This window comes from Mesorhizobium sp. M1006 (genome assembly GCF_040318825.1).
Taxonomy (GTDB): domain Bacteria; phylum Pseudomonadota; class Alphaproteobacteria; order Rhizobiales; family Rhizobiaceae; genus Mesorhizobium.
In genome coordinates this window covers 112,504-169,706 of the sequence record NZ_JAMYMZ010000008.1, presented here as the reverse complement: position 1 = coordinate 169,706, position 57,203 = coordinate 112,504, and the positions used below count along the sequence as shown (strand labels likewise).

General features: G+C 62.4%; 52 protein-coding genes, 1 tRNA gene and 1 riboswitch (1 of these 54 running past the window's edge). Of the genes, 33 read left to right on the top strand and 20 right to left on the bottom strand.

What is annotated here, in order from left to right; translation table 11 throughout:
* Positions 1-562 precede the first annotated feature (562 nt).
* On the bottom strand, positions 563-2,575 hold the full coding sequence (locus NKH60_RS10495) for an acetyl-CoA carboxylase biotin carboxylase subunit (RefSeq protein WP_352831583.1): 2,013 nt from the start codon (positions 2,573-2,575) through the stop codon (positions 563-565).
* 213 nt (positions 2,576-2,788) lie between these two features.
* On the opposite strand from NKH60_RS10495, the gene NKH60_RS10490 reads away from it, so the two are divergent.
* The 7 genes from NKH60_RS10490 (at position 2,789) to NKH60_RS10460 (ending at position 7,789) form a co-directional block, all read left to right on the top strand.
* Positions 2,789-3,916, top strand: coding sequence for an S-(hydroxymethyl)glutathione dehydrogenase/class III alcohol dehydrogenase (locus tag NKH60_RS10490; RefSeq protein ID WP_352540649.1), 1,128 nt, complete (start codon positions 2,789-2,791; stop codon positions 3,914-3,916).
* Positions 3,913-4,185 carry a hypothetical protein gene (locus NKH60_RS10485; RefSeq protein WP_352831581.1) on the top strand — a complete coding sequence of 91 codons (273 nt, stop codon included), beginning with the start codon at positions 3,913-3,915 and terminating at the stop codon, positions 4,183-4,185. The genes NKH60_RS10490 and NKH60_RS10485 overlap by 4 nt, the downstream gene beginning before the upstream one ends.
* Before the next feature lie 20 nt (positions 4,186-4,205).
* Positions 4,206-4,775 carry an S-(hydroxymethyl)glutathione synthase gene (gfa, locus tag NKH60_RS10480; RefSeq protein WP_352451333.1) on the top strand — a complete coding sequence of 190 codons (570 nt, stop codon included), beginning with the start codon at positions 4,206-4,208 and terminating at the stop codon, positions 4,773-4,775.
* A gap of 66 nt (positions 4,776-4,841) precedes the next feature.
* The gene (locus tag NKH60_RS10475; RefSeq protein WP_352454435.1) at positions 4,842-5,309 is read left to right on the top strand and encodes a YaiI/YqxD family protein; all 468 of its coding nucleotides are present in this window, start codon (positions 4,842-4,844) and stop codon (positions 5,307-5,309) included.
* Positions 5,310-5,314: 5 nt separating this feature from the next.
* Positions 5,315-5,992, top strand: coding sequence for a DUF1345 domain-containing protein (locus tag NKH60_RS10470; RefSeq protein WP_352614058.1), 678 nt, complete (start codon positions 5,315-5,317; stop codon positions 5,990-5,992).
* A gap of 104 nt (positions 5,993-6,096) precedes the next feature.
* On the top strand, positions 6,097-6,978 hold the full coding sequence (locus tag NKH60_RS10465) for a cytochrome b/b6 domain-containing protein (protein ID WP_352831579.1): 882 nt from the start codon (positions 6,097-6,099) through the stop codon (positions 6,976-6,978).
* 1 nt (position 6,979) lies between these two features.
* Positions 6,980-7,789: a molybdopterin-binding protein gene (locus NKH60_RS10460; protein ID WP_352831578.1), complete on the top strand. Its 810-nt coding sequence runs from the start codon at positions 6,980-6,982 to the stop codon at positions 7,787-7,789.
* Positions 7,790-7,812: 23 nt separating this feature from the next.
* Here NKH60_RS10460 and NKH60_RS10455 read toward each other — a convergent pair whose 3' ends face one another.
* Positions 7,813-8,415, bottom strand: a complete 603-nt coding sequence (locus tag NKH60_RS10455) for a DUF3011 domain-containing protein (RefSeq protein ID WP_352451338.1) — start codon at positions 8,413-8,415, stop codon at positions 7,813-7,815.
* An 86-nt stretch (positions 8,416-8,501) separates the two neighbouring features.
* On the opposite strand from NKH60_RS10455, the gene NKH60_RS10450 reads away from it, so the two are divergent.
* Positions 8,502-9,332 carry a transporter substrate-binding domain-containing protein gene (locus tag NKH60_RS10450; protein ID WP_352451339.1) on the top strand — a complete coding sequence of 277 codons (831 nt, stop codon included), beginning with the start codon at positions 8,502-8,504 and terminating at the stop codon, positions 9,330-9,332.
* A 455-nt stretch (positions 9,333-9,787) separates the two neighbouring features.
* On the top strand, positions 9,788-10,267 hold the full coding sequence (locus tag NKH60_RS10445) for a Fic/DOC family protein (protein ID WP_352872066.1): 480 nt from the start codon (positions 9,788-9,790) through the stop codon (positions 10,265-10,267).
* Positions 10,268-10,437: 170 nt separating this feature from the next.
* Here NKH60_RS10445 and NKH60_RS10440 read toward each other — a convergent pair whose 3' ends face one another.
* A complete protein-coding gene (locus NKH60_RS10440; protein WP_352831576.1) occupies positions 10,438-11,436 on the bottom strand; it encodes a hypothetical protein in 999 nt (332 codons plus the stop codon).
* A 204-nt stretch (positions 11,437-11,640) separates the two neighbouring features.
* A riboswitch (glycine riboswitch) is annotated at positions 11,641-11,727 on the top strand.
* A 148-nt stretch (positions 11,728-11,875) separates the two neighbouring features.
* Here NKH60_RS10440 and gcvT point away from each other — a divergent pair.
* The 3 genes from gcvT to gcvP are packed head-to-tail and all read left to right on the top strand — an operon-like array spanning position 11,876 to position 16,195.
* A complete protein-coding gene (gcvT, locus tag NKH60_RS10435; protein ID WP_352872064.1) occupies positions 11,876-12,994 on the top strand; it encodes a glycine cleavage system aminomethyltransferase GcvT in 1,119 nt (372 codons plus the stop codon).
* 5 nt (positions 12,995-12,999) lie between these two features.
* Positions 13,000-13,368 (top strand): glycine cleavage system protein GcvH, encoded by a 369-nt coding sequence (gene gcvH, locus NKH60_RS10430; protein WP_352451343.1) that lies wholly within the window; start codon positions 13,000-13,002, stop codon positions 13,366-13,368.
* Between the two features lie 16 nt (positions 13,369-13,384).
* A complete protein-coding gene (gene gcvP, locus NKH60_RS10425) occupies positions 13,385-16,195 on the top strand; it encodes an aminomethyl-transferring glycine dehydrogenase (RefSeq protein WP_352816764.1) in 2,811 nt (936 codons plus the stop codon).
* A 72-nt stretch (positions 16,196-16,267) separates the two neighbouring features.
* Here gcvP and NKH60_RS10420 read toward each other — a convergent pair whose 3' ends face one another.
* A complete protein-coding gene (locus tag NKH60_RS10420; protein ID WP_352831573.1) occupies positions 16,268-17,437 on the bottom strand; it encodes a GGDEF domain-containing protein in 1,170 nt (389 codons plus the stop codon).
* Positions 17,438-17,710: 273 nt separating this feature from the next.
* Here NKH60_RS10420 and parE point away from each other — a divergent pair, with 273 nt between their 5' ends.
* On the top strand, positions 17,711-19,762 hold the full coding sequence (gene parE, locus NKH60_RS10415; RefSeq protein WP_352831571.1) for a DNA topoisomerase IV subunit B: 2,052 nt from the start codon (positions 17,711-17,713) through the stop codon (positions 19,760-19,762).
* A gap of 42 nt (positions 19,763-19,804) precedes the next feature.
* Positions 19,805-21,871 carry an FUSC family protein gene (locus tag NKH60_RS10410; RefSeq protein WP_352850159.1) on the top strand — a complete coding sequence of 689 codons (2,067 nt, stop codon included), beginning with the start codon at positions 19,805-19,807 and terminating at the stop codon, positions 21,869-21,871.
* On the opposite strand, the gene NKH60_RS10405 is transcribed toward NKH60_RS10410, so the two are convergent.
* Positions 21,868-22,989, bottom strand: a complete 1,122-nt coding sequence (locus NKH60_RS10405; RefSeq protein ID WP_352816772.1) for a DUF2336 domain-containing protein — start codon at positions 22,987-22,989, stop codon at positions 21,868-21,870. The two genes, NKH60_RS10410 and NKH60_RS10405, sit on opposite strands and share 4 nt — an antisense overlap.
* A gap of 110 nt (positions 22,990-23,099) precedes the next feature.
* Between NKH60_RS10405 and NKH60_RS10400 the strand changes: the two genes are divergently transcribed.
* Both NKH60_RS10400 and NKH60_RS10395 read left to right on the top strand, forming a co-directional pair.
* Complete coding sequence (locus tag NKH60_RS10400) at positions 23,100-23,591, top strand: MaoC family dehydratase (RefSeq protein WP_502898553.1); 492 nt, start codon at positions 23,100-23,102, stop codon at positions 23,589-23,591.
* A 3-nt stretch (positions 23,592-23,594) separates the two neighbouring features.
* Complete coding sequence (locus NKH60_RS10395; RefSeq protein ID WP_352831565.1) at positions 23,595-24,476, top strand: HpcH/HpaI aldolase/citrate lyase family protein; 882 nt, start codon at positions 23,595-23,597, stop codon at positions 24,474-24,476.
* Between the two features lie 21 nt (positions 24,477-24,497).
* Here the strand turns inward: NKH60_RS10395 and NKH60_RS10390 are convergent, their stop codons facing one another.
* Positions 24,498-25,082, bottom strand: coding sequence for a nitroreductase family protein (locus tag NKH60_RS10390; protein ID WP_352831563.1), 585 nt, complete (start codon positions 25,080-25,082; stop codon positions 24,498-24,500).
* Positions 25,083-25,238: 156 nt separating this feature from the next.
* Between NKH60_RS10390 and NKH60_RS10385 the strand changes: the two genes are divergently transcribed.
* On the top strand, positions 25,239-26,204 hold the full coding sequence (locus NKH60_RS10385) for an RgsD C-terminal domain-containing protein (RefSeq protein ID WP_352540660.1): 966 nt from the start codon (positions 25,239-25,241) through the stop codon (positions 26,202-26,204).
* Positions 26,205-26,363: 159 nt separating this feature from the next.
* Here the strand turns inward: NKH60_RS10385 and thrS are convergent, their stop codons facing one another.
* From thrS to NKH60_RS10365, 4 genes are all read right to left on the bottom strand, one after another.
* A complete protein-coding gene (gene thrS / locus NKH60_RS10380; protein ID WP_352831561.1) occupies positions 26,364-28,337 on the bottom strand; it encodes a threonine--tRNA ligase in 1,974 nt (657 codons plus the stop codon).
* 167 nt (positions 28,338-28,504) lie between these two features.
* Positions 28,505-29,320 carry a class D beta-lactamase gene (gene blaOXA, locus NKH60_RS10375; RefSeq protein ID WP_352473908.1) on the bottom strand — a complete coding sequence of 272 codons (816 nt, stop codon included), beginning with the start codon at positions 29,318-29,320 and terminating at the stop codon, positions 28,505-28,507.
* Positions 29,321-29,466: 146 nt separating this feature from the next.
* Positions 29,467-29,841: a membrane protein insertion efficiency factor YidD gene (gene yidD / locus NKH60_RS10370; RefSeq protein ID WP_352831559.1), complete on the bottom strand. Its 375-nt coding sequence runs from the start codon at positions 29,839-29,841 to the stop codon at positions 29,467-29,469.
* A gap of 79 nt (positions 29,842-29,920) precedes the next feature.
* Positions 29,921-30,088 carry a hypothetical protein gene (locus NKH60_RS10365; RefSeq protein WP_352473909.1) on the bottom strand — a complete coding sequence of 56 codons (168 nt, stop codon included), beginning with the start codon at positions 30,086-30,088 and terminating at the stop codon, positions 29,921-29,923.
* A gap of 91 nt (positions 30,089-30,179) precedes the next feature.
* Between NKH60_RS10365 and NKH60_RS10360 the strand changes: the two genes are divergently transcribed.
* The gene (locus NKH60_RS10360; RefSeq protein ID WP_352500847.1) at positions 30,180-31,094 is read left to right on the top strand and encodes a LysR substrate-binding domain-containing protein; all 915 of its coding nucleotides are present in this window, start codon (positions 30,180-30,182) and stop codon (positions 31,092-31,094) included.
* Here NKH60_RS10360 and NKH60_RS10355 read toward each other — a convergent pair.
* Positions 31,091-31,537 carry an iron-sulfur cluster assembly scaffold protein gene (locus NKH60_RS10355; RefSeq protein ID WP_023678879.1) on the bottom strand — a complete coding sequence of 149 codons (447 nt, stop codon included), beginning with the start codon at positions 31,535-31,537 and terminating at the stop codon, positions 31,091-31,093. The two genes, NKH60_RS10360 and NKH60_RS10355, sit on opposite strands and share 4 nt — an antisense overlap.
* A gap of 240 nt (positions 31,538-31,777) precedes the next feature.
* On the opposite strand from NKH60_RS10355, the gene folE reads away from it, so the two are divergent.
* The 3 genes from folE to NKH60_RS10340 all read left to right on the top strand — a co-directional run bounded on the left by folE (position 31,778) and on the right by NKH60_RS10340 (position 33,975).
* On the top strand, positions 31,778-32,413 hold the full coding sequence (gene folE, locus NKH60_RS10350) for a GTP cyclohydrolase I FolE (protein ID WP_352466975.1): 636 nt from the start codon (positions 31,778-31,780) through the stop codon (positions 32,411-32,413).
* A gap of 35 nt (positions 32,414-32,448) precedes the next feature.
* The gene (hisI, locus tag NKH60_RS10345; protein ID WP_352831555.1) at positions 32,449-32,919 is read left to right on the top strand and encodes a phosphoribosyl-AMP cyclohydrolase; all 471 of its coding nucleotides are present in this window, start codon (positions 32,449-32,451) and stop codon (positions 32,917-32,919) included.
* Between the two features lie 84 nt (positions 32,920-33,003).
* On the top strand, positions 33,004-33,975 hold the full coding sequence (locus NKH60_RS10340) for a patatin family protein (protein ID WP_023678882.1): 972 nt from the start codon (positions 33,004-33,006) through the stop codon (positions 33,973-33,975).
* A 19-nt stretch (positions 33,976-33,994) separates the two neighbouring features.
* Here NKH60_RS10340 and recJ read toward each other — a convergent pair whose 3' ends face one another.
* From recJ to NKH60_RS10315, 5 genes are all read right to left on the bottom strand, one after another.
* Positions 33,995-35,779 (bottom strand): single-stranded-DNA-specific exonuclease RecJ, encoded by a 1,785-nt coding sequence (gene recJ / locus NKH60_RS10335; RefSeq protein ID WP_352831553.1) that lies wholly within the window; start codon positions 35,777-35,779, stop codon positions 33,995-33,997.
* Positions 35,780-35,839: 60 nt separating this feature from the next.
* Positions 35,840-36,823 carry a class II fructose-bisphosphatase gene (glpX, locus tag NKH60_RS10330; RefSeq protein WP_352850156.1) on the bottom strand — a complete coding sequence of 328 codons (984 nt, stop codon included), beginning with the start codon at positions 36,821-36,823 and terminating at the stop codon, positions 35,840-35,842.
* A gap of 203 nt (positions 36,824-37,026) precedes the next feature.
* Positions 37,027-38,340, bottom strand: a complete 1,314-nt coding sequence (locus NKH60_RS10325; RefSeq protein ID WP_352819162.1) for a homoserine dehydrogenase — start codon at positions 38,338-38,340, stop codon at positions 37,027-37,029.
* A gap of 40 nt (positions 38,341-38,380) precedes the next feature.
* Positions 38,381-39,598 (bottom strand): LL-diaminopimelate aminotransferase, encoded by a 1,218-nt coding sequence (locus NKH60_RS10320; RefSeq protein ID WP_023678886.1) that lies wholly within the window; start codon positions 39,596-39,598, stop codon positions 38,381-38,383.
* A gap of 40 nt (positions 39,599-39,638) precedes the next feature.
* A complete protein-coding gene (locus tag NKH60_RS10315) occupies positions 39,639-39,971 on the bottom strand; it encodes a hypothetical protein (RefSeq protein ID WP_352647805.1) in 333 nt (110 codons plus the stop codon).
* A gap of 151 nt (positions 39,972-40,122) precedes the next feature.
* Here NKH60_RS10315 and phaC point away from each other — a divergent pair, with 151 nt between their 5' ends.
* The 3 genes from phaC to NKH60_RS10300 all read left to right on the top strand — a co-directional run bounded on the left by phaC (position 40,123) and on the right by NKH60_RS10300 (position 43,639).
* Positions 40,123-41,949, top strand: a complete 1,827-nt coding sequence (gene phaC, locus NKH60_RS10310; protein ID WP_352872057.1) for a class I poly(R)-hydroxyalkanoic acid synthase — start codon at positions 40,123-40,125, stop codon at positions 41,947-41,949.
* Positions 41,950-42,276: 327 nt separating this feature from the next.
* On the top strand, positions 42,277-43,395 hold the full coding sequence (locus NKH60_RS10305) for a YcbK family protein (protein WP_352540675.1): 1,119 nt from the start codon (positions 42,277-42,279) through the stop codon (positions 43,393-43,395).
* 169 nt (positions 43,396-43,564) lie between these two features.
* A tRNA-Glu gene (locus tag NKH60_RS10300) sits at positions 43,565-43,639 on the top strand.
* A gap of 124 nt (positions 43,640-43,763) precedes the next feature.
* On the opposite strand, the gene NKH60_RS10295 is transcribed toward NKH60_RS10300, so the two are convergent.
* Positions 43,764-44,060, bottom strand: a complete 297-nt coding sequence (locus NKH60_RS10295; protein WP_023678889.1) for a DUF982 domain-containing protein — start codon at positions 44,058-44,060, stop codon at positions 43,764-43,766.
* 297 nt (positions 44,061-44,357) lie between these two features.
* Between NKH60_RS10295 and map the strand changes: the two genes are divergently transcribed.
* Complete coding sequence (gene map / locus NKH60_RS10290) at positions 44,358-45,185, top strand: type I methionyl aminopeptidase (protein ID WP_352451363.1); 828 nt, start codon at positions 44,358-44,360, stop codon at positions 45,183-45,185.
* A gap of 52 nt (positions 45,186-45,237) precedes the next feature.
* Complete coding sequence (gene radC / locus NKH60_RS10285; protein ID WP_352540669.1) at positions 45,238-45,984, top strand: RadC family protein; 747 nt, start codon at positions 45,238-45,240, stop codon at positions 45,982-45,984.
* Between the two features lie 88 nt (positions 45,985-46,072).
* Here radC and NKH60_RS10280 read toward each other — a convergent pair whose 3' ends face one another.
* The 3 genes from NKH60_RS10280 to NKH60_RS10270 form a co-directional block, all read right to left on the bottom strand.
* Positions 46,073-48,652, bottom strand: a complete 2,580-nt coding sequence (locus NKH60_RS10280; RefSeq protein WP_352540676.1) for a bifunctional diguanylate cyclase/phosphodiesterase — start codon at positions 48,650-48,652, stop codon at positions 46,073-46,075.
* A gap of 445 nt (positions 48,653-49,097) precedes the next feature.
* Positions 49,098-50,141 carry a class I SAM-dependent methyltransferase gene (locus NKH60_RS10275; protein ID WP_352771418.1) on the bottom strand — a complete coding sequence of 348 codons (1,044 nt, stop codon included), beginning with the start codon at positions 50,139-50,141 and terminating at the stop codon, positions 49,098-49,100.
* Between the two features lie 59 nt (positions 50,142-50,200).
* A complete protein-coding gene (locus NKH60_RS10270; protein ID WP_352766772.1) occupies positions 50,201-51,295 on the bottom strand; it encodes a glycosyltransferase family 4 protein in 1,095 nt (364 codons plus the stop codon).
* 494 nt (positions 51,296-51,789) lie between these two features.
* Between NKH60_RS10270 and NKH60_RS10265 the strand changes: the two genes are divergently transcribed.
* The 7 genes from NKH60_RS10265 to NKH60_RS10235 all read left to right on the top strand — a co-directional run.
* Complete coding sequence (locus tag NKH60_RS10265; RefSeq protein ID WP_352451366.1) at positions 51,790-52,146, top strand: SPW repeat protein; 357 nt, start codon at positions 51,790-51,792, stop codon at positions 52,144-52,146.
* Positions 52,147-52,277: 131 nt separating this feature from the next.
* The gene (locus tag NKH60_RS10260; protein WP_352470450.1) at positions 52,278-52,727 is read left to right on the top strand and encodes a DUF2231 domain-containing protein; all 450 of its coding nucleotides are present in this window, start codon (positions 52,278-52,280) and stop codon (positions 52,725-52,727) included.
* Positions 52,727-54,073, top strand: coding sequence for a PQQ-dependent sugar dehydrogenase (locus NKH60_RS10255; RefSeq protein WP_352872053.1), 1,347 nt, complete (start codon positions 52,727-52,729; stop codon positions 54,071-54,073). Before NKH60_RS10260 ends, NKH60_RS10255 begins: the two co-directional genes overlap by 1 nt.
* 93 nt (positions 54,074-54,166) lie before the next feature.
* Complete coding sequence (locus NKH60_RS10250) at positions 54,167-54,355, top strand: hypothetical protein (protein WP_352567649.1); 189 nt, start codon at positions 54,167-54,169, stop codon at positions 54,353-54,355.
* Positions 54,356-54,414: 59 nt separating this feature from the next.
* Positions 54,415-55,230, top strand: a complete 816-nt coding sequence (gene coxB, locus NKH60_RS10245; RefSeq protein WP_352500857.1) for a cytochrome c oxidase subunit II — start codon at positions 54,415-54,417, stop codon at positions 55,228-55,230.
* Positions 55,231-55,321: 91 nt separating this feature from the next.
* Complete coding sequence (ctaD, locus tag NKH60_RS10240; protein WP_352470447.1) at positions 55,322-57,091, top strand: cytochrome c oxidase subunit I; 1,770 nt, start codon at positions 55,322-55,324, stop codon at positions 57,089-57,091.
* Positions 57,088-57,203: the 5' portion of a cytochrome c oxidase subunit 3 gene (locus NKH60_RS10235; protein WP_352470446.1), read on the top strand. Its footprint extends 589 nt past the window's final position; only the first 116 of its 705 coding nucleotides appear in the window; the start codon lies at positions 57,088-57,090; the stop codon falls past the right edge of the window. The genes ctaD and NKH60_RS10235 overlap by 4 nt, the downstream gene beginning before the upstream one ends.

Genomic DNA, 57,203 nt, shown 5'->3' with positions numbered 1-57,203 from the left:
GGGTAACACGAGTCCAGCGGTAGTGATTGGAGCTTTGTGAACTTAGCAATCGCTTCCGCCGGCAGAAAGGCGCTGCCACCGAAGCTGCCAATCTCCCCCCTCGTGGGGGAGATGTCCGGCAGGACAGAGAGGGGCGCTGTCCCGCCGACGTCAGGCTGCAAATAAAAACCCGCCACTGCGGGCGGGTCGCTGGAGCCAATTAGCACCATACCCAAATTACTAGCATAGCTGCCGGCACAAAGCAAGAACAAAATACGGCGCGACGGGGAAAAATGCGAATTCCTCGCGGCCTCGCCTTGTCCCTCCTCCACTGAGCGTGCCCAACCAATTGCAAGGTCGCGTTCCTTCGCGCCCCCCTCTGTCCTGCCGGACATCTCCCCCACGAGGGGGGAGATTGGCCATCATCTCGGCTTTCGCCAATTTCCAACGTTGCAGGAGCGAGCTAGGCGCCGAAGCTGCCAATCTCCCCACTTTAGGGACATTTTAGGGGGAGATGTCCGGCAGGACAGAGGGGCGCGCTGTCCCGCCAACTTCAGACAGAGCGTCGAGGGCGGGTCCAACCTCACGCGAATTCCATGATCACAGCATCGACGGCAAGGCTGTCGCCGGGCTTGGCGTTGAGCTTCGAGACGATGAGGTCGCGCTCGGCGCGCAGCACGTTTTCCATCTTCATAGCCTCGACCACGGCCAGCGTCTCGCCGGCCTTGACCTCCTGCCCCTCGGCAACGGCAATCGACACGACGAGGCCGGGCATCGGGCATAGCAGCATCTTCGAGGTATCCGGCGCCACTTTTTCCGGCATCAGCCTTTCGAGTTCGGCGGTGCGCGGCAGCATGGCGCGGGCTGTCACCGAGATGCCTTTCCAGGCGATGCGGAACCCGTTCAGCACCGGCCTGACTTGCGCCGCGACCTTGCGGCCGCCGACCGTGCCGCGCCAGATGAGATCGCCCGGCCGCCAGTCGGATGCCACCGTCAGCGGTTTGCCGCCGTCGATTGTGAGGTCGAGCTCCATCGGAATGGAAATCATGCCTTCGACGATGGCAACCGAAAGATAATCCCGGCCGATCTTCACCACCCAATCGCGTTTCAAGGCGCCCGAATGCGGCGCCAGCCGCCCGCCCAGCCGGTCGAGCCGGTCGCGGCGCAGCAGTTCGACCGCGGTGGCGATCGCGGCCAGCACCGCGTTTTCTTCGCTGTTCGGCACAATGGGCGCGAAGCCGTCGGGATATTCCTCGGCGATGAACGCCGTCGATAGCCGCCCTTCCCGCCAGCGCGGATGCTGCATCAGCGCCGCCAGGAACGGTATGTTGTGCTCGATGCCGTCGACGACGAAACTGTCCAGCGCTTCCGACATCGCGTCTATCGCCGCCAGCCGTGTCGGCGCCCAGGTGCACAGCTTGGCGACCATCGGGTCGTAGAACATCGAGATTTCCGAGCCTTCGGTAACGCCGGTATCGTTGCGGATGACGATTTCGCCGAATTTTCCCTCTTCCGGCGGCCGGTATTTCGTCAGCCTGCCGATCGACGGCAGAAAGTTGCGATACGGATCTTCGGCATAGAGGCGGCTTTCCACCGCCCAGCCGTTCAGCTTGACGTCGCTCTGCTTGATGGCGAGCTTTTCGCCGGCCGCCACGCGGATCATCTGCTCGACCAGGTCGATGCCGGTGACGAGCTCCGTCACCGGATGCTCGACCTGCAGCCGCGTGTTCATTTCCAGGAAATAGAAGTTCTTGTCGCTGTCGACGATGAACTCGACCGTGCCGGCGCTCTGGTAGTCGACGGCCTTGGCCAGCGCCACCGACTGCTCGCCCATGGCTTTGCGGGTCTTGGCGTCGAGGAACGGCGACGGCGCCTCCTCCACGACCTTCTGGTTGCGGCGCTGGATCGAGCATTCGCGCTCGCCGAGATAGAGCGTATTGCCATGCGCGTCGGCGAGCACCTGGATTTCGATATGGCGCGGATCGACGATGAATTTTTCGATGAAGACGCGGTCATCGCCGAACGAGCTTTTGGCCTCCGACCGCGCCCGGTCGAAGCCGTCGCGCACCTCTGCCTTGCTCCAGGCGATGCGCATGCCCTTGCCGCCGCCGCCGGCCGAAGCCTTGATCATCACGGGATAGCCGATTTCGCCGGCTATTCTTTCGGCATGGGCGGCGCTTTCGACGACGCCGAGCCAGCCGGGCACCGTCGACACCTTGGCCGCGTTGGCGAACTTCTTCGATTCGATCTTGTCGCCCATCGCCTTGATGGCCTTGGGCTTCGGGCCGATGAAGACGATGCCTTGCTGCTCCAGCGCTTCGCAGAAGGATGCCCGCTCGGACAGGAAACCGTAGCCGGGATGCACGGCCTCTGCTCCTGTGGCCTTGCAGGCGGCGATGATCTTTTCCGCGACCAGATAACTTTGCGCAGCCGGCGAAGGCCCGATATGCACCGCCTCGTCGGCCATTTCGACATGCACGGCGTCGCGGTCGGCGTCGGAATAGACCGCGACGGTGGCGATGCCCATCTTGCGCGCCGTCTTGATCACGCGGCAGGCGATCTCGCCACGGTTGGCGACCAGGATCTTTGTGAACATGCAGGCCTCGTCCCTCGGCTGCCCTTCTTTTACGGGCTTCCCGTTTTATGGGCTTCAGGGGGCCGGTCAAGGCAAAGTCGGAGCCTATCCCGCATGCAAATTGGCGGGCGCTGACGAAAATCCGGGGTCAGAACGTCGCTTCATGCATAGCGCAGAGCTGAATGGTAAGTTAAATCTAACCTGGATTGCAGACTGCCTTGGGAGGATTGCCTGATGAAAACGCGCGCCGCTGTCGCCGTTGCCGCCGGAAAGCCGCTGCAGATCATGGAGGTCGACCTCGAAGGTCCCCGCGATGGCGAGGTGCTGGTCGAGATCAAGGCAACCGGCATCTGCCACACCGACGAGTTCACGCTGTCGGGCGCCGACCCGGAAGGCCTGTTTCCGGCGATCCTCGGCCATGAGGGCGCCGGCATCGTCGTCGACGTCGGCAAGGGCGTCTCCTCGGTCAGGAAGGGCGACCATGTCATCCCGCTCTACACGCCGGAATGCCGGCAGTGCCCGTCCTGCCTGTCGCGCAAGACCAATCTGTGCACCGCCATCCGCGCCACGCAGGGACAGGGCTTGATGCCGGACGGCACCTCGCGCTTCTCGATCGGCAAGGACAAGCTGTTCCACTACATGGGCTGCTCGACCTTCTCCAACTTCACCGTGCTGCCCGAGATCGCGGTGGCCAAGGTCAATGCCGACGCCCCGTTCGACAAGATCTGCTACATCGGCTGCGGCGTCACCACCGGCATCGGTGCTGTGATCAACACGGCCAAGGTCGAGCAAGGCGCGACCGCGGTCGTCTTCGGCCTCGGCGGCATCGGCCTCAACGTCATCCAGGGCCTGCGCCTTGCCGGCGCCGACATGATCATCGGCGTCGACCTGAACAACGACAAGAAGGAATGGGGCGAGAAATTCGGCATGACGCATTTCGTCAATCCGAAGGAGATCGACGGCGATGTCGTGGCTCATCTCGTCAACATGACCAAGCGCGGCGCCGACCAGATCGGCGGCGCCGACTACACGTTCGACTGCACCGGCAACACCAAAGTCATGCGGCAGGCGCTGGAAGCCTCGCATCGCGGCTGGGGCAAGTCGGTCATCATCGGCGTTGCCGGCGCCGGCCAGGAGATCTCGACGCGGCCGTTCCAGCTGGTCACCGGCCGCACCTGGATGGGCACCGCCTTCGGCGGCGCGCGCGGCCGCACCGACGTGCCGAAGATCGTCGACTGGTACATGGCCGGCAAGATCGAGATCGATCCGATGATCACCCACACGCTGAAGCTCGAGGACATCAACAAGGGCTTTGACCTGATGCATGAAGGCAAGTCGATCAGGAGCGTGGTAGTCTATTGAAGGAGGTACTGATCCGGGTTCGGATCCGATATCCGAATTTCGGCGAGTCGCTCAGTATGCAGAGCTGGCAATTCGGCGAACATCTTTGGGTAGCGCTTAGGAATAACAACCGCGTTCGCATCGACCTCGACGAGATCGACCGCGGCAGAGAAGAAATATCGTTTCTCGTGCGCGATACATATCTGAGCAAGGCGCTCAAGGTGGTAGAGCGCGTCAGGCAAGAACACCGTATGGAGAATGAAGCGGTAATCGAAACGGAACCAGCATAGAACCAAGGGAGGAGACAAAAATGCCGGAAAAACTGCATCCTAAAATCGACAATGGACTGCCACGGGAAAAGGCCGACTTTGCCGGCGGCACGCTGGTCTGCGCCTGCACCAGCAACCCGGTCAAGGTCAAGGTCAAGGGCCAGATCGCCCACAACCATGCCTGCGGCTGCACCAAATGCTGGAAGCCGGAAGGCGCGCTGTTCTCGGTCGTGGCGGTTGCCGGTACAAACGACGTGACGGTGACCGAAAACGGCGACAAGCTGAAGATCGTCGATCCGGGCGCGCTGATCCTGCGCCATGCCTGCACCGGCTGCGGCGTCCACATGCACGGCCCGGTCGAGCGCGACCACGCTTTCAAGGGGCTGTCCTTCATCCATCCCGAACGCTTCCAGGAAGACGGCTGGTCGCCGCCGGGCTTCACCGCCTTTGTCTCCTCGATCATCGAGTCCGGTGTCGATCCGAGCCGCATGGACGGCATAAGGTCACAGCTGAAGTCGATCGGGCTCGAACCTTATGATTGCCTCAATCCAGGACTGATGGACTATATCGCCACCTGGACGGCCAAGCGGTCCGGCGCGTTGCCGGCCTAGTAGCCGCTCGACTATCATCGATCGAGCCGGGCGACGCCGCCCGGCTCTTTCACATTTGGAACAACGATGCCCGCACCTGCTATTCTCGTCGATGCCGACGCTTGCCCGGTGAAGGCCGAGGTCGAAAAAGTCGCCGAGCGGCACGGCATCGTCGTCACCTTCGTCTCCAATGGCGGCTTGCGTCCGTCGCGCGATCCGATGATCCGCAATGTCGTCGTCTCCAAGGGCGCCGATGCCGCCGACGACTGGATCGTCGAAAACGCCCGGTCCAACGACATTGTGGTGACCGCCGATATCCCGCTTGCCGCGCGCGCGGTGGCGCTTGGCGCCCATGTGCTCGGCCCGACGGGACGCCCGTTTACGCCGGAAACGATCGGCATGGCGGTGGCAATGCGCGATCTCAAGCAGCATCTGCGCGAGACCGGCGAAAGCAAGGGCTACAATTCGAGCTTCGCGCCGCAGGACCGCTCGCGGTTCCTAGGCGAGCTTGACCGCATCCTACGGCGAGCGCTGAAATCCGCGTCAGCGGACTGAAGGCCATGGCGACTGGTACCCCGACCAAGATGCCCATGCAACGCCACACGCCGTTCGCGGTGTCGGCCTGCATCGGCGCGGCAGCCTTTGGCGCCGCGCTGGTCTGGCGTGCGCCGCTTGCCTATTCGATCGGCGCCAATGTGTTCTTTGCCGCCTATCTCGTCCTTGTCATCGCCCATATGCCGCGGCTTACCGGCAGCTATCTGCGCAAGAATGCAGGCGACACGGACCTGCCGGTACTGGCCATCTTCGCGGTCACGCTGATTGTCGTCGCTATTGCCATCATGTCGTTGTTTCAATTGATCAACAGGGAGAAGAGCGCGGACACCGTCGAGCTTATGGTGGCGCTGCTGTCTATCCCGCTTGGCTGGTTGACCATCCATGCGATGGCGGCACTTCACTACGCGCATATCTACTGGTTGGATGGCGATGCGATGGATGGCGACACAAAAAAGAAAATTCCGGTCGGCGGCCTTGACTTCCCGGGCGGCAAGCGGCCGGAAGGCTCGGATTTCCTCTATTTCGCTACGGTGATCGGCATGACGGCGCAAACCGCCGACACCAACATCACGACCTCGCAAATGCGCCGTGTCGTGCTTGTGCATTCGATCCTGTCGTTCTTCTTCAACACGGTCATCGTGGCAGCCGCGGTCAACCTCGCCGTCAGCCTCGGCAGTCCGTAATAAATCCGTGATCGGGTGAAACATCGCTTAGGCTGGCGACGTATTGGGAGGAGAAGAGATCTGACAGGCCATGCGGAACCGCTTGGCAGGGAGGCACGGAAAACATGGAATCAGTTGCCAGAGGCGAAGCCAGCACCGAGGCAGATAGCGCTGCTTCGACGGATGCGACGCTGATCTATCGCCAGTCGCGCTGGACGCGGCTGACGCATTGGCTGTGGGCGATCGCGCTGTTCTTCATGCTGCTTTCCGGCCTGCAGATCTTCAACGCCCGCCCACAGCTCTACATCGGCAAGGAGTCGGGTTTTGGCTACAACAACACCGTCTTCGCCATTGGCGCCGAGAATACGGCGACTGGCCCGCGCGGCTATACCGAAATCTTCGGCAAGCGCTTCGATACCACTGGCGTGCTCGGCTGGTCGGGTCCGGCCGGCCAGGAGACCTCCCGTGCCTTCCCGTCCTGGGCGACGATCCCTTCCTATTACGATCTCGGCACCGCGCGCGTTGTTCATTTCTTCTTCGCCTGGGTGCTGACCACCACGCTGCTGGTCTGGCTGGTCGCCAGCCTGATCAACGGCCATTTGCGCCGCGATCTTGCCCCGCGCCTCGATGATTTCAGGCGCCTGCCGCGAGACATTGTCGAGCACGCCAAACTCAGGTTCCATCACACGCGCGACTACAACACGCTGCAGAAGCTGGCCTATGGCGGCGTGCTGTTCGTGCTGCTGCCGCTGATGATCATCACCGGCCTTGCCATGTCGCCGAGCATGGATTCGGTGCTGCCGTTCCTGAATGATCTGCTCGGCGGCCGGCAGACGGCGCGCACCATTCATTTCACGGTGATGCTGCTGCTCGTCGCCTTCTTCATCATCCACATCCTGATGATCCTCGCCGCCGGCCCGATCAACGAGCTGCGCTCCATCATCACCGGCTGGTACCGAACCGACACGCCGGCGCATGGCGACAAAGCGCCAGAGAGGAGTGCCTGACATGGCGAAATTCGAGATCAGCCCCAAGCTACAAATAAGCCGAAGAAAGTTCCTGACCTCGGCCAGCCTCGGCCTTTCCGGCATCATGCTGTCGGGCTGCGACGCCTTCGACAGCCAGCTTGGCGTCGGCAACGGCCTGCGCAGCTTCCTCGAAAGCGCCAATGGCATGACCTGGCGGGCGCAGCGACTGCTTGCCGGCGCTGATGCGCTGGCGCCGGAGTTCACCGAGGCCGACATTCGCCAGCCGCAGCGGCCGAACGGCGTCACCGCACCGGACGACGATTTCTACAAGGGCCTGCTCGCCAGCGATTTCGCCGACTGGCGGCTGGAGGTTTCAGGCCTCGTCGAAAAACCGCTGTCGCTGAGCCGCGAGCAGCTGATGAACATGCCGAGCCGCACCCAGATCACCCGCCACGACTGCGTAGAAGGCTGGAGCTGCATTGCCAAATGGACCGGCACGCCGCTGTCGCTGGTGCTCGACCAGGCAGTGGTCAAGCCGCAGGCGCGCTACGTCATGTTCCACTGCCTCGATACGATCGACCGCAGCCTGGCCGGCGATATCAAATATTACGGCTCGATCGACCTGGTCGATGCCCGCCATCCGCAGACGATCCTTGCCTATGGCCTCAACGGCAAGCCGTTGCCGGTCGAAAACGGCGCGCCGCTGCGCGTCCGCGTCGAGCGCCAGCTCGGCTACAAGATGCCGAAATACCTCTACAAGATCGAGCTGGTCGACGGCTTCGCCAATCTCGGCGGCGGCAGAGGCGGCTATTGGGAGGACAATGGCTACGACTGGTACGGCGGCATCTGACCGAAACCTGACCCAAGCTTCATCTAACTGTCGTCGTCGCTGTCGTCGCCGTCGCTGCGCAGGGCCGGATTCAGGTCAGGATTATCGTCAGGGGTGACAAGCTTGCCCAGCCCGTGCGGTCCCTGGTAGTTGCCGTGGGTATCGAAGTTGGGGTTGCCCTGATTGTCGAATTGCGGCGTCGGATCGATCGATTGGTCGTAACGGCGCGGGCGCGGCTTCGGATAGTAATTATCGGAATGATGGCGATGCGAATTGCCGTTGTCGAGAATGGCGCCTACCACGCCGCCGACGATAATGGCTGCGGCGACGTCGCCAGCAGAGGGATTGCGGTCGGGGCCGGCGACTGCGAATTCGGCCGAGCAACCATTGTCGACCCAGATGCCGCCGCCGTCATAGCCCCAGCTTCTACCGTATACGCAACGCGCCTTCGAAAGCCTGGAGGTCAACTGCACGCCGCGGCGCGTATCGACCCCGCAATAGGAATAGCGGTAATCGGCGCTGGAGCAGACCACGCGTTTTGCCCCCGCAGCCTGCGCTGCCGCCGGCAGCAGCGAAAGCTTCGCCGGATTGCCCAGGATGCAAACCAGGAACATCATCGAACCGGTAACCGTCATCCGTGTCGACATCGCAACTCTCCATCAGGGTCCGCTATCGACAGAATGGCACCTCTGTGTAAATCTGACAACCGGACGGGCTCAGCGAGGTTATATTAATGCGCGCTAAGATGATCGCCACAACTATACTTGCCCTTTCTGCCTGGTTGGCTTTGTCGCTGCTGCCGGCCCGGGCGGACGACAGCCTCAAGCGCATCATCGACCAGAAGGCACTGACGATCGGCGTGGCGCTCAACCCGCCATGGATCCTCAAGAAGGCCGACGGGAAGTTGGCCGGCTATGATGTCGACCTGACCAGTGCGCTGGCGTCTGATCTCGGCGTCGACCTGAAGCTGGTCGAGGTGCCCTGGAACGACCTTAAGACAAGACTGCTCAAGGGTGATTTCGACATGATCGCGGCTGGCTACGCCAGCACGCCGGAACGCGCACGCGAGGTGGTGTTCTCCAACCAGACCGGCACCGCCGATATCCGCATGGTTGCGACGATCGCCAGCCTTGGGAAAAGGCCGGGAAAGGCAGTGGCGGCGCCGGGATACAAGATCGCCGTGCTGTCCAATTCCACCGATGAAGCCGCCGCGAAGGAAGCTTTTCCCAAGGCGACCATCCTGTCTTTCGACAATACCTCAGATGTTTTCGCCGCGATCATCGGCGGCGACGCACAGGCAATGGTCGCGACATCGCCAACGCCCCAAATGGCCGCCAGGCTCTATGACGCGAAGTTGACAATGGTGGGCGGCCCGCTGTTGCGGACGCCGGAGGCGTTTGCGATGCGCCCGGACGATGTGCGCCTCATCCAATACGTCAACAACTGGATCGGCGCGCGCACCGCCGACGGCACCATAGGCGGCGTGCGCCGCTACTGGTTCGGCAGCTTCAAATGGATGTCGCGGTTCGACACCAGCGCCAAGCCGGAGCCCGCCAAACAATAGCGTCGCGCGACTGCTTATGCGACCTTGTCGATCAGCGACCGTATTTCAGCGACAGTGGCGCGCTCGCTCCATGATCGTCGGATTCAGCTGTTTCACGGCCGCAAAATTCGCTTTGGTCCCCTTGGCCGGCATGTGCTAGCGTTGCCAGATGAAAAGTCGTTCCCCCAAATTAGATCGCTCGCCAAAGAGCGGACACTATGTCCTGACGAGCAGTCGAGGCGCCAAAATCAGCGCCGTCGAAGGTATGAAGCTAAGTCCACGCATGGGGCATATCCTTGAGCAAAGCTCGCAGCGTGGGCTGAGCGGTGATGAGCGACGCAAGCTCATCAAAGAACAGGCGCGCAAGAAGTAGCGGACCTTGGTCTATGCCGCAGAATCCGATCCTCTGTGCTATCCGGGCACGACCGTCCTTCGCAACCTCCTCGGCATTCATGATCAGTCCGAGCTCGACGAGTTTGAGCTCGCTCGGCCCGGGTCAGAAACAGGATGAGGCTTTTCCAGCTGGTGATCTGGATTATCCGCACTATCTGGCACTGCATCGTCACCTGTTTCAGGACGTCTATGCGTGGGCCGGTGAACCGCGCACCATCCGCATCGGCAAGGGCGGTAACTGGTTTTGCTACCCTGAGTACATCGATGCCGAGATGCAGCGGGTTTTCGGAGAACTCTCAGCCGCCGGCCATTATTCCAGCACATCAGCCGAGGTCTTTGCAGCTGGCGCAGCGCACGTTCTCGCTGAGATCAATGCGATACACCCCTTCCGAGAAGGCAACGGCCGCACTCAGCTGGCGTTTCTGGCGATATTAGCCGATAACGCCGGCCATGGTTTCGACGATGACGAGCTGGATCGCGATCGTGTAATGAAGGCCATGATCTCAAGCTTTTCCGGCGACGAAGCCCCACTCACGCGCCTGATTCAGGACATTGTCGCTTAAGGGCTGCCTACCGATCCTGGCTGATGTTGCCTGTCCTCGGAAAGGTTAATGCGCTGCCGTCGGCTGTAATCAGTCGCTAGAGATGCGCTTGAGCCTGTCCAGTTAATTGGCTGCCTGTCCGTTCGCATCGCTTCAGGGTTGGCAGTGACGCTCGGTTGCTCGTGAAAGGCTCACGCAACCTTGTCGATCAGCGGCTTCAGCGCCGGGTGGATTTCCGGCGAGGCGTGCTTGATCAGCGTCAGCAGCGCGCGCTCGTTCTCATGCAGCGGCCGGTCGCCGATGTGTTCGGCGAGCCACTTCGCTTCGCCGGCGTCGACCGTCTCGGCGCGGCGGGCCAGTGCCTCGGCTGCCTTGTTCCTCGATTCCCATTCGGCCTCGACGTCGCCCGGTGAGAGATAGGCTTCCATGATGTCGGACAGGCCGCCCGATACCATGCGGCTGAAGAACCCGCCGATCTCCGGATCGGCCTGCTCGAAGAACGAATCCCGGCGCAGCGCCACGTCGCGCACCGGCGGTTCGTAGCCGGCCGAACACATGACGAAATTGGCGATCGCCTTGACGAACAGATCGTTCCAGGACGGATCGTTGTCGCCCGCCGCTGTCCGCTCGTTGATCTCGAACAGCACCTCGGCCTCGGCGCGGCTGATGGCGATGTTGCCATCGCCGCCGTAGGCGTAAAGGATGCGGCGCAACAGCTCGACCTCAGCCTTGGCAATCGACCCAGGGATAAGCCTGCCGCCGGTCATCAGCGGCCCCTTGCCGTCCACGACCGCATGAGCGACCTGCTCCAGCGCATAGCTGGAAAGCGTGCTCGGCGATGATTTGGCAACTTCCAGCACATGCACCAGCAGCTCGAGTTCGGTCTGGCTGTCGACCATGCCGTCGCGCGAAATCGTCCGGATCAGCCAGTCAGCATTGTCTTGCGAAACATAGCCCGCCGGCTTTTCCTGGTGGACGATGAAATCGGTGACGGCCTCGACGAAAAACTCAAGCCATTCTGCGCATTTGTCCCTCGCCGTTGCATCCAGCGCAAACAGCGCCTCGGCCTCGCCGCGCGTTACTAGGCCGTCGCCGAACACTTCGCCGCGCAGCATGACCACGTCTTCCGCCGTGATCCGATTTTTCGAGGCCAGCCCGGCCACCGGCGCGCTCATGATCAATTCGCCCATTGTCTTCCCCGCCCGCCGCCGGTAATTGCCGGCCCTTATGCGGTATATCGGCAAGGTCTTGAGAAACCGGCAAGCGGCGTGGTTAGCGAAGGCTTGCCCGTAAAGAAGGCCCGCGGAAGACCTGGCAGTAAAAATGTCGCCGGCAGGTGACAAGGTGTCGTCCACGGGCTATGGATGACGAGTCGAGGGCTCCTGACCGAGTCCTACCTGTTTGTGGGAGAGAGCAGCGAGAGCTGCCGCCGAAGGGGAAATCGCCCGAAATCTCTCAGGCAAAAGAACCGTAGACGGGAAAGACACTCTGGAAAGTCGGGGCTTGCCCCCGCGCCGAAGGTGTAAGCGCTGCCGACAGAGTTACGGGGCGCGAGTCTCTCAGGCTTCAGACAGAGGGGCACGGACTGGTCGCCATTCGCGGCCGCTTGCGTGCGACTCTGGAGATGACATGACGGGCGACGATACCAAACACCTTCCCCTCGAAGATCTGCACATGGCAGCTGGTGCGCGCTTTGGCGCCTTCGCCGGCTGGTCGATGCCGCTGACCTATCCGGCCGGCGTGATGAAGGAGCACCTGCACAGCCGTGAGCATGCCGGCCTGTTCGACATCTCGCACATGAAGCTGTTCGAAATCAGCGGTACGGGGGCAGCAGCGCTTCTGAACCGCGCCTGCCCGTTCGATGCCGGCGCACTTGAGGTTTCCCAGTCCAAATACACGTTCTTCCTCAATGAGGCGGCCGGCATTCTGGACGATCTGATCGTCACCAGGCTCGGCGCCGAGCGCTTCATGATGGTCGCCAATGCCGGCAACGCCGCCGCCGACGAAAAGCATCTGCGCGCACTGGCCAAAAATTTCGATGCAGAGGGCGATTTCGATGTAAAAGTGGATGCGCTCGACCGCGTCTTCCTGGCCATACAGGGCCCCGAGGCGTGGGCTGCCCTTTCCCGCGCCGGCATCGAGACCGGTTCGCTGGTGTTCATGCACGGCATCGAGCCGCGCGAAAAATGGTTCATGAGCCGGTCCGGCTATACCGGCGAAGACGGCTTCGAGATCGGCCTGCCGGAAGCGGATGCAAGAAACCTCGTCGCCAGGCTGCTCGAGGACGAGCGGGTGATGTGGGTCGGCCTTGCCGCCCGCGACAGCCTGCGGCTCGAAGCCGGACTGTGCCTGCACGGGCTGGACATCACGCCGGAGATCGATCCGGCCAGCGCCGGGCTGATGTGGGCCATCCCCAAGGAGGTTCGCGCCTCTGGCGCCTTCATCGGCGCCGATGCGCTGCGCGCCATCCTGGAGCGTGGTCCGGCGCAAAAACGCGTCGGCCTGAAGCCGGAAGGCCGCCAGCCGGTGCGCGCCGGTGCTGCCCTTTTCGATGCTGACGGCAACCCTGCCGGCCATGTCACCTCAGGCGGCTTCGGCCCCTCGGCCGGTCATCCGGTCGCCATGGGCTACGTCCAGACGCCGCTTGCCAAATCCGGCGCAAAACTGTTCGCCGATGTCCGCGGGACGGAAATCCCGGTCGACATCCACCCCTTGCCCTTCACGCCCCATCGCTACCGCAAAGGATGATTTCAATGGCAAAGACCTATTTCACCGAAGATCACGAATGGCTGCGCGTCGAGGGCGGCATCGCCACGGTCGGCATCACCGATTACGCGCAGCAGCAGCTCGGCGATCTCGTCTTCGTCGAACTGCCGGAGCCGGGGAAGAAGCTGGCCAAGGGCGACACCGCCGTGGTGGTCGAATCGGTCAAGGCCGCATCGGACGTCTACGCGCCGGTCGACGGCGAGATCACCGAGGCCAACACCTCGCTGTCATCGGATCCTTCACTCGTCAATTCGGCGGCAACCGGCGACGGCTGGTTGTGGAAGATGAAGCTGGCCAATGAGCGCCAACTCGACGGACTCCTCGATGAAGCCGCTTACAAAGCCCATATTGGTTGATAGCAGGACCAGGAAGATGACCGCAGCACCCTACCCCTTCTCGGCTCGCCATATCGGCCCGGGCCTCCATGACGTCAGAGCCATGCTGGCGACGATCGGCGTTCCTTCGGTCGAGACCCTGATCAGCCAGGCAGTGCCGAAGTCGATCCGGCTCGACCGGCCGCTGGCCCTGCCCGCGCCCGCAACCGAAGCGGAGGCGCTGGCCGAGCTCGCGGCGACGATGGCAAAGAACACGGTGCAGAAGAGCTTCATCGGTGCCGGGTATCATGGCGTCCACGTGCCGCCGGTGATCCAGCGCAACCTGTTCGAGAACCCGGCCTGGTATACGGCTTACACGCCTTACCAAGCCGAGATCAGTCAGGGCCGGCTGGAGATGCTGTTCAACTTCCAGACACTGGTGACGGAACTGACCGGCCTGCCGGTGGCATCGGCCTCGCTGCTCGACGAGGCGACGGCGGTGGCCGAAGCGGTTGGGATCGCGCTGCGCCATCATCGCGACAAGCGCACCAAGGTGGCACTGGCCGGCACGCCGCACCCGCAGACGCTGGACGTCGTGCGCACCCGCGCCGAGCCGCTCGGCATCGAGGTCGACGGCGAGGTGATCGACGACAACACCGCCGCCCTGCTGGTCTCCTGGCCCGATACATTCGGCGTCTACGGCGACCACAAGGCAGCGATCGACAGGGCCCGTGCTGCCGGCGCGCTGGTCGTCTTCATCGCCGACCCGCTTGGCCTGACGCTGACCGATGCGCCGGCCAGGCTTGGCGCCGACATCGCCGTCGGCCCGATGCAGCGTTTTGGCGTGCCGATGGGCTTTGGCGGGCCGCACGCCGCCTATTGCGCCGTCTCCGACAGGCTGACGCGGCTGATGCCCGGCCGGCTCGTTGGCCAGTCGACGGATAGCAAGGGCCGTCCTGGTTATCGCCTCGCTTTGCAGACACGCGAACAGCATATCCGCCGCGACAAGGCGACGTCCAACATCTGCACCGCACAGGCGCTGCTCGCCAATATGGCGACGGCCTACGCGATCTGGCATGGCCCTGCCGGGCTGCAGGCGATTGCCGGCCGCGTCCACACGCTGGCCAACCGCCTGGCTGCCGGCCTCAAGGCAGCGGGCGTTTCGGTGGTCGGCGACAGCCATTTCGACACGGTGACCGTGAAAGTGAAGGGCAGAGCCGGCGCGATTGCCGCCGCCGCAGAAAAGACCGGCCGGCTGCTGCGCGTCATCGACGCCGACCATGTCGGCATCAGCTTCGACGAGACCTCCACCGAGGCCGATCTGGAGGCGATCGCAGCACTTTTCGGCGCCAAGGCCGGCGTTGCCGCCGGCAGTTCCATGCCAGGAAAACCGCGCGGCAAGGAGTTTCTCACCCAGCCCGTCTTCCGCGAAAACCACTCGGAAACCGACATGATGCGCTTCCTGCGCCGGCTGGCCGACAAGGACCTGGCGCTCGACCGCGCCATGATCCCGCTCGGCTCCTGCACCATGAAGCTCAACGCCGCCGCCGAAATGATGCCGGTGAGCTGGCCTGATGTCGCCAACCTGCATCCCTTCGCGCCGGCAAACCATTCGATAGGCTATCGCGCCATGATCGACGAGCTGGAAGGCTGGCTGGCCGAGATCACCGGCTTCGACGCGGTGACCCTGCAGCCCAATGCCGGCAGCCAGGGCGAATATGCCGGGCTGCTCGCCATTCGCGGCTATCATCTCTCGCGCGGCGAAGGCCATCGCACCGTCTGCCTGATCCCGTCCTCGGCGCATGGCACCAATCCGGCAAGTGCTGCCATGGCCGGCATGAGCGTCGTCGTCGTGCGCTGCACCGAGGACGGCAATATCGATACGGCCGACCTGCAGGCCAAGGCGACCGAGCATGCGCACAACCTCGCGGCGCTGATGTTCACCTACCCTTCGACGCATGGCGTCTTCGAGGAAGGCGCGCGCGACCTCTGTGCGCTGGTTCACAGCCATGGCGGCCAGGTCTATTTCGACGGCGCCAACCTCAACGCGCTGGTCGGCCTCGCCCGTCCCGGCGATATCGGCGCCGATGTCTGCCACATGAACCTGCACAAGACCTTCTGCATCCCGCATGGCGGCGGCGGCCCCGGCGTCGGCCCGATCGGCGTCAAGGCGCATCTGAAGCCATATCTGCCCGGCCACGTCACCGAAGGCTCGGCCCATGCCGTGGCGGCGGCACCGTTCGGCAGTGCCTCCATCCTGCCGATCACCTGGATGTATATTCGCATGATGGGCGCTTCCGGCCTGAAGCAGGCGACCGAGACGGCGATCATCTCCGCCAACTATGTGGCGACGCGGCTTGGCGAGCATTTCCCCCTGCTTTACAAAGGGCGCAACGGACGCGTCGCGCATGAATGCATCCTCGACACCCGCGTGCTCAAGGACAGCGCCGGCATCAGCGTCGACGATATCGCCAAGCGGCTGATCGACTATGGCTTCCACGCGCCGACCATGTCGTTCCCGGTCGCCGGCACGCTGATGGTCGAGCCGACCGAGTCCGAGCCCAAGCGCGAGCTGGATCGTTTCTGCGAGGCCATGATCGCCATAGCCGGCGAGGCAGCCAAGGTGGCGAAGGGCGAATGGCCGTTGGCCGACAATCCTCTGGTCAACGCTCCGCACACCGCCGCCGAGGCATTGGCCGGCCAGTGGACCCATCCCTATTCGCGTCTGGAGGCAGCCTATCCAGCCGGCGATGCCGACACGGCGGCAAAGTACTGGCCGCCCGTATCGCGCATCGACAATGTCGCCGGCGACCGCAACCTCGTCTGCTCCTGCCCGCCGCTGTCGGAATATCTGGGTGCGGCGGAATAGATCATGATCCCGAAAAATGGAATCCCGGTTTTCGGACAAGATCATGGTCTAACAAGCAGATAGAAACCTCAATCAGGCAGAACGCAAGGCCGGCCCGTCGGCCTTGCTCGCCCGGTCCCGGACGACGACGCGATTTCGCCCGGCGCGCTTTGCCGCATAGAGTGCTGCGTCGGCTTCGGCCAGCACATCGTCGAGACCGGTGCCGTTTGTTCCGCCAAAGCCGATGCCGCCGCTGACTGTGCTTCGCAATGGACCGAGTTGGGTGGCCACGACTTCCGTGCCGAAGGCGACGCTGATCTTGCTCGCAATGTCATAGGCCTTCTCTTCCGTCATCCGCGACATGACGAGCACGAATTCCTCGCCGCCCAACCGGAAGGCGTCGACGCCGGTCCGGGCGTATTTCCTGATGACAGCGGCAAAGCGGCACAGAACCTGGTCGCCGACCGGGTGACCGAATACGTCGTTCGTCCTCTTGAAATGGTCAAGGTCGAACATGGCGACGGACATGAACGGACCGAAGACCCGCTCGCCGTAGAGTGCCGTCAACGCCCGCCGATTCATCAGCCTGGTCAACGGATCGGTCATCGTCTCGGCCTTCAGTTCGATCTGCGCCTGCAAATGGTGCAGGGAGAGCGTCAATGCGCCGAGCCCGGTCATGCAGGCGACGGCTACGACGGAATTCACCCGCTCGGCCCAATTGTCGGGCGCAACACCCAGCACCCATTGGCCCTTGACCAGCAGGACCGCGCCGCAAAGTCCGAACGACAGGGCACAGACGCCGCTCAGGAACGAGACGACCAGCAATATCCGGCGATCGTGACCACCCTCAATCCAGAACATCGCCCCGATAAGCGAGAGTAGCGCCGTTACCGTCGCGTAGGTGACAATGAAGCCTACACCATCAAACCCGAGATACGTCGCGCCTGTGCAAACAGCCATCGCAATCAAGGTCGGCAAGATGGCGCGCCTGTAGTCGCCTATGCCGAGGTATTGCATGGCCGACAGGCAGATGATCAGGAAGCCGAGGCTGAGCAGCGCAAGCACGATCTGGCAAAGCCAGGCGCTTGGATCCCTGGTGTAATGCCAGAACAACACCACATGTGCGACGAGCACGAGAATGCCACACGCCACCGTCAGCACAAAGCGTGCCTGTGGCGCGCTGAACCAGATGGCAAACATGGTGATGCTAAGGCACGTGCCCGACAGCGCCGCCGCGAGCAGGAGCGAACTGTAATCCAACATGCTTAAGCGACAGCCTCTTGAGGGTTTCGCTGCATTATAGGTCAGCGACAGTCCGCAAATACCGTTTTTTCAGCCAATCTTGCGGCGTAACCTTCGGACAGGGTTTACAAAGCGTCGATGCTCCACCCTCGACCCCATTTCCGCCGCTTGGTTGTCGAATGGTTTTGCAGTAAGAGGCCCTATCCTCGAACGTAACAGGAACCTCCGTCGCCTGCCCGCCAAAAGCGTGGCAGTATCGGGTGGTGATTCGCAGCATCGGAATCCAGGACCGGCATGGACGACAATAACGATCTTTTCGCCAAATTCGACAAGCAGCCGCAACCGGCTCGCGCCGCCGCGCGCCCGGCCGACCCGCTGGTGCAGGCGGCGAAGCGGCCGGCGCCCCGCGACGCCAGCGAGAGCTATAGTGCCGCCGACATCGAAGTGCTGGAGGGGCTGGAGCCGGTGCGCCGCCGCCCGGGCATGTACATTGGCGGCACCGACGACAAGGCGATGCACCATCTGTTCGCCGAGGTCATCGACAATTCGATGGACGAGGCGGTCGCCGGCCATGCGACCTTCATCGATGTCGAGCTTTCCGCCGACGGATACCTGTCCGTCACCGACAACGGCCGCGGCATTCCGGTCGATCCGCACCCGAAATTCAAGAAGCCGGCGCTCGAACTCATCATGACGACGCTGCATTCAGGCGGCAAGTTCGACAGCAAGGTTTACGAGACGTCCGGCGGCCTGCACGGTGTCGGCGTTTCCGTGGTCAACGCGCTGTCCGACCATCTCGAGGTCGAGGTGGCGCTGGGAAGGAAACTTTATCGGCAAAAGTTCTCGCGCGGCATTCCTGTGACCGGCCTGGAGCAGCTCGGCGAGGTGCACAACCGCCGCGGCACGAAGATCCGCTTCCATCCAGACGAGCAGATTTTCGGCAAGGGCGCTGCTTTCGAGCCGACGCGGCTCTACCGCATGGCGCGGTCAAAGGCTTATCTGTTCGGCGGTGTCGAAATCCGCTGGACCTGCGACCCGTCGCTGATCAGGGAAAAGGACACGACGCCGGCCAAGGCAGAATTCCATTTTCCGGGCGGCCTCAAGGATTATCTGAAAGCCTCGCTCGGCGATGAATTCCAGGTGACCCGTGAAATGTTTGCCGGTAAGAGCGAGAAGCAGGGTGGCCACGGTTCGCTCGAATGGGCGGTAACCTGGTTCGGCGGCGACGGTTTCATCAATTCCTATTGCAACACCATTCCGACCGCCGAAGGCGGCACGCATGAGGCCGGCTTCCGCAACGTCCTGACGCGCGGCTTGCGCGCTTATGCCGACCTGGTCGGCAACAAGCGCGCCTCGATCGTCACTTCCGAGGATGTGATGATCTCGGCGGCGGGCATGCTGTCGGTGTTCATCCGCGAACCGGAATTCGTCGGCCAGACCAAGGACAGGCTGGCGACGATCGAGGCGATCCGCATCGTCGAAAGCGCCATCCGCGACCCGTTCGACCACTGGCTGGCCGACAATCCGCAGGAGGCTTCGAAACTGCTCGAATGGGTGATCGCGCGCGCCGACGAGCGGGTGCGCCGCCGCCAGGAAAAGGAAGTGTCGCGCAAGAGTGCGGTGCGCAAGCTGCGCCTGCCCGGCAAGCTCGCCGACTGCACGCAGAATGCCGCCGCCGGTGCCGAGTTGTTCATCGTCGAGGGCGATTCGGCCGGCGGTTCGGCAAAGCAGGCGCGCGACCGCGCCAGCCAGGCGGTGCTGCCCCTGCGCGGCAAGATCCTCAACGTCGCCAGCGCCGGCAACGACAAGCTTGCCGCCAACCAGCAGATATCCGACCTCATCCAGGCGCTTGGTTGCGGCACGCGCTCGAGATATCGCGACGAGGACCTGCGTTACGACCGGGTCATCATCATGACCGATGCCGACGTCGACGGCGCCCATATCGCCTCGTTGCTGATCACCTTTTTCTACCAGGAGATGCCGAGCCTGGTCCGCGGCGGCCATCTCTATCTGGCGGTGCCGCCGCTTTATTCGATCCGGCAAGGCGGCAAGGTCGCCTATGCCCGCAACGATGCGCACAAGGACGAACTCCTGCGCACCGAATTCACCGGGCGCGGCAAGGTCGAAATCGGCCGCTTCAAGGGGCTGGGCGAAATGATGGCTGCGCAGCTCAAGGAAACCACCATGGACCCGAAAAAGCGCACGCTGCTCAGGGTCGACGTTATCGATGCCGAGGCGGCGACCAAGGATGCGGTCGACGCATTGATGGGGACCAAGCCCGAGGCCCGTTTCCGCTTCATCCAGGAACGCGCGGAATTCGCCGAGACGGAAGTGCTGGATATCTGAGCTCCCGCCGCTAGCTTGGCCTTCTGAGCTGGAGACGAGCACTTGACCTGGGCGCGGCTGAAGGACGATATCGGCACGCGGATCGCTGGCCTGACGCGGCCGACGCGTTCGGACTGGATCTTTGCCCTGCGCACCGTTTCGGCCGGCCTCATCGCGATATTGGCCGCCTATGCGCTGAAGCTCGACCACCCGCAATGGGCGATGATGACGGTGTTCATCGTCGCACAGCCGGTCGCCGGCATGGTGCTGGCGAAGGGGTTTTATCGTCTCCTCGGCACGTTTGCCGGCGCGCTGGCGGCGATCGGCATTACCACTCTTTTCGATGCCAACCCCTGGTTGCTGGTTGCAGTTCTTGCCGTCTGGATCGGCATCTGCTCGCTGGTCTCGTCGCTGCTACGCAATCCGGAAGCCTATGGCGCGGCGCTTGCCGGCTACACCGCGATGATCATCGGCCTGCCGGCTTTCGGCCAGCCGCACCTCGTCATCGATCTCGCCGTGGCGCGCTGCGCGGAAATCGTGCTTGGTATCGTCTGCGCTGCGCTGACCAGCCGGCTGATCCTGCCGAAACTGGCCGCCGACGCCATCATCTCAAGACTGAAACGCAGCATTCTCGACCTGGCGGCCTATGCGGACGGCGCTTTTTCCGGCGGCGATGCGGAAAAGCTTGCCGGGCTGCACCGCAAGCTGATCGGCGATGTCCAGACGCTCGGCGAGATGCGCACCTACGCAAGGCTGGAAGGGCCGAGCCTCGCCACCCGCGCCTATCCGGTCCGGCGTACCATCGGCCAGCTTCTGTCGGCCCTGTCGGCGGCGCGTGCGCTGCATGCCCACGCCGCGCCGAAGAATGCAGCCCTCATCCCAGTTCGCGCCGAGTTGCAGGCCGTTGTCGGCGAACTGGTAGCCAAGCCGGGCGCGCTGGACGATACGGCGCCCTGGGTGGCGCGGCTCGACGCAATCGCCGGCAAGGCGCGACAGATGCCTGACGTCGCGGCCGGGCAAGACATTGACTGGGCTGGCACTGTCACCCGCCTAACCATTGCCGCCGACTTCGCCGAGGCCATGCAGCAAGTGCTGCGCGGCCTGGATGCACTCCGCTATCCCCCGTCTCGTGCCAGTCGCGAACGGCGGCAGCCGGCGCTGGTGGTGCACCGCGATTACCGTGCGGCATCGCGCAATGCCGTGCGCGCAGCAATCGCCACGCTTCTGGTCGCCGGCTTCTGGCTGGCGACGAAATGGTCGGACGCGACGGGCACGGTCATTCTGGTCGCCGTAGTCTCCAGCCTGTTCGCGGCTCGCCCCGATCCGATCCGGTCGGCATGGAACTTCTTCGAGGGCACGTTGCTCGCCCTGCCCTTTGCGTTTCTCATCGGCCAGTTGGCGCTTCCGGCTTTGCCAGGCTTCGGATGGTTCATGGTCTTTGTCGTGCCGATCCTGGTACCAGCAGCACTGGGCATGGCCAATCCGCGATATGTCGGCGTGGCAACGGCCTTTGCCATCAATTTCCTCGCCTTCCTCAGCCCACATCAGGCGATGACCTACGATCCGTTTCCGTTCCTCGCCAATTCGGCATCGGTCCTGGTCGGCATTCTTCTGGCGATCGGCGTCTTCGCCATCGTGCTGCCCGCCGACCCCTGGGTCACCGTCAACCGCATCCTGCAAGCCATGCGCGAAGATCTTGCCCGCCTTTGTCTGCATGAGCGCATGCCGCGGCGACTGGCTTTCGAGAGCCTTGCCTATGATCGGGTCAATCAGTTGATGCCGCTGCTGCAGAACGCCGGCGAGAAAGGCAACGCCGTTCTCGACGGCGGCATTGCTGCCGTTACTGTCGGCCTCGAAATCCTGCGGCTGCGCAACGCGCAACAGAGTTCCGCGATCCCACCTGAAACAGCACTTTCCATCGCCAATTTCCTGCGCGGTCTGGCACGCGAGCTGCTGTTCAGGCGGCCCGGCGAGCCGCAGACGGCGACCGTCGCCGTCGCCAGGCAATATGCAGCTGGCATCGCGGAGCGCAGCGTCGCGGCCGAAATGCTGCAGATCGCCGCCTCGCTGCGCATCATTGCCGCCGCGATCGAGGATTTTCCGGATTTTTTCGCGAAGGACCGGGTTTAGGCAGCGGCGATCGCCAGCGCGTGCCCGCGTGCGTTCTCGCGCAGCGCGTCGAGATGGATCGATTTGACCAGCCCGGCGAGATCGCCTTCTGCGGACTGTCCGCCCAATTCCTTCAGCATCAGCCAACTGACTTCCTGGACGCCGGCGAGGCGTTTGCCGTTGGCGACCTCGCGCCAGACCTTCAGCGCGCGCAGAATGATGGCGTGGGTGGCGGCGGCAAGCCCGGCGCTGCGGAACAGTGCCTGCAGAGCCACGTCATGGCCGCCGGCCAGCAGTGCTCTCACCCGTTGTTCGGACTGTTGGCTGAGCGCGACCAGCGCCGAACCAAAGAAGTCGACCTTGCCGTGCGCAATGGTGCGGACGACGAAGCTTGCGGTCAGGTCGCCGCGCAGGCGCAGATGTTCGACAAGTGCGGTATGTTCCTCTGTCCGCGTGCCTTCGATCAGCGTCACCGAAGCCTTGATGCAAGCATCGCGCGTGACGCGCTCGGCCCTGGCGGCGCCCATCAGCGCCAGCACCAGCGGCGACCCCTTGAGCATCTCCCCGAGCTTGACCAGCAGCATATGCCGGCAATCGGCGGGCAGCCGGGTGTCGGCGATCAGCGCCTCGCGCACCAGAGGCAGATGGCCGTGCCGCTCGGCCATGCGGCGAAAGCTGACGGATGCGATATCGGCGCCGCTGTTGGCGAGCAGCGTGGTGCAAGCCTCCGGCTCACCGATCTCGGCGATCGCCGCCGCAACCGACATCGAGACACGCGGCCGGTCGGCGATCACCTTCTGCGTCGCTTTCTGGCCGCCGGCAACCCGATCAATCAGGTCGGCATCGGTAAGCAGCGGCGAGCGCGCCAGTACCAAAGCGGCCACCTCGGGCTGGTCCGACGCCAGCGCGCTGACGATCTGCGGCGGCGCGTGGTGGCTCATGGAAAGCGCGTCGGCGATTGCCAGTCGCACCTTCGACGATGCGTCGTCGAGCAGCAGCGTCAGCGCCGCCTCCGCAGCGCAGCGGTCCTCGAAGGGCAGGTCCGAGTCGACATAGGCGCGAGCCAGCGCGCTTGCCGCCGCAGCACGCTCCGACACCTTCGCCGTATGGATCCATTTCAGGAAATGCGAAACGACCATGTCGCCTGCTTACGCCCCTTGCCAGAACGCTTCTGACCCTGGTGGAGACCGTAGGCACAAATGGTTTACGAACGGTTCACCATGTTCGTTAACTGGCTTGCGAGCGCGATATGCAACGCCTATCAACCCTGAAGCAGCGGAGGAGATCGACCATGGCCGGGCTTTATCTTGAGGAGTTCGCTGTCGGCCAAGTGTTCACGCACACGCTGCGCAAAACCGTGACCGAAAGCGACAACATGTTGTTCTCGGTGATGACGTTGAACCCGCAGCCGCTGCACATCGACTTCGACTTCGCGGCGAAGAGCGAATGGGGCAAGCCGCTGGTCAATTCGCTGTTCACGCTTGGCCTGATGATCGGCATCTCGGTCAATGACATCACCGTCGGCACCACCGTCGCCAATCTCGGCATGAAGGAGACGGTGTTTCCACATCCCGTCTTCCATGGCGACACCATTCGCGTCGAGACCACGGTGGTTTCGGTGCGTGAATCCAGGTCGAAGCCGGACCGCGGCATCGTCGAGTTCGAGCACCGCGCCTATAACCAGAACGACGTGCTGGTTGCCAAATGCACGAGGCAAGCCATGATGATGAAAAAGGCATAGCCGATGCGTTCTCTGCTCTTCGTTCCCGGCGATTCGGAAAAGAAGCTGGAGAAGGGCTTTGGCGTGGGTGCCGACGTGGTCATCATCGATCTCGAGGACTCGATTGCTGCGCAGAACAAGGGGTTGGCGCGCGACACAGCGGCGCGTTTTATCGCCGAGCACAGGCACCGGACCGGCTCCGCGATCTATGTGCGCGTCAATGAGCTTTCGACCGGACTGACCGACGACGATCTGGCGGCGCTCGTGCCAGCAAAACCAGACGGCATCATGCTGCCTAAGTCGAATAGCGGACTGGATGTCCAGCATCTCTCGGCCAAGCTCAGGGTGCACGAAGCCGAAAGCGGCCTGCCGGATGGAGCGATAAGGATCCTGCCGATCATCACAGAAACGGCTGCAGGCGTCTTGGCCGCAGCGACCTACGCCCGTGCAAGCGCGCGGCTTGTCGGCGTCACCTGGGGGGCGGAAGATTTGTCGGCGGCGATTGGCGCGCGCGCGACGCGCGACGCGAATGGCCGCTACACGGATGTGTTCCGCCTCGCCCGCACCATGACCATGCTTGCCGCAAGTGCCGCGGAAGTCGCGGCAATCGACACCGTCTTTCCGGATTTTCGCGACATGGCCGGCTTCGAGGCCGAATGCGCCGAGGCCGAGCGCGACGGTTTCACCGGCAAGATGGCGATCCATCCGGCGCAGGTGCCGGTTATCAACGCCGCCTTCACGCCTTCGGCGCAAGCGGTGAAAAGCGCCCTGGCGATCGTCGAGGCGTTCGAGGCGGCAGGAAATCCCGGGGTCGTTGGCATGGATGGCAAGATGTACGACCGGCCGCATCTCAAGCTCGCAGAGCGGCTCCTGGCGCGAGCCAAGGCATCGGAGCTTGATCCTTAGGGGGGCTGTTCCGCGCCGAAATTATCCCACCCACGGCCCCGAATAGTCGGCATAGAGTTTTGCCGGATCGGGCCGCGGTCGTTCCGGCGCTGGCCCCTGGTAGGAGCCGATATGGACGAAGCCGACGACCCGCTCATGCGGCGCCAGGCCGAGGATCGCCCTGCCCTCGGGCACGTCGGAATACCAGTTGCTGACCATGTTGGTGCCGTAGCCCAGCGCATTGGCGGCAAGCATCAGGTTCATCGCCGCCATGCCGCCGGACAGGAACATCTCCCATTGCGGGATCTTTGGGTTTTCCCTGGGGATAGAAATCACGCCGATGACCAGCGGCGCGCGCGAAAAGCGCGCCAGTTCCTGGTTGCGGCGGCCTTCCGGCAGCGGCCCTTCGCGCTGTTCGGCAAGTGCTGCCAGCTTCTTGCCGATATCGACGCGAGCCTCGCCGCGATAGAGGATGAAACGCCAAGGCTCCAGCCGGCCGTGGTCCGGCACCCGCGAGGCGGCGGCGATCATCGTCGCGATCTCCGCATCGCCCGGTGCCGGTTCTTTCAAATCCGGGATCGGCGCGGAATTTCGGGTCAGCAGAAAATCGATGATCGGCGACGCCATGGGCGCAAGTCTCCTGGAATTTGAGCTGAAGCGCACCATCGGGACATCGGGCGGCTTGGGCATTGGCGCGGCGCGCCGGACAAAGAGCCCTGTAGCAGAAGCCGACCGGACTCTTAAGCCTTGAAATTGCCACCGCCTTGGGCTTCAACGCAAGGCATGTTTGAGGGGACATTGCGTCTTTTCCTGATATGGCTCGCTGCCGCACTGTTGATGGTGCCGGTTTCGCTTGCCGTCGCCCAGGATGTGGACGGCCTTGGCGAGCTGAAGCTTCCCGGAATTTCGGGCTATGCACCTCCGAAAAGCGAGACATCGCTGGCATTGGGCAGCAGCGGGGCGATCACGCTGTCGGCGCAATTGACCGACAAGGGCGCCGACATCACGCGCGGCATAGTCTGGCGCGTCTTCAAACCCGAATCGGCCAGCGACGGCAAGCTGACGATGGTCGCCTCCTCTCATGGCGGCACCGCCATATTCCAGCTCGAGCCGGGTTCGTATCTGGTCCACGCCTCCTACGGGCGGGCCGGCGCCACCAAGCGCATCACCGTCGGCAAGGAAGCCAAGCGCGAGAGCCTCGTGCTCGATGCCGGTGGCCTCAAGCTCGATGCAGTGCTGTCCGGCGGGGTACGCATACCGCCGAAGAAGCTGCGCTTCTCGATCTATGAGAGCCACGCCGCGGCCGATGGCGATCGCGCCCTGATCATACCCGATGTCGAGCCGAACAGCGTCGTGCGGCTCAATGCCGGCACCTACCACGTCGTGTCGACCTATGGCGCGGTGAACGCGGTCATCCGCTCCGACATCCGCGTCGAGGCCGGCAAGCTGACCGAAGCGACCGTCGAGCACCGTGCCGCCGAGATGACCATGAAGCTGGTGCGCGAACCAGGCGGCGAGGCGATCGCCGACACCTCCTGGTCCCTGCTCAACGAATCCGGCGATCCGATCAAGGAAACCGTCGGCGCCTTTGCCTCGATGGTGCTGGCCGAGGGCGACTACACCATCATCGCCAAGAACCGCGATCGCATCTACCAGAAGGATTTTACGGTGGTGGCTGGGCACAACCAGGACATCGAGGTTCTGGCCACCGAGGCTTCGGCCATCGATTCCGAGGAAGGCGCCGACTGAGACGCGCCCCTCTAAGCTGCTTTGTGCATGGGTCGCGCCAGCGCGTCGCCGACGCGCACGTCGATCGATCTGCCAGATAGGCGCGCGGCGTGACAGGCATATAAAATATAAAAAATGGCGGTGGATCGCTCCACCGCCATTCGTTGCTGGTCGACTGGTTCAGGCCGCGCGGCGCTTGCGGTCGGGTGTCACCGCCTCGTCGGCAAGCAGCTTCACGGCGGCTGCGAGGCCGAGTGATTCCTGGTCACGCGACCCGAGACGACGGATATTGACCGTTTCTTCCTCGGCCTCGCGCTTGCCGCAGACGAGGATGACCGGCACCTTGGCCAGCGAATGCTCGCGGACCTTGTAGTTGATCTTCTCGTTGCGCAGATCGGCTTCGGCGATCAGCCCCGCCGCCTTCAGCTGCGCAACGACCTTCTGGGCGTAATCGTCGGCATCGGAAGTGATCGTCGCCACCACCACCTGCAGCGGCGCGAACCAGAGCGGGAAATGGCCGGAATAATTCTCGATCAGGATGCCGAGAAACCGCTCCATCGAGCCGCAGATGGCGCGATGCACCATCACCGGCTGCTTCTTTTCCGAATCCGAGCCGATGTAGAAGGCGCCGAACCGTTCAGGCAGGTTGAAATCAACCTGCGTGGTGCCGCATTGCCAGTCGCGGCCGATGGCGTCCTTCAGCACATATTCGAACTTCGGCCCGTAGAACGTGCCCTCGCCCGGATTGACGCCCGTCTTGATCCGGTTGCCCGACCGCGCCGCGATCTTGTCGAGCACGTCCTGCAGCACGCCCTCGGCATGATCCCACATCGCGTCGGTGCCGACCCGTTTTTCGGGGCGGGTCGCCAGCTTGACGGTGATTTCGTCGAAGCCGAAATCGGCATAGGTCGAGAGGATCAGATCGTTGATCTTGATGCACTCGTCGGCGAGCTGTTCCTCGGTGCAGAAGATGTGCGCATCGTCCTGGGTAAAGCCGCGCACGCGCATCAGCCCGTGCAGCGCGCCGGACGGCTCATAGCGATGCACATTGCCGAATTCCGCAAGTTTTACCGGCAGATCGCGGTAGGATTTCAGCCCGTGCTTGAAGATTTGGACGTGACCGGGGCAGTTCATCGGCTTCAGCGCAAACACCCGGTCGTCGTCGGTGTCGTCGCCAGCAACGGTCACCTTGAACATGTTGTCCCGGTACCAGCCCCAGTGGCCTGACGTCTCCCACAGGCTCTTGTCGAGCACCTGCGGCGCGTTGACTTCCTGATAGCCCTGCTCGTCGAGGCGGCGACGCATGTAATTGACCAGGTTCTGGAACATCCTCCAGCCCTTGGCGTGCCAGAAGACGACCCCGGGGCCCTCCTCCTGGAAGTGGAACAGGTCCATCTCACGGCCGAGCTTCCTGTGGTCGCGCTTCTCGGCCTCCTCCAGCATCGTCTGATAGGCTTCGAGCTGCGCCTGATCGGCCCAGGCCGTGCCGTAGATGCGGGTCAGCATCGGATTGTTGCTGTCGCCGCGCCAATAGGCGCCGGCGACCTTCATCAGCTTGAAGGCGCTGCCGATCTGGCCGGTCGCGGCCATATGCGGGCCGCGGCAGAGGTCGAACCAGTCGCCCTGTGCATAGATCTTGAGATCCTGGTCCTCGGCGATGGCGTCGATCAACTCGAGCTTGTAGCGCTCGCCCTTGTCGGCAAAGATCCTTTTCGCCTTTTCGCGCGACCAGACCTCCTTGGTGAACGGCTTGTTGCGTGCAATGATCTCGCGCATCTTCTTCTCGATCACCGGGAAATCGTCGGGCGTGAACGGCTCGTTGCGGGCAAAATCGTAGTAGAACCCGTTTTCGATCACCGGCCCGATGGTCACCTGCGTTCCCGGCCAAAGTTCCTGCACGGCTTCGGCCAGCACATGGGCTGCATCGTGGCGGATGAGCTCCAGCGCACGCGGGTCCTCGCGGGTGATGATCTCGACTTTGCCCGATCTGCCGATCGGGTCGGAAAGATCGCGCAGCGTGCCGTCGATCGAATAGGCAACGGCCTTCTTGGCCAGCGACTTCGAGATCGATTCCGCCAGGCCGGCGCCGGTCATCGCCGCGTCGTAATCGCGAACGGAACCATCGGGAAATGTCAGGGAAACGGAATTCAGCATAAGATTCTCCTATCCAGTCCCGCAAACGAGCGCGGGTGGTAAAATGCATGTCGCCCAAGACTGCTTAGCGGTTTTGGCGCTACGACATGCATCAGTAAGAGCCGGATGCGTCCGGCGGCGAGCGGTCTTTTATGGGCAGTTTTCGGCGCCGTAAAGCCGGATGTAGGTCACCTGAGGAGATTCGGCAGATCTTTCAGGAACATCGCCCGCGTCTTGAGTCCCTTTGGCGTGTCGGAACGTTTCGTATCGACTACCAGGCGGGCAAAGACGATCTTGCGAGCATCGGTCTGCGCCCAGCCGACAAACCAGCCAAGCGAGCGCTTGTCGGCGCTGTCGCCGAGCCTGGTCGTTCCGGTCTTGCCCTGCACCGTCCAGCCGCCTGCCCGGAAGGTCGGGACAATCGCGCTGGTCATCGCATGGGCCTTGTCCGAAACCGGCAGTTTTCGCGCCAGCAGCTTGCGCAGGAAATCGACCTGCTCGACCGGCGATATCTTGAGCGAAGAATTCACCCAGGAATGGGTGAGGCCGTCATTCTTGCCGGCAGTGCCGGAGACTTCGGTGTTGCCATAGTCCAATCTGGACACATAGCCGGCAAACTGTTTGCTGCCGAGCCGGCGCGTAATCTCGCGTGAGAACCAAAGGACCGAATCCCTTTCCCAGATCGTCGGGTCGACGGTCTTGCGGTCCCGTTTCGGGGCATTGAACTCTGCCTTGTACTCCCAGCTTGGCGTATGCTCGTCGCTCAGGATTCCAGCATCATAGCCGATCAGCGCCAGCGGAACCTTGAATGTCGAGGCGGGGCTGAAGCGCTGATCACAGGTCCCTTGGCGATACAGCGTCTCGCCGCTTGCGGCGTCGACGATCAGCGTGCATTCGACGTCCCCGAGCGGCGCCGATTGCGCACGGATCGGAAAACCCATCAGCCACGCCAGGACGTAGAGAACCACGGCGAAAATGAAGGGACGACGATCTATCCGGCGCATTTGGTAATCTCTCCTGAAGGGTGTCAGGAGCGGCTTAGCGAGGTGTCTTGTCTCGATTTTGTCTCAAATGCGCTATGTCAGCGCAAGCTGCGGTTAACCCTACCAGATCGTAAAAAGCGATCCCTTTGTGCACCGCACAGTTGCGGTCAACTGTCCAGGTCGCCACGTTTTTTCCCGATCCGCCAATACCGCCATGGCATGAACCAGAGGTAGCGATCAGCCAGTGCCTCAGGCACCCGGTCGATGCCGTGCGTGCCGAACGGTCCGCAGCGCAGCACCCGGAAAAACCCCATCCAGCCGCCGGCCCACAGCCCGTGGCGGGCGATCGCTTCATGCGCGTATTCGGAACAGGTCGGCAGATGCCGGCAGGAATTGCCGACGAAGCCGGACAGCGTCAGCTGGTAGAGTCGGACAAGCGACGTGCCGAAGACGCGGCCCGGCGTCTTGCGCCACGGGCCGGACCAGTTGCGTCCTTGTCGAATCGGCCTGGCGCCGTGCGCATGCCGATGTTGGCCGACCACCGCAGTCTCCACATCGCGTTTCCCTACGCGATAGATGTGCGCATCGGGCCAGGAACGCAATGCCGTTCCGGCAATCCCGTCATGGCCTGGTAGGGCGAACCGGATAGCGGTCGGGCGTCGGCCTTCGGCATACGGCGACGCTGGTCGGCGGCCTCTCCTCGCACCAATCCCTATGCGGTTTCTCGTCGTACCATTGAAACGTCGCGATCCGCATCACATCGCCCAGAATGTTGAGAAACTGGATCATGGCGGCACTCCTTGAGCACCGATTAGAGCGCCGCTGGCCTTGCTCTTCAAACGAGTATAACGTCCACGTCAGATAACTCTGAGTTATGCGAATGAAGCGCGGACACCTCCCCCTGACGGCTCTGAGAAGCTTCGAAGCAGCCGGTCGTCACCTGAGCTTCAGCCGTGCGGCCGAGGAGCTTTATGTTTCGCAGGCGGCGATCAGCCGACAGATCCGCGAGCTCGAAACCTTCCTGCGCCAACCTTTGTTCTTCCGCCATCATCGCCGCGTCGAGTTGACCGACACCGGCCAGCGGCTGCTCGACCAGTTGGTCAGAAGTTTCGAGGGCATCGACAGGCTGCTTTCGGAATTGACGGCGGCCCCGACGCAGTCCGTGGTGCGTGTCAGCGTCGAGCCATCGCTTGCATCCGTATGGCTGGTGCCGCGGCTCAACCGCTTTCGCGAGTTGCGACCCGACATCGACGTTTCCCTTGAGGTCGACCCGAGATTGATAGAGTTTCGCAGCGATCAGCCCGAACTTGCCCTGCGTTTCAGTGCGCACGCCACCTCATGGCCACGCAGCGAAGCCGAACAGCTTGCCGCGGTCGTCGATTCCCCAGTTCTGTCGCCGGCACTTCTTGCATCCGGCCCAGCTCTGGAAAAGCCGATCGACCTTGGTCGCTATACGTTGCTGCACGAAGAAAACCGTCAGGCTTGGGCACGCTGGTTCGAAGCGGCGGGCGTGACGGCTGATGCCGTGCCTGCGCGCGGCCCGATGCTGGCCGATGCTTCGCTTTCGAAGCAGGCAGCCTTGCTTGGACATGGTGTCGCGCTGGGCGATCTATTGCAGATCGGCGAAGAACTTGCGTCCGGCGCGCTGATCAAGCCTTTCGACATCGACGTCGCGTCGGGCGCCTATTGGCTAGTGGCCAGAAGGCTGAATGACCTTTCCGAGCCAGCCAGGGCTTTTGCCGACTGGGTCCGGGCGGAATTCGCCGAAAGCCGGCGTTTTCTCGCCAAGGTTTAAGCTGCCTCTTCCGCCCGCTTCTTCTCGATCTGGCCGATGGCGTCGACCACTGCGTCGAAGGTCAGCATGGTCGAGGCGTGGCGCGCCTTGTAGTCGCGCACCGGTTCCAGGTATTTCAGGTCGGCGAAGCGGCCTTCGGGCGGCGGGCCGTTTTCCTTCAGCATCTTCAGCATCGTCTCGCGCACGCTGCGCAATTCTTCGGCGCTGGCGCCGACGACATGCTGCGCCATGATCGACGACGACGCCTGGCCAAGCGCACAGGCCTTCACGTCATGCGCGAAATCGCTGACGACGCCATCATCCATCTTCAGATCGACGGTCACCGTCGAGCCGCACAGCTTGGAATGTGCTCGTGCGGTTGCGTCGGGCCGGTCGAGCCGGCCGATCCGTGCGATGTTTCCGGCAAAACCCAGAATTTTCGCATTGTAGACATCGTCGATCATATTTTTCCAATCCGTCGCCGCCCAGCGAACAGTCATTGCCGCTCTGGCGTCTTCCTTTCGCTCGGCACGAACATATATAATGGCGGTAGTCGGGTATCGACAAGGCGACCACAAACCTCGTCATACCCAATTCTGTTCACGCCACTTACGGGCTGGAAACCGGGCGAGTTTCTGACACCCGAAAGGTCGTGGTCCGTTCAACTCGTTCCTCCTGAGAGAGGAACTACGGGAGACGCCTTTATGGACGCCGTTATCAAGAAGCTCATGCCGCGGTCTGCCTATATGGAAAAGCCGGTCACCGACCGGCCGAGCGAGGCCGAAGTCGAAGCCGCTGTGCGCACCTTGTTGCGCTGGACCGGCGACAACCCTGACCGCGAGGGCCTGATCGACACGCCGAAGCGCGTCACCAAGGCGTTCAGCGAAATGTTCAACGGTTATGATATGTGCCCAGCCGAGGAACTTGGCCGCACCTTTGAGGAAGTTGCCGGCTATGACGACCTCGTTCTCGTCAAGGACATATCCTTCCACTCGCATTGCGAGCATCACATGGTGCCGATCATCGGCAAGGCGCATGTCGGCTATCTGCCTGACGGCAAGGTTGTCGGCCTGTCCAAGATAGCCCGTGTCGTCGACATCTTCGCCCATCGCTTGCAGACCCAGGAAGCGATGACTGCGCAGATTGCCGGCGTCATCCAGGACGTGCTCAATCCGCGCGGTGTGGCCGTTATGCTTGAGGCCGAGCATATGTGCATGGCCATGCGCGGCATCCGCAAGCAGGGCTCCACCACGCTGACCTCAACCTTCACCGGCGTCTTCAAGGACACACCCGAAGAGCAGGTCCGCTTCGTCACCATGGTGCGCGGCGGCAGGATCTGATCGGCCTGCCGGCTTCGCTAGATAAGGACCGGCGAATGTCGGCATTGGAATTCCCGAAAGCTCCAACAGACAAGAAGGCACTCGAGGAAGGCGCGGTCCTTTCACCGCGCTTCGATGCTGCCGGCCTCGTCACTGTCGTGGTCACCGATGCCGAAGACGGCATGCTGCTGATGGTCGCGCATATGAATGCCGAGGCGCTGGCGCTGACGCTCGAGACCGGCATCGCGCACTACTGGTCGCGTTCGCGCAACGCGCTGTGGAAGAAGGGCGAAACCTCGGGCAATGTCCAGCAGGTCGTCGAGATGTTCACGGATTGTGACCAGGACGCGATATGGTTGCGCGTCAAAGTGCTGGGTCACCAAGCAACTTGTCACACCGGCCGACGTTCATGCTTTTATCGGACGGTGGGGCTGAGCGATGGCAAAGGGACGCTTGCCAGCGACGGCAGCAAGCCGCCGTTCGATGCGGAAAAAACCAATCGAAAGCCCAATACACCATCAATATGAACCATTCGCAGCACTTCAGCCACGTATATTCATGATTTCGATACGGCCCGCCTGTAGGATGACCGTGGGACAAGGGAGATTGTGATGCTCGACTGGGCGTCATTGCGCAACAGACCTGACGTTCGGGAGGCCAATGGCCTCTCCTCGGCTGCGGGCGCATCCGAAACCAAATCTCCGGGCAAAACCGGGATTTCGCTGGCATTGGGTGGCGGCTGTGCGCGCGGCTGGGCGCATATCGGCGTGCTGCGCGCGCTTGATGAAGCCGGCATCGAAGTGTCGATGATCGCCGGCACCTCGATCGGCGCGCTGGTCGGCGGCTGCTATGTTGCCGGCAAGCTCGACGAGTTGGAAGAATTCGCGCGCAGCCTGACCAGGCGGCGCATTTTTGGCCTTCTCGACCTCAATCTACGCGGCAGCGGCCTGTTCGGTGGCATGAAGCTCGATGCGCGGCTGCGCGAGCACATAGCCGGCATCCGCTTCGAGGACCTGCCAAAACCATTCGTCTGCGTCGCTTCGGAAATCCGCACCGGCCATGAGATCTGGCTGTCGAGCGGCTCGTTGAGCACCGCAATGCGCGCCTCCTACGCGCTGCCCGGCGTGTTCGAGCCGGTCGCCTGCAATGGGCGTGTGCTGGTTGACGGCGCACTGGTCAATCCGGTGCCGGTCTCGGTCTGCCGTGCCTACGAGCAGCCGCTCGTGGTTGCGGTGAACCTTCACTACGATCTGTTCGGCCGCGCCGCGGTGATCAAGCACAATGCCGGCGAGCTGGTCATCGAGAAAGACGCGCCGAGGGCCGGCCACGCCGATCCCGAACGCCAGTCGCGCGAGACGCGGCTCGGCATTACCGGCGTCATGGTCGAGGCCTTTAACATCATCCAGGACCGCATTTCGCGCGCCAGGCTGGCCGGCGACCCGCCGGACATATCGCTGCAGCCGAAGCTCAGCCATATCGGCCTGACCGAATTCCACCGCGCAGACGAAGCGATCCGTATCGGCTACCAGGCAACGATGGCGCAGATCGGCGACCTGACCCGGCTGCAGACCGTCCTCGCTTAGGCAGGGCGGCAGCGAGCTCTCAGGCAAGCGCCGCGTCGATGATGCGGAACTGCACCGTGCGGTTGCCGTTCCAGTGATTGCCCGACAGCGAGCCGGCGACGTGCACCGGTTTGCCCCTGTTCTTGAACAGGAATTCGCCGAGCGCAGTATCGACGGCGCGAAAGGCGATCGCCTGGATGCGGCCGCCACTTTCCGACTGCAGGTCGACGCGGATGTGGTTGCTGCCGACCGCCCGCGCATCAACAAGCCGGTGACGCGGCAGCGCGAACACCGGCGCGACATGCCCAGCGCCGAACGGCCCTGCCCTCTCTAGTGCATCGAGCAGCCCAAGCGTCGCGCCCTCGGCGGCTAGCGCACCGTCGATCGCCAGGCTCTCCTCGCCTTGCAGCCGGAATACATCCACCGCCGCGCGTTCTTCGAAGAAAGCCCTGAGTTCGCCGAGCTTCGCCCGCTCGACAGTGATGCCGGCCGCCATTCCGTGGCCGCCGCCCTTGACGATAAGCCCGGCATCGGCAGCCTCGCGCACCAGCCGGCCGAGGTCGAAGCCCGACACCGAACGGCCTGACCCCGTACCGACACCATTGGCGTTGAAGGCGATGGCAAAGGCCGGCCGTCTTGCATGGTCCTTGAGCCGCGAGGCAAGCAGGCCGACAATGCCAGGATGCCAGTTGCTGCTGGCTGTCACCACGATGGCCGGACCATTGCCGCCGGCAAGCTCGGCATCGGCCTCTGAGCGCGCGGCGGCCAGCATCTCCTGCTCCATCGACTGCCGCTCCTGGTTGAGCCGGTCCAGCGTCTCGGCGATGGTGCGGGCCTCGACCGGGTCGTCGGTTGCAAGCAGGCGGCTGCCAAGTGCTGCGTCGCCGATGCGCCCGCCGGCGTTGATGCGCGGACCGATCAGAAAGGCCAGATGGAACGTGCTGATCGGCTCGCCTATACGCGAGACCCGCGCCAACGCCGCCAGCCCTTCGTTTCTCTGCTGCCGCGCCACCTGCAGCCCCTTGACCACGAAGGCGCGGTTGACGCCGGTGAGCGGCACCACGTCGCAGACTGTGCCCAGCGCCACCAGGTCGAGCAGGCCAAGCAGGTCCGGCGGTGCGGCATCCGGCAAGCGGCCGCGCAGGATCTTCGCGGTCTGCACCAGGCAAAGGAAGACGACGCCGGCGGCACAAAGATGACCTTGGCCGGAAAGGTCGTCCTCGCGATTTGGGTTGACGACCGCAGCCGCCGCCGGCAGCGGCCCGCCGACCTGATGGTGATCGAGCACCACGACGTCGGCGCCGGCGGCCTTTGCGGCGTCGATGGAAGCAGCACTGTTGGTGCCGCAATCGACGGTGACGATCAGCGTCGCGCCGCGCGAGACGAGTTCGCGCATCGCTTCCGGATTGGGGCCGTAACCCTCGAAGATGCGGTCCGGTATGTAGATCTCCGACGCCACCGAGAAATATGCGAGAAAGCGCTTGAGCAGCGCCGACGAGGCGGCGCCGTCGACATCGTAGTCGCCAAAGATCGCCACTTTTTCCCTGGCCATCACCGCCTGGGCGATGCGAGCGGCGGCCCTGTCCATGTCGGTCAGCGATGCCGGGTCGGGCAGCAGATTGCGGATGGTCGGATCCAGAAACCGCTCGGTCTGCTCGGCGGTGACACCACGCCCGGCCAGCACACGTGCCACGATGTCAGGCACGCCATACCCTTGCGCGATGGCGAGCGCGGCCATGTCCTGACGCTCGGTCAGCCGGTGTTCCCAGGAAACGCCGGTGGCCGACTGCCTGACATCGAGGAAAAAGCGTCTTTCCCCCGTCACGTGACGCGCCGTCTGCAATTTGTCATTGCGCACAATATGCAACGGCTAACTGAGTCGAAATCAAAACTTTTCCAGATCCTGATGCCTGGCTTTGATTTCGCGCACGGTCCGCGATGACGAGCGCAGCACGATCGTGTGCGTGGTGATGAAATTGCGGCCGAACTTGACGCCGGCCAGCATATTGCTGTCGGTGACGCCGGTCGCGGCAAACAGCACGTCGCCGCGGGCCATGTCTTGCGTGTGGTAGATCCGTTTTGGGTCGGAGATCCCCATCTTCGCGGCGCGCGCCAGCTTTTCCGGCGTATCGAAGATCAACCTGCCCTGCATCTGGCCACCGGTGCAGCGCAAGGCGGCCGCTGCGAGCACGCCTTCGGGCGCGCCTCCGGTGCCGAGATAGATGTCGATGCCGGTCTCGTCCGGGTCGGTGGTATGGATGACCCCGGCGACATCACCGTCGCCGATCAGACGGATCGCGGCTCCGGTCGCCCGCACGGCTTCGATCAACGCGCCATGGCGTGGCCGGTCGAGAATACAGGCGGTGATCTCCGCCACCGGCACGCCCTTGGCCCTGGCGAGGCTGGCGATGTTTTCGGCCGGCGAGGCATCGATGTCGATGATGCCGTCGGCATAACCCGGACCGATCGCGATCTTGTCCATATAGACGTCCGGCGCGAACAAAAGGCTGCCTTTTTCGGCAATGGCGATAACGGCCAGTGCGTTGGGCAGGTTCTTGGCGCAGATCGTCGTGCCTTCGAGCGGATCAAGCGCGATGTCGACAGCCGGGCCTTGGCCGGTACCGACCTCTTCGCCGATATAAAGCATCGGCGCCTCGTCGCGCTCGCCTTCGCCGATCACCACCGTGCCGTTGATGGCAAGACGGTTGAGCTCCTGCCGCATGGCATCGACCGCGACCTGGTCGGCGGCTTTCTCGTCGCCGCGTCCGCGCAATCTGGCGGCCGCGACCGCGGCGCGTTCGGTGACGCGCACCAATTCCATGGTCAGTATCCGGTCGAGGCCGGCGACAATGTTTTGGGCCACATTCATCGATGGACAATCCTCGTTGGCACTTTGTTTTTATTATGCATGTCGTTGTCCCAAAACCGCTGCACACTTTTGGGCGACATGCATTAGCCTCCCGCCAGAGACGCGCTTCTTGTGTCAAAGCCCCGTGACAACAGCAAGACCTGCGTTGGACCTTTTTGAAAGCGCAGCAATATCAATCGATTAAACGCCAAAATGTGAGACTGCTATCCGGCCCGCTCGATGCGGATGACTTGCGGCTTGTCGGTCAGAAGGCTGTCCCTGGTGATGCCGTCGACGGCCTTGCGCACCGCCGCCTCGGTCGTCTCGTGGGTCACCAGGATGACCGTCTTCTGTGCCTCGGTTTCCGGCCCGGCGGCATGCTGGACAATCGATTCCAGCGAAATGTCGTTGTCGGCCATGCGCTTGGCTATTGCCGCGAAAACGCCGAGGCGGTCGTGCACGGTCAGCCGGATGAAATAACCGCCGGCATGGCTGCGCATCTGCGCCTTCTTGTAAGGCTTCAATTCCTTCACCGGCCGGCCGAAGACCGGACCATGCTGGAAGCCAGGCCGGCTCTTGGCGATATCGGCAATGTCGCCGATCACCGCCGACGCGGTGGCGTTGCCGCCGGCGCCAGGGCCGGAAAGCAGCAATTCGCCGAGGATGTCGGTTTCTATCGCTACCGCATTGGTGACGCCGTGCACCTGCGCGATGACCGAGGCCGTCGGCACCATGGTCGGGTGCACGCGCTGCTCGATGCCGCTTTCGGTGCGTTGGGCGACGCCAAGCAGCTTGATCCGGTAGCCGAGATCGCCGGCCGCGCGGATGTCGGCCTGGCTGATGTTGGAGATGCCTTCCATGTAGATATCGTTGGCGGCGATCCTCGTGCCAAAGGCAAGGCTGGTCAGGATCGACAGCTTGTGCGCGGTGTCGTGACCCTCGATGTCGAAGGTCGGGTCGGCTTCGGCATAGCCCAGCCGTTGCGCATCCTTCAGGCAGGCATCGAAAGACAGGCCCTCGGCTTCCATGCGCGTCAGAATGTAGTTGCAGGTACCGTTGAGGATGCCGAAAACGCGGGTCACCGAATTGCCGGCCATCGCCTCGCGCATCGTCTTGATGACCGGAATGCCGCCGGCCACCGCCGCCTCGTAATTGAGCAGCACGCCTTTCCTCTCGGCGATCTCGGCCAGCGCCACGCCGTGCTTGGCAAGCAGCGCCTTGTTGGCGGTGACGACATGGCGGCCGCCTTCAAGTGCCGCTTTTACGGACGAGCGCGCCGCCCCGTCGTCGCCGCCGATCAGCTCGACGAACACGTCGATCTCGCCGGTCTGCGCCATCTTGATGGCGTCGTCGAACCACTGTGCTGCGCCAAGATCGACGCCACGGTCGCGCTTTGGGTCTCGGGCCGAAACGGCTGTGACGACGATGTCGCGTCCGCACTGCCGCGTCAGTTCCGCCGCCTTGTCGCGCAGCACGCGCGCCACCGACGCGCCGACGGTGCCGAGCCCGGCAATTCCAACACGCAACGCTTCAGCCATGTCCGGCGACGCCCCATTCAGTCGGTCGATGTGTAGAAAATCAGCGATGCGCGGCGAGCGGTACGACGTTATTCGGCTGCTTGGCGCTGGATGCGAGGAAGCGCTTGATGTTGCGCGCCGCTTGCCGGATCCGGTGCTCGTTTTCGACCAGCGCGATGCGCACGTGATCGTCGCCATGCTCGCCGAAGCCGACGCCCGGCGCCACCGCGACGTCGGCGTGCTCGATCAGGAGCTTGGAGAATTCAAGCGAGCCAAGGTGCTTGAACGGCTCCGGGATCGGCGCCCAGGCGAACATCGATGCCGCCGGTGCGGGAATGGTCCAGCCGGCGCGGCTGAAAGCGTCGACCATGACATCGCGGCGTTTGCGGTAGACGTCGCGCACTTCCGCGATGTCGGCGCCATCGCCGTTGAGTGCATGCGCCGCCGCCACCTGGATCGGCGTGAAGGCGCCGTAGTCGAGATAGGATTTCACTCGCGTCAGCGCCGAGATCAGCCGTTCATTGCCGACCGCAAAACCCATGCGCCAGCCCGGCATCGAAAAGGTCTTCGACATCGAGGTGAACTCGACGGCGACGTCTATGGCGCCCGGCACCTGCAGCACCGAAGGCGGCGGATTGCCGTCGAAATAGATCTCCGAATAGGCAAGATCCGACAGGATGATGATGTCGTTCTTCCTCGCGAAGGCCACCACCTCCTTGTAGAAATCGAGCGAAGCGACCAGTGCCGTCGGATTGGACGGATAATTGAGGATCAGTGCCAGCGGCTTCGGGATCGAATGGCGAATGCCGCGCTCCAGGGCCGGGATGAAGCCGTCGTCCGGCTCGACCTGCAGCGAGCGGATGACGCCGCCCGACATGATGAAGCCGAACGCATGGATCGGATAGGTCGGATTAGGGCAAAGGATCACGTCGCCGGGGGCGGTGATCGCCTGCGCCATATTGGCGAAGCCCTCCTTCGAGCCGAGCGTCGCCACCACCTGGCTGTCCGGGTCGAGCTTCACGCCGAAGCGGCGGGCATAGTAGTTGGCCTGGGCACGACGCAGGCCCGGAATGCCGCGCGACGACGAATAGCGGTGCGTGCGCGGATCGCGTACCACCTCGCAGAGTTTGTCGACGATGGCCTTGGGCGTCGGCAGATCCGGATTGCCCATGCCAAGGTCGATGATGTCGGCGCCGCGCGAACGGGCGCTGGCCTTCAGCCGGTTGACCTGTTCGAAGACATAGGGCGGAAGCCGGCGGACCTTGTGAAATTCTTCCATGGCAGTTCCAGACAGTGAGGTTGCGGTCGCGCGTATAAGCCTATTTGCAACTAGGGTCGAGAGCGGGGTCGCATTTGCCTTCGATCTGCTTCAGCGCCTCGGCGCCGTGTTTTTTTGCCAGCTGGTCCAGCGCTGCCTGGTCCGCAACCTTGACGCCCCCGCCCTTGGCGGCCTGGCTCTGCTCCTCGGCCTTCAGTTGGGCGAGCTTGGCGTTCTTTTCCTCGTCGGTGAATTGTTCGGCCGCCACCTGCGGCCGGATGTTCAGGTTCGGATAGGAACCGGTGTCCTTCGCGCCGACAAGGCCGGTGGCGGGCGCCGCACCTTCCATGTTGCTGCTCGTGCAACCGGCCATCGCCAACAGGACGAGCGCCATGCGGCAAAAACGACCAGTGCCGGAAAAAACGTTCTTGCCAATATTAATCGTCATATTGTTTTCCTGGCGGCCGGGTTAGAGCACATTGGACCCTGTTCGATATCCCATGGTAATATGTCAACAAAACGCTTCGGGAGGAACCCCGCGAACCATGGCCAAAACACCCGATTCGGGCAAAGCGGAAGATGACCAACCTTCGACCGTCGAGCAATATCTGGTGAAGGACCCGGAACGCTTCGCCCTGAACATGGCCCGCATGATCGAGCAGGCCGGCAAAGCCGCCTCGGCATGGGTCGAGCCGCGGGAAAAGGGCGAGGTGCGCGATCACGTCGCCGAGCCGGTCATCGACATGGTGAAGACGTTCTCCAAGCTCACCGAGTACTGGCTCTCCGACCCGCAGCGCGCGCTGGAGGCGCAAACGCGGCTGTTTTCCGGCTACATGACCGTCTGGGCCAACGCCGTCCAGCGCATCGGCGCCGGCGCCGAGGACGCGGTCAAGCCCGAGCGCGGTGACAAGCGTTTCCAGGATCCGGAATGGGGCCGCAACGCCTTCTTCGATTTCCTCAAACAGGCGTATCTGGTCACCTCGCGCTGGGCGGCCGAACTGGTCGAGCACGCCGATGGCCTGGACGAGCACACCCGCCACAAGGCCGGCTTTTATGTCAAGCAGGTGTCCAATGCCATCTCGCCGTCGAATTTCATCCTGACCAATCCGGAATTGTTTCGCGAGACTGTCGCCTCCAACGGCGAAAACCTGGTGCGCGGCATGAAGATGCTGGCCGAGGACATTGCCGCCGGCAAGGGCGACCTGAAGCTGCGGCAGGCCGATTATTCGCTTTTCGAGATCGGTAAGAATCTCGCGACCACTCCCGGCAAGGTGGTCGGCCGCAGCGACGTCGCCGAAATCCTGCAATACGAACCGACTACCGACACCGTGCTCAAGCGGCCGCTGCTGATCTGCCCGCCATGGATCAACAAATACTACATCCTCGACCTCAACCCGCAAAAATCCTTCATTCGCTGGGCAGTCGAGCAAGGCCACACCGTCTTTGTCATCTCCTGGATCAACCCGGACGAGCGGCACGGCGCCAAGAGCTGGGAGGCCTATATCAGGGAGGGCCTGCAATACGGCCTCGACACGATCGAGAAGGCGACCGGCGAAAGGCAAGTCAACGCCATCGGCTATTGCGTCGGTGGCACGCTTCTCGCGGCGGCCCTGGCGCTGATGGCGCAGGAAGGCGACAACCGCATCAAATCCGCCACCTTCTTCACCACCCAGGTCGATTTTACCTATGCCGGCGATCTAAAAGTGTTCGTCGACGAGGAGCAGGTCGCGGCCGTCGAAAAGGCGATGAACGAGAAAGGCTATCTCGACGGCACCAAGATGGCGACCGCCTTCAACATGCTGCGCTCGGGCGACCTGATCTGGCCCTATGTCGTCAACAACTACATGCGCGGCAAGGATCCCCTGCCTTTCGACCTGCTGTACTGGAATGCCGATTCGACCCGCATGGGCGCTGCCAACCATTCCTTCTATTTGCGCAATTGCTATCTCGAGAACAGGCTTTCGCAAGGCATGATGGAACTGGCGGGCCGCACGGTTTCGCTGAAGGACGTTACCATTCCGGTCTACAACCTCGCCTCTAAGGAGGACCATATCGCGCCGGCGCTTTCGGTCTTCCTCGGCTCGAAATATTTCGGCGGCGAGGTCGATTACGTCATGGCCGGCTCCGGCCACATCGCCGGGGTCGTCAATCCGCCGGCGGCGCAGAAATATCACTACTGGACCGGCGGCAAGCCGGCCGGCGACTTCGACCAGTGGCTCGCCGGGGCCACCGACCATCCCGGTTCCTGGTGGCCGCACTGGCAACGCTGGATCGAAGCCAAGGACAATACCCGCGTACCGGCCCGCAAACCGGGCGAGCATATGCAAGTTCTAGGCGAAGCCCCCGGCACCTATGTCAAGGTGCGCGTGTAACCATCTGTAATGTGTGGTGAGTTGACGCGCCGCCAAAAGCGGGCGAAATGGTGCCGTCAACCCTGAGCAGCCTTGATTCATCCTCTAGCCGCCAAATTACTTTGAGGCTTGCAGATTTGACACAGGTCTCGTTTCCGGTTCGGGGAACAAGGGTCATTTCGACGAGACGTTTCGACGCCGCGCCAATGACGAACCGGTCGGATATCGAGGGGGAATTTTGTTTTGAGATCAGCAGGATCGCGCCTCGCGAAGGGAGAAAGCCGCGCCATTGTGGCGGCGCTTTTCTCGGTGCTCCTGGCGTCCTGCACCTCGGCCGGCGACCCGACCATGTCGGTCGGCATGCCAGGCTATAATACCTCGGCTACCGAAATCAGCACGGCCGCCGGTGCGCCCCAGGCCAGCACGGCCGCATCATCGTCGCAGATGACAAGCACACAAATGACGATGAATGCCGACGGCGACGCCAACCTTCCCGAGCAGGTCGCCTATGTGCCGGTGGCCAAGCCAGGGGCCAAGCTCGACGCCGGCTTCCCGATCGCCGTTCCCACGGCAGCCGAGACGATCGCGGGACACACGCCGCAACCGCTGCAACCAAACGCCCAGACGGCTGAACAGGCCGTGGCGCAGAACAGTGCTGATGCATCGAAGCCCGACGCCAAGGCCGCCGAGCCGGCGATGAACAACCCGGTCTATGTGACCGCCGGCGAGATGCCGCAGCCACAGGCCTACGCACCGAAGAAAAACTTCCTGGCCTCACTGTTCAGCGCCACGCCTGCTTCGGCGGCACCTTCTTCGCCGGCCAACAGCAGATCGGGCGGGCAGCCAACGGTCATGCAGGCCAAGGCGACGCCTGCGGCAAAACCCACCGTCACCCTGGCTTCGGCCGATCCGGCTGAAAAGCCGGTGCAGCTGGTGTCGACGGGCGATACCAGCCACTTCACGGCCGATGCGCTGCCCGGCGTGCGACAGACGGCGCTGTTCGAGATCAAGCGCAAATCCGGCCTCGACGATGAGAGTGACGTCGATCTCAACGAAGACGAAGGTTCGGGTGGCGCCTACCAGGTCGCCTCCGCCGCCGGCCTTGCCCGGCTGGCGCCCAACGGCCTCCTGAAACAGAACGAAAGCGTCGATGTCGCCTGCTTGAAGCCGTCGCTGGTTCGCGTGCTGAAGACGATCGAAGGCCACTACGGCCGCAAGATGACGGTCACCTCCGGCTATCGCGATCCGGCCCGCAACCGCCGCGCCAACGGCGCCAAGAATTCGCTGCACATGTACTGCGCTGCCGCCGACATCCAGGTCCCCGGCGTCTCGAAGTGGGAACTGGCGAGCTACATCCGCACCATGCCGGGCCGCGGCGGCGTCGGCACCTACTGCCACACCGAATCCGTCCATGTCGATGTCGGCCCCGAGCGCGACTGGAACTGGCGCTGCCGCAGGCGCGGCTAGGTTCTTTCCGGCGCCGCGACGCCCCTTCCCCGGCGACGTTGTACTTTGCCGCAACCAGCTTCGCCGGCAAAAACACGCGGTTTGGAGCCAAAGGAAAAAAGTTGTCGCAGCCGGCGGCAGACGGGTTGCCGGTTTGTCGTGACGCAACTATAAGCGCTCACATCTGAGCGCGCCCATCGTCTAGCGGTCAGGACACCGCCCTTTCACGGCGGTAACAGGGGTTCGATTCCCCTTGGGCGTACCAGCATTTCAACTTGGCATATGTCTATCGCCAGCGTGATGCTGCGCCAGCTCTGCTGGACCCGCCACTCTGATAGGGGTGTCGGCAAGAAGAGGCGAAGACGACTGAGGACTTCGTCGAAGGCTGTCTAAGCCCGCAGTCCCCTCGCCTCGCCGCCGCGCTTGCGCGGAACCATCATGTCCCTGGCAAGCAGGCCGCTCACCCGGCAAAAGGCCATGAAGGCCCGCCATGCGTCTTCGGTCTCGACGATGTCCACCGTGGCGCCAAAACAGGCATTGAACGCGGCCTGGTAGGTTGGTCCCTTCCGGCGAACCGGCCATGTTTGCAGGAAATCGAGCGCCTGCTCGACACTGTAGATTTCCTCGACCGGCTGGCCGGGCACAGGCGCGATCCGCACCGGCACCTCGAATTGCAGTCTGTCCATTCGATCTCTCCCGAACTGACACCCCCGCAGCAACGCCGTTCGTCGCAAAAAATTGCCGTGGCGGCTTAATGCTTGGGCCGCTTCTCGCCTAGAAATGTGTCGTCACTACGGTGGTCAATGAACCCAGCGAAGTATGGGCCGCTAGAGGCAAGGAGAATGCCCCCAGGCGTGAATATCGCCGGTCTTCGGCCCGTCGCCGGCAGTTCGTCCTTGAACCTTGCGCTTTCCAGTGCCAAATCTGGGAAGGTTTCTCTCGCCGAGGCTCATCCAGCCCCGCATCCCTGCAAGACGGATAAAATGGTCACCTATCTCGACGCCGCCACGGCACCGCTCAGAAACACCGGCCAGATCCGTCTTTACGACGAGGAAGGTTTTGTCGGCATGCGCAAGGCTTGCGATCTCACCGCGCGCTGCCTCGACGAACTGGTACCGATTGTGGCGCCCGGCGTCACCACCGAAGCGATTGATCGCTTCGTCTTCGAGTTCGGGATGGACCATGGCGCGCTTCCGGCGACGCTCAACTACCGTGGCTATACGAAATCATCCTGCACCTCGATCAACCACGTCGTCTGTCACGGCATACCCGACAACAAGCCGTTGAAGGATGGCGACATCGTCAATATCGACGTCACCTATATCCTCGACGGCTGGCATGGCGACTCCTCGCGCATGTATCCGGTGGGCACGATCAAGCGTGCCGCGGAGCGGCTGCTCGAAGTCACGTATGAGTGCCTGATGCGCGGCATCGCGGCAATCAAGCCGGGCGCCCGAACCGGCGCCATCGGCGCCGCCATCCAGACCTATGCCGAAGCCGAGCGTTGCTCGGTGGTGCGCGATTTCTGCGGCCACGGGGTTGGCCGGCTGTTTCACGACGCGCCGAATATCCTGCATTACGGCAGCGCCAGCGAAGGCGTCGAGATGCGGCCGGGCATGATCTTCACCGTCGAGCCGATGATCAATCTCGGCCGGCCGCATGTGAAAGTGCTGTCGGACGGCTGGACCGCGGTGACGCGCGACCGTTCGCTGTCGGCGCAGTACGAGCACACGATCGGCGTCACCGAGACCGGCTGCGAGATCTTCACGCTGTCGCCAAAAAACCTCGACCGCCCCGGCCTGCGGGCCTAGTGTCTGGCAGATCGGGCGTTACCTTGCCCGGCAAATGCTGGGTGGGGCAGCCATGAACGGCAACGACGACGAGCGGGCCTTCTTTCCCGAAAGGCCAGTGCGATCCCACGCGAAGGCGGTGGCCGCCGACAAGCCGCATTATCTCGGCCATCGCGACCGCCTGCGCGAGCGCTTCGCCGCCGGTGCCAACACCCTCCCCGACTACGAACTGCTCGAGCTTCTTTTGTTCCGGCTGATCCCGCGCGCCGACACCAAGCCGGTCGCCAAGGCATTGCTGGCACGCTTCGGTACATTGGCCGAGGTCCTCGGTGCGTCCGTCGAGCGCCTGCAGGAGGTGAAGGGCATCGGCCCGGCGGTGGCGCTCGACCTCAAGGTGGTTGCGGCAACGGCGCAGCGCATGGCGCGCGGCGAGATCGCCGGCCGCGAGCTGTTGTCGACCTGGACGCAGGTTCTCGAATACTGCCGGTCGGTGATGGCCTTCGAGGAGCGCGAGCAGTTCCGCATCCTGTTCCTCGACAAGAAAAACGCGCTGATCGCCGACGAAGTCCAGCAGGTCGGCACCGTCGACCACACACCGGTCTATCCGCGCGAGGTGGTCAGGCGCGCCTTGGAGCTCTCCGCCACGGCGATCATTCTGGCGCATAACCATCCGTCGGGAGACCCGACGCCGTCGCGCGCCGACATCGAGATGACCAAGCTGATCATCGAGACGGCCAAACCGCTTGGTATTGCCGTTCACGACCACATCATCATCGGCAGGAAAGGCCACTCCAGCATGAAGGGGCTGCTGCTGATCTGAGGTTTGGCGTTGTTTTCAGCTTTGTCCGCTGTACGCCTATGTACCGCAACGTGAAGGCGGTCGGCTCGATAAATTCTGGCGCCGAGGCTCAGCTGGCCGTGCGCAGGCGTCGCGATCGGACAAAGGTCTTAAGTCCCTCGGAATCGAACGCGTGGCCGAAGGCATAACCCTGCAATATGTCGCAGCCCAGGCCCTTAAGTAGCCGTGCATGCTGCATCGTCTCGACGCCTTCCGCCACGACCTCGATACCCAGCGACTTGCCGATTTCAATGATCGACGAGACAACCTGCCTTCTCTGCGGCGATTTGACGATTGGGGTGACCAGCTGCCGATCTATCTTCAGCCGGCGCGGCTGCAACTTCAGCAAACTGACCATCGAAGCGTAACCGGTACCAAAATCGTCTATTTCGATGTCAATCCCCAGTTCTTTTATCTGCTCGATGTTCCACGTGACAAGGTCGTCGTTCTCGTCCAGGAAAATCGACTCAACAAGCTCAAACGAAACTGTTCCCTTCTTGATATTTTGCTCTCGCAGGCTCTTGATGAGCTCCTCATCCTGAAGGCGCCTGGCCGAGACATTGACCGACACCCGCGGAATGTGAAGTTTTGCAGCGGACCACGCTTCGAAATCCGAAAGCGATTGCTTCAATATGGCTTGGTCGATGATCGAGACAACGTTCAGTTCTTCTGCAATCCTCAGGAAGACGTCGGGCGCCAAAATACCCTTTATTGGATGTTTCCACCTCGCCAGCGCCTCAACCCCAACGATTTCGAGCGTCTTTGCGTCAAATTGGGGCTGGTAGAACGGGATGAACTCGTTGCGCTCGAGGCCGCCGAGAATTTCGTCGGCAATCCGCTTGGTATCGACGATTTCGCTTTGCATCGCGTCGGTGAAGAATTCGTATCGATTGCGCCCCCGCCCCTTTGCTCGGTAAAGCGCGATATCGGCGTTCACCAGCAGGTGTTTGGCTTCGACATCTTTTCCGTTATCGACAGCGATTCCCACGCTGACACCAAAACGGCATCGATGACCCTGATAGTAGACCGGTTCGCGCATCTGGCTGATGACGCGGTCGGCGAGCAGCGCCAGCTGCTTGGTATCGTCGCGCACCACGCACAGAACGATGAATTCGTCTCCCCCGATACGGGCGACGAATCCCTCGTCGCCGACCTTCGACCTGAGCACGGTTGACGCGTGAACCAACATCGCGTCACCGGCGGCGTGGCCCAGCGTATCGTTGATGTGCTTGAACCGATCCAGATCTATGTGAAGCAGTGCCGCGTGCCCGCCTGAGTGCCTGGCGTTTGCCGCGTAATGTTCCAGTACCTGGTCGAGGTAACGCCGGTTGGGCAAGCCGGTCAGCGAATCATGAAGCGCGATGTGCTCTATGCGCGCTTTGGCTGACTCGAGTTCTGCATTTTTCGACTCGGACAGCTGTTTTGCACGAACCAGATCCTTGTTCAGCAGGACGTCGGCAGTCACGTCCCATTCCGCGCCGATCATTTTTGGGGTGTCGTTTGCGACCCGGTAAACGATCGCCTTGGACCGGACATGACGGATCTCGCCATCCTGACGCACAATCCGGTACTCCGACAAATATGGTCGTCCGCTGGCCACCGCCCTGTCGAAGTCCGCGTTGGCGCCAGCCAAATCATCTGGGTGGATTGCTCCCGCCCAGTCTGGATAGCCCCGGTGCTCGCCGGTTGGTTTGCCATATATTTCGTTGACGCGATCATCCCACGTAAGCTCGTTGGTCGCGAGATCGTGTTCCCAAACCCCAATAGCCGAAGCTTCCAGGGCGAGTTCCAAGCGTCGTGACAATCGACGCAATTCCGCATAATTGCGCTGTCTTTCGCCAATCAGGCGGCCTGTGACCAGGAAAGGGAACACAACCAAGGCTCCGGCCGTCGCCATGATAGCGCGCAACAACCATGCGTTGCTTGGCGTCGAAGGCCAGCCATTTTTGGGAATGGCCGCGATTTGCCACGAACCGGACGGGAGCACAACGTCGGCTGTCACCGGATCGCTTTTGCTGATCCGCTCACTACCGTAGAATTGGTCTCCATTTTGGCCGAGAGCGTCCCTGCCGATCAGCGCTATGTCAATCCCGAGATCGTCGTCAAGCAGCCCGCTCGCCCGATAAAGACGCTGCACGTCGACAACGGCGGAAATGATGCCCCAGAACCTTTCCGTATTGCCCGCGCTCCGCACGAAAACCGGAAAGCGGCCGATGAAGCCTTGTCCTCCCTGCTTCAGCTCGACGGGGCCGGCAAGCACCAGCTTGCGTTCGTCTCGCGCCCTTAGCGCAGCCGCACGCTGTCGTTCGTTCTTGCGGTAGTCCAGGCCCATCGCCTGCTCGTTACCCTCCATCGGGTACATCAGGGAAACGACCAGATCGGGCGCGCCGGCAATATTGTTCAATTGCGAGTCGGCGCCAAACAGATTGCTCGCGAGTGAGGCGAAGCGTTGCTGTCCCATATAGGGCTCGGTCACGACCGCGGAGACCAATCCACGCACGAGTTGAAGGTTTCCGTTGATATTGCCTTCGAGCTTGGCGCGGATGAGGTTGACCTTGGTCAGCACGTCCGAACGGACGGCCTGGTCCGAGACGACTTTGTTCTGGTGCTCCGCGAACGCAGCGCTGATAAGTATGACGACAAGCGCGATCGCCGCCGGAATATTTGCCGACGAAAAGACGACCTCCTTGATGCCGCCGAACCTAGCGCGGAAAAAAGCCAATAGGCGATTCCTCAAGTGCCATTTCAGGTTTTCGGGTCGACCCGATGAGGAACATTAGCTTTCAATGTTTAATTTGACCTTCACGCTCCTTAGAGCTTTTGCACTTCCGACCGTTGCTGATGTTGCAGGCCCGAGCGGTTGGAGCCAGCTGCCGACTTCCACTGCCATGGTCCCACTGATTGAGATGCGCTGGCGCCGGCGATCCAGCGTCTGTCGACCATTCGCGAGGAGATCTGCTCATCTCAAGGCGCTCGTCTGTGGAAGCGGACCGAGAGAGAGGCCGGCTAGACCTGGCTTGCTCGGAAGATCGAGGAGCGCGAGCGATTGCACAAGTCGACGCTCCGACCCGGGTACTCTGGAGCGTTGACCTGGACTAGTGCCCCTCAATCGCCTTGGGAGACACAAGGTATGGTATCTTGCCGACGCTGCGCTTCGTCGCGCCAATGGAATAAGCCATCGGTATCTTGGGAGAGTTCTCCGGCAAGCCGTACATATCCTTGCCGGCCCGCACGGCAAATGAAAAGTGCTGCCACGAAACCGTGTCATGCTCATTGAGAAAATCGAGCGTCAGACCAGCTGAAATCAGCGCATTCACCACGTCACTGATCGGGTGGATCCATTCATAATAGCGAGGATGCTTCAAGATGCGATCATCGCCGGTGTAGGTCAGTTCCTCGTTCCAGGCGAGCGGCCGAGCTATCGGCGTTCGCCAGTCGTGCTTCAATTCCAGGGCCGCGGCCTTTCGATCGCACTGAAACAGCAATGGATGGCCCTCGGCCATGTAGAGGCGGCCGCCGGGTCGCAGAAGATCGGCAACCACCCGCGCCCAACGGAACACGTCGTCCAGCCAGTTTACCGAACCCCAGGTAACGTAAGCGATATCAAAGGTCCGGCCGAGCGCTTCCACCGCCTCGAACAGTGGCGCTTCCACGAAGCGCACTTCGGTGCCTGCCTTCGCAGCAAAATCCCGCGCTGCCACGATCGCCGTCGGTGAAAAGTCGAGCCCGGTCACGCTGCCTGCGCCGAGATTCTTCAGGCTGATCGTGTCAAGACCGATGTGACACTGCAGGTGGACGATATCCTTGCCGGCGATATCGCCGAGCTCGCGTGTTTCCAGCTCATAGAGATTGGATCCGCCGGCCAGCACATTCTCGATGTGGTAGCTGCCCGTTGTGTCGGTCGAGTGCAGTTCGGCCCGATCATCCCAATTAAGGCGGTTCGCGCCCAGAAACCGTTCCAAATTCCCCCACCCCTGACCGACGCATGGTAAACAAGTCGTTAAAGCACCTTTGCAGCGAAAGTAGCGCGCGTCAATCCGGACCGGGCGGCAGTACGACGCCGCTCGCGAAAGCATTAGTCCCGGGAAGGCTTGCTGCTGATCAAAGGCTTCTGGCGCGATCGCCGCGCCCGGCGACAAGACCCCGCAGGCGCTCCCGGACTCCGCCGTCGTGGTCTGTATGTGGATCAGTCGGTTCCTCAGCCCGGCACAGCCACCATCGCGATATTTCTGGAGAGCTCGTTTGTGGGGGCAACTGCGTCTGCCGTGCCGCTCGTGAGTGCTCGGTAGAGTGCCAGATAATCGCTGCACATGCGCTCGACCGTGAACCGCTTCTCGAACGTCTGCCGCACTCGTGCGCGATCGAGGCTGTCTATGCGCCGGAGCGCGCCCACGGCTTCCTCCACCGTATCCACGATCCATCCGGACACACCGTCATCGATGATCTCCGGGACGGCGCCACGCCGGAACGCAACCACCGGCGTACCGCAGGCCATTGCTTCGATCGTTACGAGACCGAAGGGTTCCGGCCAGTCGATCGGAAACAAAAGCGCTTTCGCATTGCCCAGAAAATCCGCCTTTTGCCGCTCATCGATCTCGCCAATGAACTCCACGTTCGAATGCCGCAGCACTTGCGGCTCGACCCTTTCCTTCCAGAACGACTGGTCCACCTTGTCGATTTTGGCGGCGATCTTCAGGGGAAACCCGGCCCGCGCCGCTATTTGTATGGCGGCTTCCGGCCCCTTTTCCGGCGAGATGCGACCGAGAAACGCAAGATAGCCAGAGGTGTTCGGGTGGAACGGCAGAAGATCGCGGGGTAGGCCATGATGCACGGTTCCAACCCAATTGACGGGCGGCATGGGCCGGCGCTGGTCGAAGGAAATCGAGACCAGGGGAACGTCGTCGAACATCGCATAAAGCTGCGCCAGATCGGGCAGGTCGAGCCTGCCGTGAAGCGTGGTAACCGTTCGTCTGGCAAAATCCCGAATTATGGGGAAGTGCAGAACATCGACGTGGAAATGCAAAACGTCGAATTCACCGGCTCGCCGGCGCACCCGTTCAAGCATCATAACATGGTGCGGACCACCGTCCTGGACCCTGGGGTTCAGGCGCAGCGCGACGTCGCAACACGGCACCAGCTCGGCTGAGGTACGAGAATCGGCGCTGGCGAACAGCGTCACCTCGTGGCCCTGTCGGGCAAGTTCTTCGGTCAGATACGAAACAATTCGCTCGGTTCCACCGTAGGTTCGGGGCGGCACGGATTCGGTTAGCGGTGCGATCTGGGCTATTTTCATTTAGAAAATCTTTTCGGCGGCGATCGCCGTCTTTCAAACAAGCTTCGGCGGCAACCAAGACAAGCGAGAGCTTCCCGTTGCGAAGTATTCTATGCAGAGCGTATTTATAGTTGTGCCGTCCGTGCTCCTCCCGTGCAATCAGGTTTCCCTTATTCAACTCCTCTGCATCCAAGAACTGCGATCCATGAGAAATGTTTCACCGGCTCGATAAAAAGACAGAATGAGCTACGCGCCGCCGCCCCGCCGCCCCCTGACAGGCAGCTTTGGATCGCTCGATCACCACCAAGTGATCCAGGCGTGCCGGTGCCGAATGGAACATAAAGCCCGGAATTCAGTTAGATAGCCGGATTTGGCTGGAGTACCGCCAGATGCGGAATTCCAGCCGGGCAGGGCACTACCGTGACACGGAGTGAGCGGCTTCGGGCGCATCTCGCCGAACTCAGGCACCACCTTGCCGAACTCGGGAGCCATAAACGCTCCCTATGGAGGATGCCATGAACCAGTGGACAAACGCCAGGCTCTGTGACGTAGCCAACCTGATCCTTGGGGCAATTCTGTTCTTCTCCCCCTGGATCTTCACCTTTGCGGCAGGCCCGCAGACGCAGAACGCCCTCGGCAGCGGAATCTTGATTGTCGTGCTTTCGGTTGCCGCCCTCGCAGCATTTGCCGTGTGGGAAGAGTGGGTGAACCTGGTCGTCGGACTGTGGGTTCTCGCATCGCCCTGGGTGCTTGGATTCCAGGCGACCACGGCGATGACCGTGCATGTCGTGATCGGCATTCTGGTCGCCGTGCTGGCGGCGATCGAGCTCTGGATGATGTATCAGAACCCGCCGACCCAGTCCGCCGCCTAACAGGCGCAGCCAGCCAGCGCCCTTTTTTGGGCCTGACGGATCTATCGGTCGTCTGCCGGTCTCTCGGCAACAGCCGCCGGAGGCCGGGTAGGCGGCGTTTGTTTGGACGAGAATAGGAAGGATGGCGCATTATGGTCGGTGACAATCCGCGTTCGACGGCCAGGATTGCGGGACATCCTATTCATCCGATGCTCGTGCCATTTCCGATCGCCTGCTTCGTCGGCACCCTGCTGACGGATCTAGCCTATTGGCGAACAGCGGAGATGATGTGGGCTGACTTCTCCGCTTGGCTGGTTACCGTCGGCGTGATCATGGGCTGCCTAGCAGCGATCGCGGGGCTGATCGATTTCCTGGCCAATCCGCTGATAAGGGCACAGCCCCCCGCCTGGCCGCACGTGCTCGGCAATCTTCTGGCGCTGGCGTTATCCATCATCAACATGCTCGTGCACACCCGCGATGCATGGACCTCCATCGTTCCTACAGGCTTGATCCTCTCGGCGGTTGTCGTGCTCGTCCTCATCTTCACTGGTTGGCTGGGCTGGTCCATGGTGTACCGGCATCACGTCGGAGTGGCGGATTGATGCGCATAGCAAGCTCCATCGGTCAGACCAGGCGCATCGCGGTGTCCGTCCTCGTTTGCACTGCGGCGATCACTCTTGCAGCGTGCAGCGGCAACGACCCGGACCCCAGCAGTCAGATAGGGCCGAATCCAAAACTGCCGGACCCGATCCAATATTTCTTCCCGCCCATGCATCTCGCTTCCGTGGTCGGATGGAATAGCGACGAGAAGCCGACAGTCGCGCAGGGGCTGCAGATCCAGGCTTTTGCCCACGGCTTGCAGCATCCGCGGTCGCTTTATGTGCTGCCCAATGGCGACGTGCTGGTGGTCGAGTCCAAGGCGCCGGGTGGCGAACCGATCAAACGGCCCAAGGATTTGGTGATGGGCTGGATCGAATCCTGGGTCACCTCGGGCGGCGACAGCGGCCCAAGCAACCGCATTACGCTGCTGCGCGACGCCGATGGCGATGGCAAGCCGGAGCTGACCAGCGTATTCCTCGACCACCTGAACTCCCCCTTTGGCGTGGCGCTGGTGGGAAGCGATCTCTACGTCGCCAATACCGACTCCATCGTCCGCTATCCCTACAACACCGGTGACACAAAGATCACCGCGCCCGGGACGCCGCTAACCGCCCTGCCCGGCGGCCCGATCGACCACCATTGGACGAAGAGCCTGGTGGCAAGCCCCGACGGCTCGCTGCTCTATGTCGGCATCGGCTCGAACAGCAACGTCGCCGAAAACGGCATCGAGGCGGAGAAGAACCGCGCCGCCATCTGGCAGGTAGACAGGGCCACCGGCCGGTCGCGCATTTTCGCCAGCGGTTTGCGCAATCCAAACGGCCTGAGCTGGGAGCCGCAGACCGGGGCGCTCTGGGCAGTGATCAATGAACGCGACGAGCTCGGCCCCAATCTCGTGCCGGATTATCTGACCTCGGTAAAGGATGGCGGCTTCTACGGATGGCCATACAGCTATTACGGCCAGCATCTCGATCCCCGCGTCATGCCCCAACGTCCGGACCTGGTCGCAAAAGCGATCGTTCCGGATTATGCACTGAGTTCCCACGTCGCCCCTCTGGGGCTGGCCTTCTATGCGGCAACCAGCCTTCCCGAGGCATATCGCGGCGGCGCCTTCGTTGGCGAGCATGGCAGCTGGAACCGCACGCGCTTCAATGGCTACAAGGTAGTTTTCGTACCATTCAGCGGCGGCCGTCCGAGCGGCGTCGCTACCGACGTGGTGACTGACTTCCTGGACAAGGACAACAAGGCGCGCGGCCGGCCTGTCGGCCTGGCTGTCGACAAAACCGGGGCCCTGCTCATCGCCGACGACGTCGGCAACACAGTTTGGCGGGTGACATCTACCGGCCAATAAAGTGGCTCCACTCCCTTCGTCGAGCTGTCGGTCGAGCAGGTGGAGGGATCCCCGACGATCGCCGTTCCGGTGGTTCTGCTAGGCGCATTCGGCGTGCCCGCCATTGCCGGCTACTCCACGCTGACGATGTTTGCCGCGTGGCCGCATCGGGCGGGTGAGCTGGAAATAGATGAGGGCCTGCCGCTGATCACCGCCGAACCGAAGGACCGCCAGCGCCGCGAAATGGTATTTTTGCCCTTCCCACAGCCGGCTCTAGAATTTTCATCGCAAATCAAGTTATGATGCACTTGGTATTTCCCGGGACGGCTTGCGCCGCTTGGAATACCGGGAGGAACCGGGACATGGCCGTTGCGCTTGTACTCGTTCTGATAGTCGTGGGCTCGGTGTTGTTCCACTTCCTGAGCCCATGGTGGTGGACGCCGATTGCCTCGAACTGGGACTATATCGACAACACCATCATCATAACTTTCTGGATCACCGGTGTCGTCTTCGCCGCCGTGGTTCTTTTCATGGCCTATTGCGTCTTCCGCTTCCGTCATCGGGAAGGCAATCAGGCGGCATACGAACCTGAGAACAGGCGGCTCGAATCCTGGCTGACGGTCGTCACCGCGGTTGGTGTCACCGCTTTGCTCGTTCCAGGCCTGTTCGTCTGGAGCCGGTTCGTTACCGTTCCAAGCGACGCAACCGAGGTCGAAGTCGTCGGCCAGCAGTGGCAATGGAGTTTCCGCCTCCCCGGCAAGGACGGCAAGCTCGGCACATCCGACACTCGCGACGTCAACGCTGAAAATCCACTCGGCGTCATCGCCACCGATGCCAACGGTCAGGACGATGTCGTAGTGGAAGCGGCCGACCTGCACCTCCCGGTAGGCAAACCGGTCAAGATGCTGCTCCGCTCGATCGATGTGCTGCACGATTTCTACGTGCCGGAATTCCGCGCCAAGATGGACATGATCCCGGGCTCGGTCACCTATTTCTGGTTCACTCCTACCAAGACCGGAACCTTCCAGGTCCTGTGTGCCGAACTCTGCGGCCAGGGACATCCGATGATGCATGGCGTGGTCATGGTCGATACTCAGGAAGACTATCTGGCGTGGCTTGGCCAGCAGCAGACTTTTGCGCAGCTGTCCGCGCCCCAGCAGATGGGCTCGGCAGAGTAGGAAACCGGAACGACGGCGCGCCGTCGGGATTGAAGTTAATGCGGCAAGTCCGAACTGTCGGGCTGGCCGAGAAGGGCACGGAGGTGTTCCTATGGTCGATATCACACCTGCAGATGCGGTACCGCCGGCCGAAGTCGCGGAAATGGAACTCTACCATCCGCACAGCTGGTGGACGAAATACGTTTTCTCGCAGGACGCCAAGGTCATCGCCATCCAGTATTCGGCGACGGCGACAGCGATCGGCATGGTCGCGCTGGTGCTATCCTGGCTGATGCGGCTGCAACTCGGCTTCCCCGGCACATTCGACTTCATCACCCCGGAAGCCTACTACCAGTTCATCACCATGCACGGCATGATCATGGTGATCTACCTGCTCACGGCACTCTTCCTGGGCGGCTTCGGCAACTATCTGATCCCGTTGATGGTTGGTGCTCGCGACATGGTCTTTCCCTATGTCAACATGCTGAGCTACTGGATCTATCTGCTCGCCGTGCTGGTCCTGGTGTCGAGCTTCTTTGCGCCCGGCGGACCGACGGGTGCCGGCTGGACGCTCTATCCGCCGCAGGCGATCATGACCGGTACGCCAGGCGGCCAGGACTGGGGCATCATCCTGATGCTTGTCTCGCTGATCCTGTTCATCGTCGGCTTTACCATGGGCGGCTTGAACTATGTCGTGACGGTGCTGCAGGGGCGCACGCGCGGCATGACGCTGATGCGCCTTCCGCTTACTGTCTGGGGTATTTTCACCGCCACCGTCATGGCACTGCTCGCCTTCCCGGCGCTGTTCGTCGCCTGCGTGATGATGCTGCTCGACCGGGCGCTCGGCACCAGCTTCTTCATGCCGGCGATCGTCGAGATGGGCGAACAGTTGCAGCACGGCGGCGGCAGCCCGATCCTGTTCCAGCATCTGTTCTGGTTCTTCGGCCATCCGGAAGTCTACATCGTGGCGCTTCCGGCCTTCGGCATCGTATCCGACCTGATCAGCACCCATGCGCGCAAGAACATCTTCGGCTACCGCATGATGGTCTGGGCCATCGTCGGCATCGGCGCGCTGAGCTTCGTGGTCTGGGCGCACCACATGTATGTCAGTGGCATGCATCCCTATTTCGGCTTTTTCTTCGCCACAACGACATTGATCATCGCTGTCCCAACAGCCATCAAGGTCTACAATTGGGTGCTGACGCTGTGGCGCGGCGACATCCACCTCACCATACCGATGCTTTTTGCCTTGGCCTTCATCGTCACCTTCGTCAATGGCGGGTTGACTGGGCTATTTCTTGGCAATGTCGTCGTCGACGTTCCGCTGTCGGACACGATGTTCGTCGTCGCCCATTTCCATATGGTCATGGGGGTTGCCCCGATCATCGTAATCTTCGGCGCGATCTATCACTGGTATCCGAAGGTCACCGGCCGGATGCTGAACGAGACACTGGGCCGGTTCCATTTCTGGGTCACCTTCCTCGGCGCCTATCTGATCTTCTTTCCCATGCACTATCTCGGCTTGATGGGCGTGCCGCGGCGGTACAACGAATTGACCGACATGACGATCATGACGGAATCGGCCCACCACCTGAACTCGTTTATCAGCATCATGGCTTTTATAGTCGGTTTTGCTCAGATTGTGTTTCTGTTCAATCTCATCTGGAGCATCCGCCATGGCCGTGAGGCTGGCGGCAATCCGTGGCGGGCAACGACGCTCGAGTGGCAGACGCCCGAAACACCGCCCGCCCACGGCAATTTCGGCAAGGATCTGCCGATCGTCTATCGCTGGGCCTATGACTACAGCGTACCGGGAGCCAAGGAGGACTTCATACCGCAAAACGTTCCGGGCTCCTTCGCGCCCTCCAGGGAGCCGGCATGAGCGTAATCCTGGTCTTCCTGCTCGTGATCGCCGGTATTGCCGGGTGGTGGCTTTCCCATCAGCGGCTAATGACGAAGCCGTGGCTCGAGCAAGGTATGATCGGGGATTTTGT

Coding starts and splice junctions, on each gene's coding strand:
- gfa (WP_352451333.1), top strand. CDS start 4,206: ATGCCGGAAAAACTGCATCCTAAAATCGACAATGGACTGCCACGGGAA.
- NKH60_RS10365 (WP_352473909.1), bottom strand. CDS start 30,088: ATGATCCAGTTTCTCAACATTCTGGGCGATGTGATGCGGATCGCGACG.
- NKH60_RS10420 (WP_352831573.1), bottom strand. CDS start 17,437: ATGTTGGATTACAGTTCGCTCCTGCTCGCGGCGGCGCTGTCGGGCACG.
- coxB (WP_352500857.1), top strand. CDS start 54,415: ATGGCCGTTGCGCTTGTACTCGTTCTGATAGTCGTGGGCTCGGTGTTG.
- NKH60_RS10355 (WP_023678879.1), bottom strand. CDS start 31,537: ATGATCGACGATGTCTACAATGCGAAAATTCTGGGTTTTGCCGGAAAC.
- thrS (WP_352831561.1), bottom strand. CDS start 28,337: ATGCTGAATTCCGTTTCCCTGACATTTCCCGATGGTTCCGTTCGCGAT.
- NKH60_RS10295 (WP_023678889.1), bottom strand. CDS start 44,060: ATGGACAGACTGCAATTCGAGGTGCCGGTGCGGATCGCGCCTGTGCCC.
- gcvP (WP_352816764.1), top strand. CDS start 13,385: ATGACCGCAGCACCCTACCCCTTCTCGGCTCGCCATATCGGCCCGGGC.
- phaC (WP_352872057.1), top strand. CDS start 40,123: ATGGCCAAAACACCCGATTCGGGCAAAGCGGAAGATGACCAACCTTCG.
- glpX (WP_352850156.1), bottom strand. CDS start 36,823: ATGAATGTGGCCCAAAACATTGTCGCCGGCCTCGACCGGATACTGACC.
- NKH60_RS10320 (WP_023678886.1), bottom strand. CDS start 39,598: ATGGAAGAATTTCACAAGGTCCGCCGGCTTCCGCCCTATGTCTTCGAA.
- NKH60_RS10260 (WP_352470450.1), top strand. CDS start 52,278: ATGGTCGGTGACAATCCGCGTTCGACGGCCAGGATTGCGGGACATCCT.
- gcvH (WP_352451343.1), top strand. CDS start 13,000: ATGGCAAAGACCTATTTCACCGAAGATCACGAATGGCTGCGCGTCGAG.
- folE (WP_352466975.1), top strand. CDS start 31,778: ATGGACGCCGTTATCAAGAAGCTCATGCCGCGGTCTGCCTATATGGAA.
- NKH60_RS10450 (WP_352451339.1), top strand. CDS start 8,502: ATGCGCGCTAAGATGATCGCCACAACTATACTTGCCCTTTCTGCCTGG.
- NKH60_RS10495 (WP_352831583.1), bottom strand. CDS start 2,575: ATGTTCACAAAGATCCTGGTCGCCAACCGTGGCGAGATCGCCTGCCGC.
- NKH60_RS10305 (WP_352540675.1), top strand. CDS start 42,277: ATGTCGGTCGGCATGCCAGGCTATAATACCTCGGCTACCGAAATCAGC.
- blaOXA (WP_352473908.1), bottom strand. CDS start 29,320: ATGCGCCGGATAGATCGTCGTCCCTTCATTTTCGCCGTGGTTCTCTAC.
- ctaD (WP_352470447.1), top strand. CDS start 55,322: ATGGTCGATATCACACCTGCAGATGCGGTACCGCCGGCCGAAGTCGCG.
- NKH60_RS10475 (WP_352454435.1), top strand. CDS start 4,842: ATGCCCGCACCTGCTATTCTCGTCGATGCCGACGCTTGCCCGGTGAAG.
- NKH60_RS10470 (WP_352614058.1), top strand. CDS start 5,315: ATGGCGACTGGTACCCCGACCAAGATGCCCATGCAACGCCACACGCCG.
- parE (WP_352831571.1), top strand. CDS start 17,711: ATGGACGACAATAACGATCTTTTCGCCAAATTCGACAAGCAGCCGCAA.
- NKH60_RS10440 (WP_352831576.1), bottom strand. CDS start 11,436: ATGGGCGAATTGATCATGAGCGCGCCGGTGGCCGGGCTGGCCTCGAAA.
- NKH60_RS10360 (WP_352500847.1), top strand. CDS start 30,180: ATGAAGCGCGGACACCTCCCCCTGACGGCTCTGAGAAGCTTCGAAGCA.
- NKH60_RS10265 (WP_352451366.1), top strand. CDS start 51,790: ATGAACCAGTGGACAAACGCCAGGCTCTGTGACGTAGCCAACCTGATC.
- NKH60_RS10455 (WP_352451338.1), bottom strand. CDS start 8,415: ATGTCGACACGGATGACGGTTACCGGTTCGATGATGTTCCTGGTTTGC.
- NKH60_RS10460 (WP_352831578.1), top strand. CDS start 6,980: ATGGCGAAATTCGAGATCAGCCCCAAGCTACAAATAAGCCGAAGAAAG.
- NKH60_RS10390 (WP_352831563.1), bottom strand. CDS start 25,082: ATGGCGTCGCCGATCATCGATTTTCTGCTGACCCGAAATTCCGCGCCG.
- map (WP_352451363.1), top strand. CDS start 44,358: ATGGTCACCTATCTCGACGCCGCCACGGCACCGCTCAGAAACACCGGC.
- NKH60_RS10325 (WP_352819162.1), bottom strand. CDS start 38,340: ATGGCTGAAGCGTTGCGTGTTGGAATTGCCGGGCTCGGCACCGTCGGC.
- NKH60_RS10255 (WP_352872053.1), top strand. CDS start 52,727: ATGCGCATAGCAAGCTCCATCGGTCAGACCAGGCGCATCGCGGTGTCC.
- NKH60_RS10490 (WP_352540649.1), top strand. CDS start 2,789: ATGAAAACGCGCGCCGCTGTCGCCGTTGCCGCCGGAAAGCCGCTGCAG.
- NKH60_RS10465 (WP_352831579.1), top strand. CDS start 6,097: ATGGAATCAGTTGCCAGAGGCGAAGCCAGCACCGAGGCAGATAGCGCT.
- NKH60_RS10385 (WP_352540660.1), top strand. CDS start 25,239: ATGTTTGAGGGGACATTGCGTCTTTTCCTGATATGGCTCGCTGCCGCA.
- NKH60_RS10400 (WP_502898553.1), top strand. CDS start 23,100: ATGCAACGCCTATCAACCCTGAAGCAGCGGAGGAGATCGACCATGGCC.
- NKH60_RS10395 (WP_352831565.1), top strand. CDS start 23,595: ATGCGTTCTCTGCTCTTCGTTCCCGGCGATTCGGAAAAGAAGCTGGAG.
- gcvT (WP_352872064.1), top strand. CDS start 11,876: ATGACGGGCGACGATACCAAACACCTTCCCCTCGAAGATCTGCACATG.
- NKH60_RS10315 (WP_352647805.1), bottom strand. CDS start 39,971: ATGGCGCTCGTCCTGTTGGCGATGGCCGGTTGCACGAGCAGCAACATG.
- NKH60_RS10270 (WP_352766772.1), bottom strand. CDS start 51,295: ATGAAAATAGCCCAGATCGCACCGCTAACCGAATCCGTGCCGCCCCGA.
- NKH60_RS10405 (WP_352816772.1), bottom strand. CDS start 22,989: ATGGTCGTTTCGCATTTCCTGAAATGGATCCATACGGCGAAGGTGTCG.
- radC (WP_352540669.1), top strand. CDS start 45,238: ATGAACGGCAACGACGACGAGCGGGCCTTCTTTCCCGAAAGGCCAGTG.
- NKH60_RS10340 (WP_023678882.1), top strand. CDS start 33,004: ATGCTCGACTGGGCGTCATTGCGCAACAGACCTGACGTTCGGGAGGCC.
- hisI (WP_352831555.1), top strand. CDS start 32,449: ATGTCGGCATTGGAATTCCCGAAAGCTCCAACAGACAAGAAGGCACTC.